This is a genomic window from Streptomyces sp. NPDC043176 (assembly GCF_056436715.1).
Genome location: NZ_JBWKCA010000003.1, coordinates 392826 through 448879, shown reverse-complemented (window position 1 = coordinate 448879; position 56054 = coordinate 392826). Strand labels below are relative to the sequence as shown.

Sequence of the window (56054 nt, the reverse complement as noted above, 5' to 3'; positions counted from 1 at the left end):
GGCCCGCCGGGTCGGATGCCCGTCCCGATCCCGCTGACCTGATCCTGTTGATCTTTGGCCGCGGGCCTGTTTCGGGGGGTGGCGGGCGGCCCGGACGATGGGGCTGTCGTCAGTCGTTCGAGAGCGCCTCGGAGTATCCGGGGCAGGGGAGGGGGAGCCATGGCCCTGGAGATGCGAGACCGCTGTGAGCGGTGCGAGACGGCGGTGCTGACCGCGGACGGACCCGCGCGGATCTGTTCGTACGAGTGCAGCTTCTGCGTGCCGTGCACCGAGGAGATGGACGGGGTCTGTCCCAACTGCGGGGGAGAGCTGGTGGCGCGGCCGACGCGGCGGGCCGCGGGGTAGCCGGAGCGTCGCCCCAGGCGGGGCCGCGTGCGCCCGCGCCCGCCGCGCCCCCGTGCGGGCCTGCGCCCGCCGCGCCGTGTAGGCCTTCGCCCCCGCCCCGTGTGGGCAATCGTCCCGCTGGGCGGGACGGGTGGGCACACGGGACGGCGCCCCTTGGCGGCGCCTCCGCCCCTTGTGCCCTGGCCCGCACCCACAGTCCGGTGCGCACCGGGTGCGGGTTCGGGCCCGGAAGCCTGGGCCCGGCAAAGGGCGCCGTCCGTTGTGCCCACCCGTTCCGCCCCAGCGGAACGATTGCCCACAACGGGGTGGGTGGGGCCCGCCCCCGGCGGAACGATGGCCCACAACGCGCGGGGCGCGGGGGATGGGCACCGCCCAGCGAAACGAGGGCCTGCCACGGGGTGGGCGCGGGGGTGGGCACCGCACGGGCGGAACGAGGGCCCGCAAGAAAGTGGGCGCCGCCCGGCGAGGCGATGGGCCACGACGCGCAGGGTGAGGGCGCAGCCCGGAGGTGTCTTCGGGGGTGGAGGCTCGGGGGGGCGGGGGCGCGAGGGGGCGGGGGCGCGAGGGGGAGGAAGTAAAGCAAGCGTGCTTGATTGTTTCTTGGGGGGCTGCCATGCTCCTGGCGAAGGCCCGTGACCGCCCGTCCCCGAGGGGAGCGCACCGTGTCCGACTCCGTCGTCGTGCTCGACGACCTGCGTGCCGAGAGTGAAGAACTCGACGGGTTGGTCGGGGGGTTGAGGGAGGAGCAGTGGGCGGCGGCGACGCCCGCGCGGGGCTGGACGATCGCCCATCAGATCGCGCACCTGGCGTGGACGGACCGGGCGGCCCTGCTCGCGGCCACCGACGCGAAGGCGTTCGCCGGCGAGGCCGAGAAGGCGATGGCGGCGCCCGAGAGGTTCGTGGACGAGGGGGCGGAGGAGGGGGCGAAGCTGCCGCCCGCCGAGTTGCTGGCCCGTTGGCGTGAGGGGCGGGAGTCGCTGCGGCGGGCGTTGCGGGCGGTGGAGCCCGGGGCGCGGTTTCCCTGGTACGGGCCGCCGATGAGCGCGCCGGCGATGGCCACCGCGCGGTTGATGGAGACGTGGGCGCACGGACAGGACGTCGCTGACGCGCTGGGGGTCGTGAGGACGCCGACGGCGCGGCTTCGGCATGTGGCCTGGATCGGGGTGAGGGCGCGCGACTACGCCTATCTGGTGCGGGGCGTCCCGGCGCCGGCCGAGGCGTTCCGGGTGGAACTGGTGGGGCCGGACGGGGAGTCGTGGGCGTACGGGCCCGAGGGGGCGGAGCAGCGGGTGACCGGATCGGCTGTCGAGTTCTGTCTGCTCGTCACCCAGCGCGTCCACCGGGCCGACACGGCTCTGGTGGCGGTGGGGGAGGACGCCGAGCGGTGGCTGGGGATCGCGCAGGCGTTCGCGGGCCCGGCGGGTGGCGGCCGTGCGCCTCGGGGGGCGTAGTGGTGCTGCGTATCGGCAACGCGTCCGGGTTCTACGGCGACCGGTTCGACGCGGTGCGGGAGATGCTGACCGGGGGTGAACTGGACGTCCTGACCGGTGACTATCTCGCCGAGCTGACGATGCTCATCCTGGGCAGGGACCAGCTGAGGGACCCGTCGGCCGGGTATGCGAGGACGTTCCTCCGGCAGATGGAGGAGGGGCTCGGGCTGGCCCATGACCGGGGGGTCAGGATCGTCGCCAACGCCGGAGGCCTGAATCCGGCGGGGCTCGCGGACGCGTTGCGCGCGCTCGCGGGGAAGCTCGGTCTGCCGGTCCGTGTCGCCCATGTCGAGGGGGACCGGCTGCCGGCGGCGGACGGGCTGCTGACGTCGAACGCCTACCTGGGCGGGGCGGGGATCGCCGCCTGCCTGGCGGCCGGCGCCGATGTCGTCGTCACCGGGCGGGTCACGGACGCGGCGCTCGTCACCGGGCCCGCGCAGTGGCGGTTCGGGTGGGGGCCGGAGGAGTACGACAAGCTGGCGGGGGCGGTGGTCGCCGGGCACGTCCTGGAGTGCGGTACGCAGGCCACCGGCGGGAACTACGCGTTCTTCGCCGAGCACGACCCGGCGGTCTTCCGCCGTCCCGGCTTCCCGCTCGCCGAGCTGTACGCCGACGGCACGTCCGTCATCACCAAGCATCCCGGCACCGGCGGCCTCGTCGACGTCGGCACGGTCACGGCACAGCTCCTGTACGAGACCGGCGGCGCCCGGTACGCCGGGCCCGACGTGACCGCCCGGCTCGACACCGTACGGCTCACCCAGGAGGGTCCCGACCGGGTGCGGATCGACGGGGTGCGGGGGGAGGCGCCGCCGCCGACGCTCAAGGCGGGCCGCAGCAGGCTGGGCGGCTTCCGCAACGAGGTCGTGTTCGTCCTCACCGGGCTCGACGTCGACGCCAAGGCGCGGCTCGTGCGGGACCAGGTCGAGGACGCGCTGACGGCGGGCCGGCCGGCGGAGGTCCGCTGGGAGCTGGCCCGTACCGACCGGGCCGACGCCGACACCGAGGAGACGGCGAGCGCGCTGCTGCGGCTTGTCGTCCGCGACCCCGCCCCGGAGCCCGTCGGGCGTGCGGTGACCGGTGCCGCGATCGAGCTGGCCCTCGCGAGCTATCCCGGCTTCCACGTCACCGCCCCGCCCGGAAAGGGCGCCCCCTACGGCGTCTTCGAGGCCGTGTACGTGCCGGCCGCCGAGGTCCCGCACACGGCGGTCCTCCCCGACGGGACCCGCCGGGAGATCCCCGCGCCGGGGCGGTTCCTCGACCTGGCGCCCGTACCCGGTCCGGAGCTTCCGCCGCCGCACCCGGCGGGGCCCACCCGGCGAGTGCCCCTCGGGCGGATCGCCGGGGCCCGCAGCGGCGACAAGGGCGGCGACGCCAATGTCGGCGTGTGGGTCCGCACGGACGAGGAGTGGCGCTGGCTCGCGCACACCCTGACCGTGGCGAAGTTCCGTGAACTCCTGCCGGAGGCAGAGGGGTCGGACGTCGTCCGGCACGTGCTGCCGAACCTGCGGGCGGTCAATTTCACCGTCGCCGGGATCCTCGGCGAGGGCGTCGCCTCCCAGGCGCGCTTCGACCCCCAGGCCAAGGCCCTCGGCGAGTGGCTCCGCTCCCGCCTGCTCGACGTCCCGACCGCACTGCTGCCGGAGGAACTCCGATGACCGTCCTCGCCTCCGCCCTCGACACCGGCGGGCCCGACTACGCGGCCGCGCGTGCCGCGATGCTGGACAAGCTGGCCGCGCTCGACGCGGAGCACGCCAAGGCCCTCGCGGGCGGCGGCGAGAAGTACACGGAGCGGCACCGCAAGCGCGGCAAGATGCTCGCGCGGGAGCGGATCGAGCTCCTCGTCGACCCCGATTCGCCGTTCCTCGAACTGTCGCCGCTGGCGGCGTGGGGCAGCGACTACACGGTGGGCGCGTCGCTGATCACCGGCATCGGGGTCGTCGAGGGCGTCGAGTGCCTGATCACGGCGAACGACCCGACCGTGCGGGGCGGCGCCTCCAACCCGTGGACGCTGAAGAAGGCACTGCGGGCGAACGAGATCGCGTACGCCAACAGGCTGCCGGTCGTCTCGCTCGTCGAGTCCGGCGGTGCCGATCTGCCCTCGCAGAAGGAGATCTTCATCCCGGGCGGGGCGCTGTTCCGCGATCTGACGCGGCTCTCCGCCGCCGGCATCCCGACCGTCGCGGTCGTCTTCGGCAACTCGACGGCCGGGGGCGCGTACGTGCCCGGCATGTCGGACCACGCCGTGATGATCAAGGAGCGGTCGAAGGTGTTCCTCGGCGGGCCGCCGCTGGTGAAGATGGCGACGGGGGAGGAGAGCGACGACGAGTCGCTGGGCGGCGCGGGGATGCACGCACGGACGTCCGGCCTCGCCGACCACTACGCCGTCGACGAGGCCGACGCGATCCGGCAGGCCCGCCGGATCGTCGCGCGCCTCAACCACCGCAAGCACCACGCGGATCCGGCCCCGGCGGAGCCGCCGAAGTACGACGAGGAGGAGCTCCTCGGCATCGTCCCCGGGGACCTCAAGACGCCGTTCGACCCGCGTGAGGTGATCGCCCGGATCGTCGACGGCTCGGACTTCGACGAGTTCAAGCCGCTGTACGGGCCTTCGCTCACCACGGGGTGGGCGCGGCTGCACGGCTATCCGGTGGGCGTGATCGCCAACGCGCAGGGCGTGCTGTTCAGCGCCGAGTCGCAGAAGGCGGCCCAGTTCGTCCAGCTCGCCAACCAGCGGGACATCCCGCTGGTGTTCCTCCACAACACGACCGGCTACATGGTCGGCAGGGAGTACGAGCAGGGCGGCATCATCAAGCACGGCGCGATGATGATCAACGCGGTGTCGAACTCCGGGGTCCCGCACCTCTCGGTCCTGATGGGCGCGTCCTACGGCGCCGGCCACTACGGCATGTGCGGCCGGGCGTACGACCCGCGTTTCCTGTTCGCGTGGCCGAGTGCGAAGTCGGCCGTCATGGGCCCGCAGCAGCTCGCCGGCGTGCTGTCGATCGTGGCGCGGGCGTCCGCCGCCGCGAAGGGGCAGCCGTACGACGACGAGGCGGACGCCGGGCTGCGCGCCCTGGTCGAGGCGCAGATCGAGTCGGAGTCGCTGCCGATGTTCCTGTCGGGCCGGCTCTACGACGACGGGGTCATCGACCCCCGCGACACCCGCACGGTCCTCGGGCTGTGCCTCTCCGCGATCCACACGGCACCGGTCGAGGGCGCGCGCGGCGGCTTCGGCGTCTTCCGAATGTGAGGCCCACCTTGATCACCTCCCTCCTCGTGCGAGGCACACCTTGATCACCTCCCTTCTTGTCGCGAACCGGGGCGAGATCGCCTGCCGCGTCTTCCGCACCTGCCGTGAGCTGGGCATCTCCACCGTGGCCGTGTACTCCGACGCGGATGCCGACGCCCTGCACGTCCGGGCGGCCGACACGGCGGTACGGCTGCCGGGGGCCGCGCCGTCGGAGACGTACCTGCGGGGCGACCTCGTCGTGCGGGCGGCGCTCGCGGCGGGCGCGGACGCCGTCCACCCGGGCTACGGCTTCCTCTCCGAGAACGCCGACTTCGCGCGGGCCGTCACGGACGCGGGCCTCCTCTGGATCGGGCCGCCGCCGGCGGCGATCGAGGCGATGGCGTCGAAGACCAGGGCGAAGGAACTCCTCGGGATCGCGCCCCTCGCGGACGTCACCGAGGCCGACCTGCCCGTCCTGGTGAAGGCGGCGGCGGGCGGCGGCGGCCGGGGCATGCGGGTCGTACGGGAACTCGCGGCGCTGCCCGGCGAGTTGAAAGCCGCGTCCGCCGAGGCCGCGAGCGCCTTCGGGGACGGCGAGGTCTTCGTCGAGCCGTACGTCGAGAACGGCCGCCACGTCGAGGTGCAGCTCCTCTGCGACACCCACGGCACCGCCTGGGCGCTCGGCACCCGCGACTGCTCGCTCCAGCGCCGCCACCAGAAGGTCGTCGAGGAGGCCCCGGCGCCCGGCCTGCCCGCGGCCCTGGAGGCCTCGCTCCTGGACACGGCCGTGCGCGCGGCGAAGGCCGTCGGCTACGTCGGGGCCGGCACGGTCGAGTTCCTCGTCGCCGACGGCCGCGCCCACTTCCTGGAGATGAACACCCGGCTCCAGGTCGAGCACCCCGTCACGGAGGAGGTGTACGGCGTCGACCTCGTCGCCCTCCAACTGGCGGTCGCCGAGGGCCGGGCCCTGCCGCCCGAGCCCCCGGCGCCCCGGGGGCACGCCATCGAGGCCCGGCTCTACGCCGAGGACCCGGCGCGGGAGTGGGCACCGCAGACCGGTGTCCTGCACCGCTTCGACGTGCCGGGGGAGGGCCGCGTCCGGGTCGACACCGGGTACGCCTCCGGGGACGCCGTCGGCGTCCACTACGACCCGATGCTCGCCAAGGTGATCGTCCACGCCCCCACCCGCGCCGAGGCCGCCCGCAAGCTCGCCCACACCCTGGAGCGGACCCGCGTCCACGGGCCCGTCACCAACCGGGGCCTGCTCGTCGCCTCGCTCCGCCACCCCGAGTACACCTCCCCGGAGGCCCTCGACACCGGCTTCTACGAGCGCAACCTGCCCGCCCTGACCGCCGCCCCGGAGGGCGAGCCGTACGCGGCCGTCGCCGCCGCCCTCGCCGGAGCGGCCGCCGGCCGGGGCCGGTTCGGCGGCGGCTGGCGCAACCTCCGCTCCCAGGACGAGACCCGGACGTACGGCGACCACAAGGTCCGCTACCGGCCGACGAGGGACGGCGGGTACGAGGTCACGGCCCCCGAGGGGGTACGGGTCGTGTCGGCGGCCCCCGACCGCGTACGGCTCGAGGTGCACGGAGTCGTCAGGGACTTCACGGTCGACCGGTACGGCGACGGCACCGTCCACTCCGGCCCCCACCGCCTCACCCCCCGGCCCCGCTTCACCGACGCCGGCGAGCAGACCGCCCCCGGCTCCCTGCTCGCCCCGATGCCCGGCACCGTCGTCCGGGTCGCCGACGGCCTCGCCGTCGGCGACCGGGTGACCGCCGGACAGCCCCTGCTCTGGCTGGAGGCCATGAAGATGGAGCACCGCGTCTCCGCCCCCGCCTCCGGCACGCTCACCGCGCTCCACGCCGTCCCCGGCCGCCAGGTCGAGTTCGGCGCCCTGCTCGCCGTCGTACAGACCGAAGCAACGGAGGAAGACCCCGTATGAGCACCGACATCGAGCCGCAGGAACACACCGAGCTCCGCGCCGCCGTCGCCGCCCTCGGCCGCCGCCACGGCCCCGGCTTCGACCGGGCCGCCCTGTGGGCGGAGGCCGGGAAGCTCGGCTACCTCGGCGTGAACCTTCCCGAGGAGTACGGCGGCGGGGGCGGCGGCATCGCCGAACTGTCCCTCGTCCTGGAGGAGGCCGGCGCCGCCGGGGCCCCGCTCCTCATGATGGTCGTGTCGCCCGCGATCTGCGGCACGGTGATCGCCCGCTTCGGCACCGAGGAGCAGAAGCGGGCCTGGCTCCCCGGGCTCGCCGACGGCTCGAAGACCATGGCGTTCGGCATCACCGAGCCCGACGCGGGCTCCAACTCGCACCGCATCACCACCACCGCCACCCGCACCGAGGACGGCTGGGTCCTGAACGGGCGCAAGGTCTTCGTCTCCGGCGTCGACATCGCCGACGCCACCCTCATCGTCGGCCGCGCCTCCGACGCCCGCACGGGCAACCTCAAGCCCTGCCTCTTCATCGTCCCGCGCGACGCCCCCGGCTTCGGCCGCCGCCACATCGAGATGGAACTGGCCGCCGACGAGAAGCAGTTCGAGCTCACCATCGACGACGTGCACCTTCCGGCGGACGCGCTCGTCGGCGACGAGGACGCGGGCCTCCTCCAGCTCTTCGCGGGCCTCAACCCCGAACGGATCATGACCGCCGCCTTCGCGATCGGCATGGGCCGCCACGCCCTGGAGCGGGCGGTGGCCTACGCCAAGGAGCGCCAGGTCTGGAAGGCGCCCATCGGCTCCCACCAGGCCATCGCCCACCCCCTCGCCCAGGCCCACATCGAGCTCGAACTCGCCCGCCTGATGATGCAGAAGGCGGCCAAGCTGTACGACGCGGGCGACGACGCCGGCGCGGGCGAGGCCGCCAACATGGCGAAGTACGCCGCCGCCGAGGCCTGCGTGAAGGCCGTCGACACGGCCGTCCACACCCTCGGCGGCAACGGCCTCACCCGCGAGTTCGGCCTCGCCCGCCTGGTCACCGCCGCCCGCGTGGCCCGCATCGCCCCGGTCAGCCGCGAGATGATCCTCAACTACGTCTCCCACCAGACCCTGGGGCTGCCCAAGTCGTACTGAGACGAGGCGTCGGCCGTCGCCCTCGTCCGTGCCCGTGGGGCACCAGCCGTCGCCGTCCTTCAGGCCGTCGACCTCGGAGATCCAGCGGAGGACCTCCGCCCCGAAGCCGACCCGGCCGACGCCGTGGTGGGCGACGAGGTGGCGGAGGGCCGGGCTCTCGTCCGTAGGCCATGCGTGCAGGCCAGGGGGTGCCCGGACGGATCGCGACCGGCCTCCTCCGTCCCAACTCGGCCAATCCCGCCTCCGGTTGTGAAGGCGGTGTATACGATCCCCTCGTTTCGCTCACATCCGAGCGTCATGAGCCAGGGAGACGCGCGTGTACCAGCAGCCCAGTCCGTACCAGCCGCCCGTGCCGTGGGCCCCGCCGCGCCGCTGGTGGCAGCATCCCGCCCTGGTCGTCACGCTGTTGGTGCTCTTCCCGCCGGGCGGCATAGCCCTGGCCTGGCTGAGCCGCTGGAGCAGCCGGGCCAAGATCGTGGCCACGGTCCTGTCGGCGTTGTGGTTCGTCATCGCGCTCGCCGTCGACGACCCGCAGCAGAACGGCACGGGCGACCCGAAGCCCGCCACGACGGCCACGGCCCCCGCCACGCCGACGCCCACCGAACCGAGCCCCACGCCCACCACGCCCGAACCGAGCCCGACCGGCGCGTCGCCCACCCCGGAGCCGACGACCCAGGCGCCGACCACCGAGGCCCCCGAGCCGACGACCCAGGCCCCGACCACCCGGGTTCCGGAGCCGACGCGGACCACGCCGAGGCCCGTGAAGCCCAAGCCGGTCCAGACGACCCAGCCGCCGGAGACCGCCGAGCCCGAGCCGGAGGTGTACTACGAGAACTGCTCCGCCGTCCGGGCCGCGGGCGCGGACCCCATCCACGTCGGGGAGCCCGGCTACGGCAGGCACCTCGACCGCGACGGCGACGGGGTCGGCTGCGAGCGCTGAACCGCCGCCCCGCCGGCCACCGCACGGCAAACCATGCAGGCATGCTTGATTGTTTTATGGAGGGCTGACAGGGTCTCCCCAAGTCCCGCGCACAGCAGCGATCCTGGCGTCCACCTCTCACCTCTCCAGGGGGCCAACGCATGGTGTTCCACAGCGACTACGAGGCCGTTCCCACCCTCTCCCTGCCCATCCACGACGCCGTACTCGGCCGCGCCGCCGAGTACGGCGACACCCCGGCGCTCGTCGACGGGACGGGAGAGCTCTCGCTCACCTACGGGCAGGTCGACGGGTTCCACCGCCGGGTCGCCGCCGGGCTCGCGGAGGCCGGAGTCCGCAAGGGCGACGTGCTCGCCCTGCACAGCCCCAACACCGTGCTGTTCCCTATCGCCTTCTACGCCGCCACCCGCGCGGGAGCCGCCGTCACCACCGTCCACCCGCTCGCCACGCCCGAGGAGTTCGCCAAGCAGCTCAGGGACTCCTCGGCACGCTGGATCGTGACCGTGTCCCCGCTGCTCGCCGCCGCCCGCGCCGCCGCCGACCTCGCGGGCGGGATCGAGGAGATACTCGTCTGCGACAGGGCACCGGTGGAGGAGGGCGTCCGCTCGCTCCAGGACTTCCTGGGAAGCACCGGCCCGGTCCCCGACATCGCCGTCGACCCCGACGAGGACGTCGCCGCCCTCCCGTACTCCTCCGGCACCACCGGCGTCCCCAAGGGCGTGATGCTCACGCACACGTCGATCGCCACCAACCTGGCGCAACTGGAGCCGTTCGTCCCGATGGGCCCGGGCGACCGGATCCTGGCCGTCCTGCCCTTCTTCCACATCTACGGCCTCACGGCCCTCATGAACGCCCCGCTGCGGCAGGGCGCCACCGTCGTCGTGCTGCCCCGCTTCGAACTCGACACGTTCCTCGGCGCCATCCAGAAGCACCGCATCAACGGCCTGTACGTGGCGCCGCCGATCGTCCTCGCCCTCGCCAAGCACCCGGCCGTCGCCGACTACGACCTGTCGTCCCTCCGGTACATCGTCAGCGCCGCCGCCCCGCTCGACGCGACCCTCGCCGAGGCCTGCTCCGCCCGCCTCGGGCTCCCGCCCGTCCGGCAGGCGTACGGCATGACCGAGCTGTCCCCCGGCACCCACGTCGTACCGCTCGACGCCGAGAACCCCCCGCCCGGCACCGTCGGACGCCTGCTGCCCTCCACCGAGATGCGGATCCTGTCCCTCGACGACCCCGCGAAGGACGCGGCACCCGGCGAGGAAGGCGAGGTCGCCATCCGGGGACCCCAGGTCATGAAGGGCTACCTGGGCCGGCCCGACGCCACCGCCGCCATGATCGACACCGACGGCTGGGTGCACACCGGCGACATCGGCCGCGTCGACGAGGACGGCTGGCTGTACGTCGTCGACCGGGTGAAGGAACTCATCAAGTACAAGGGCTTCCAGGTCGCCCCCGCCGAACTCGAAGCCCTCCTCCTCACCCACGACGGCATCGCCGACGCCGCCGTCATCGGCGTCACCGACGCCGACGGCACCGAGATCCCCAAGGCCTTCGTCGTACGCCAGCCCACCGCCGCCGCGCTCACCGCCGAGGAGGTCCTCGCGCACGTCGCCGCGCGCGTCTCCCCGTACAAGAAGGTGCGCGCCGTGGAGTTCATCGACACCGTTCCCCGGGCAGCGTCCGGGAAGATCCTCCGCCGAGAGTTGAGGGACCGCGCATGACCCTGGTGACCACCACAGAGGAACGAGGCATCACCACCCTCGCCCTGAACTCCCCCGAGACCCGCAACGCGCTCTCCGCCCCGCTCGTCACCGAGCTCGCCGACGCGCTCACCGCCTGCGGCAAGGACCCCGCCGTCCGCGCCGTCGTCCTCACCCACACCGGCACCACCTTCAGCGCGGGCGCCGACCTGAAGGCCCCGCCGAGCCCGTACGCCTTCGTCGACCTGCTCCGGCAGGTCGTCGAGCTGCCCAAACCCGTCGTCGCCCACGTCACCGCCGGCAGCCACACCCGCGCCGGCGGCCTCGGACTCCTCGGCGCCGCCGACATCGTCCTCGCCGGCGCGGGGGCCGACTTCGCCCTCACGGAGGTCCGCATCGGGGTCGCGCCCGCCGTCATCTCCCTCACCCTCCTGCCCCGCCTCGAACCCCGCGCCGCCGCCCGCCACTACCTCACCGGCGAACGCTTCGGCGTCCCCGAGGCCATCGCCATGGGTCTGGTCACCGCCCCCGACGACCAGCTCGGCACCGTCCTCGACGCCCTCCGCGCCGGCTCCCCACAGGGCCTGCGGGAGGCGAAACGACTGGTCACCGCTAGAGTCCTGGAGACCTTCGAACGCGACGCGGAGGACCTGGTACAGAGGTCGGCCACGCTCTTCGCCTCCGCCGAGGCACGCGAAGGGATGACGGCCTTCCTCGAACGACGGGACCCCGCATGGCGGCTGTGACCGCACCCAAGCCCGACCGCAACCCCAAGCAGGACAGGAGCCGCGCCACCCGGCAGCGGCTCCTGGAAGCGGCCGTGGCCTGTCTGGCCGAGCGCGGCTGGGCGGGCTCGACGGTCGCCGTCGTCGCGGAACGCGCCGGCGTCTCCCGCGGCGCCGCCCAGCACCACTTCCCCACCCGCGAGGACCTGTTCACGGCCGCCGTCGAGTACGTCGCCGAGGAACGGTCCCACGCGCTGCGCGCCCTGCCGTCCCGCGACCGCAAGGAGGCCGTCGCCGCCCTCGTCGACCTCTACACCGGCCCCCTCTTCCGGGCCGCGCTCCACCTCTGGGTCGCCGCCTCCGACGAGGAACAGCTCCGCGACCGCGTCACCGAACTGGAAGCCCGCGTCGGCCGCGAGTCCCACCGCATCGCGGTCGAGGTCCTCGGCGCCGACGAGTCCCGCCCCGGCGTCCGCGAGACCGTCCAGGGCCTCCTCGACATGGCCCGCGGCCTCGGCCTCGCCACCCTCCTCACCGACGACCGCGCCCGCCGGGAAAGAGTCGTCTCCCAGTGGGCGCGGCTGGTGGAAGAGGCGCTGACCTGACCTGACCGCGTGCCGCCGCCGGCCGGACCCGTCAGACGCCCGGGATCGCGCGGGCCCGGAAGGCGTTGCGGACCGCGTCCGCCGCCGCCGTGCCGTACATCTTCTGCGCGGTCGCGACCGTGGTGAGCGCCGCGTCCTGGAAGCTGGTGTCGGCGGCGAAGCCGAACTGGGCGTTCACGATGATCCGGTCGGCCGTACGGGCGCCGAGCTTGCCCCGGATGTCGAAGAGGGCCCGCGACCAGATCTCGCCGTCGGCGTGGACCTCGCCCTCCAGGTCCGCGTACGTCTTCGCGGAGTCGATGCGGCGCAGGCAGTGCGGGGCCGCGCTGTAACCGGTCGCGTCCCAGTCGGCCACACAGGCCTGGTCGGCCTTCATCGGCCAGCCGTACTTCGCGACCGCGTTCGTGCCGACGGCCACGGCCAGGTAGTCGCCGAAGGCCTCGCCGATCGCGCCGGCCTGCGGGGAGGTGCCGAAGCCGGGGACCTGCGCGTGGTGCACGGCGTGACCGTACTCGTGGACGATCACCTCGGCGTCCTCGGCGTCGTCCACCCCGCCCTTGCCGAAGCGGATCTCGGCCTTCTTGTCGGTGAAGAAGGAGTTGTCGGCACCCCACTGGTTGAGCCGGACCGGCTGGACGCGGTCGTTCGCCCCGCGCAGCTCGGTGCCGAAACCGAGGCCCTGGAGGTACTCCTGCGCCTCGTTGACCCAGAAGTACGCCATGACCTGCTCGAACTCGTCGTCCGAGCGGTCGTACGACGTGGCCTCGGCGGCCTTCGCCGGGTTGCCGGTCTCCGAGCGGACCGCCGCCCACTTGCCCGACAGGGCGCCGCTCGCGTCCAGGTTGCGCAGCGCGACGGTCGCGTACGCGGAGGCCGGGACGTCGCCCACCGCGTCCTTGTGGTCGGCGAGGGACTGGTCGCCCGAGGACTGGACCGGGTTCACCATGAAGACACGGGCCTGCGGCGCGGACGCGGCGGACGCCCCCGCGGAGGGGAGCAGCGCCGCAGTGGCCGTGGCGACGGTGACGGCTGCCGCGGCGGCCAGGCCACGAGAGGTGCGGCGGGTCATGGACATCCTCCTGCGATGGGATGCTGCGACGGAAAGCTTGGCGTGCACTCGACACGCGGTGGCGGCGATCTTCGCGTACGCCCACCGTTTTGAACAGCCCCCCGGAGCCACGCCCCGCACGTGAGCCGGGCCACAGTCCTTCCCGCCCGTCCGCAGTACCCTGGTCGCATGCCTACGCTCGTACGCCGCCGTCACGTGGACTTCGTCCGCGTCACGAGCATGAGCTGTCGCCGCTCCGCCTGACCTTCCCGGGTACCACTCCACACCCCGGCGGGTCCCTCGTCGCACCCCCAAGCCGACCGGCACCCGTGGCCCCCGCACCACCCCTCGCGGCCGCCCGGGCACCCGTAACCCCGCGGACGCACCCATGACGAACAGCTCGTACCCCTCCCAGCTCCCCATCGTCGACCTCTCGGCCGCCGACCGGAACCCCCAGGCCCGCAGGCTCCTCCACGCCCAGCTGCACTCGGCCGCCCACGACGTGGGCTTCTTCCAGCTCATCGGGCACGGCATCACCGAAGCCGAGACGCGGGCGCTCACCTCCGCCATGCGCGCCTTCTTCGCCCTGCCCGAGGCCGACCGCCTCGCCCTCGACAACATCAACTCGCCGCACTTCCGCGGCTACACCCGCATCGGCGACGAACGCACCGGCGGCGCCCGCGACTGGCGCGACCAGCTCGACATCGGCGCCGAGCGCCCCGCGCACGCCCCCGCCCCCTGGGAAGCCCCCTACTGGTGGCTCGAAGGCCCCAACCAGTGGCCCGCCGCCCTCCCCGAACTGCGCACCGCCGCCCTGCACTGGATCGACCGCCTCAGCGGCGTCGCCGAGCGCCTCCTCCACGAACTGCTCGCCTCCATCGGCGCGCCCGCGGACTTCTACGACGACATCTTCGGCCCGCGCGCCCACCCGCACCTCAAGCTGGTGCGCTACCCCGGCAGCAGCGGCGAGGGCGACGACCAGGGCGTCGGCGCCCACAAGGACTACGGCTTCCTCACCCTGCTGCTCCAGGACCAGGTCGGCGGCCTCCAGGTCCAGCGCGAGGACGGGAACTTCCACGACGTGCCGCCGCTGCCCGGCGCCTTCGTCGTCAACCTCGGCGAACTCCTCGAAGTGGCGACGAACGGCTACCTGATCGCCACCAACCACCGGGTCGTCTCCCCGCCCGGGGCGACGGAACGCTACTCCGTCCCGTTCTTCTACAACCCGCGGCTCGACGCCCGCATCGCCCCCCTGGCCTTCCCCCACGCGGACCGCGCCCCGGGCGTCACCGTCGACCCGGCGAACCCGCTGTTCGCCGAGTACGGCCGCAACGAGCTGAAGGGCAAGCTCCGCGCCCACCCGTCGGTGGCCGCCCGCCACCACGCGGAGCTCCTGCTGCACCCGGAGGGTCAGCCGGTGATGTCGGCGTAACCCTCGATGTCGCGCGGGTCCCTCTTGCCGGGACCCGTGTAGCGGGCCGACGGACGCACCAGACGGCCGGTGCGCTTCTGCTCCAGGATGTGCGCCGACCAGCCGGCCGTACGGGCACAGCTGAACATCGACGTGAACATGTGCGCCGGGACCTCCGCGAAGTCCAGGACGATCGCCGCCCAGAACTCCACGTTCGTCGCCAGGATCCGGTCCGGACGCCGGTCGTGCAGCTCGTCCAGGGCGGCCTTCTCCAGCGCGGCGGCCACCTCGTAGCGCGGCGCGTCCAGCTCCTTGGCCGTACGGCGCAGCACGCGCGCGCGGGGGTCCTCGGCGCGGTACACGCGGTGGCCGAAGCCCATCAGGCGCTCGCCCTTGTCCAGCGCCTGCTTCACGTACGCCGTCGCGTCGCCCGTCCGCTCGATCTCCTCGATCATGCCGAGGACACGGGAGGGCGCGCCGCCGTGCAGGGGGCCCGACATGGCGCCCACGGCGCCGGAGAGCGCCGCGGCCACGTCGGCGCCGGTGGAGGCGATGACCCGCGCGGTGAACGTGGACGCGTTCATGCCGTGCTCGGCGGCCGACGTCCAGTACGCGTCGACGGCCTTGACGTGCTTCGGGTCCGGCTCGCCGCGCCAGCGGATCATGAACCGCTCGACGACCGACTGCGCTTTGTCGATCTCGTTCTGCGGCACCATCGGCTGGCCCTGGCCGCGCGCGGACTGGGCGACGTACGACAGCGCCATCACGGCCGCGCGGGCGAGGTCGTCGCGGGCCTGCTCGGCGGAGATGTCGAGGAGCGGCTTGAGGCCCCACACGGGCGCCAGCATCGCCAGCGCGGACTGCACGTCGACCCGGATGTCACCGGAGTGCACCGGGATCGGGAACGGCTCGGCGGCCGGCAGGCCCGGATTGAACGCGCCGTCGACGAGCAGGCCCCAGACGTTGCCGAACGAGACGTGACCGACGAGGTCCTCGATGTCGACACCTCGGTAGCGAAGGGCGCCGCCCTCCTTGTCGGGTTCGGCGATCTCCGTCTCGAACGCGACGACTCCCTCGAGCCCGGGTACGAAGTCGGACATCAGGCGGCTCCTCTATCGATGATCGATCAACCATGTTGGTCGATGGGGGGAATCAACAGTCATCCAGCGGAAGAGTCTGTACGGTTCCGATGATGCGGGGAAGCGTGACATCCGGCACACTGCGCCGATCCGGCGAGTGAGGATTAGGGCCACGTGGTGCCGGGCAGACTCGGCCGCTGCGGCAGGATGACCCTGTGACCGACGCCCTGGACCCCGCCGACATGCGCGAGCAGTACCGCACCACGGAGCTCCTCGCGGCCGACCTCGCACCCGAGCCGGTCGAGCAGTTCACCCGCTGGTTCAAGGAGACCGCCGCCACTCCGGCGATCCACGAGCCGAACGCGATGATCGTCTCCACCGCCACCCCCGACGGCCGCCCGTCCTCCCGGACGGTCCTCCTCAAGCACTACGACGAGGCCGGTTTCGTCTTCTTCACCAACTACCGCTCCCGCAAGGGCCGGGAACTGGAGGCCAACCCCCACGCCTCCCTGCTCTTCCCCTGGCACCCGCTCGCCCGCCAGGTCATCGTCACCGGCCGCGCCGTCCACACCGGCCGCGACGAGACGGTCGCCTACTTCCGCACCCGCCCCCACGGCTCCCAGCTCGGCGCCTGGGCCAGCCCCCAGTCCACCGTCATCCCCTCCCGCGCCGACCTCCTCGCCCGCTACGACGAACTCGCCGCCCGCTACCCCGACCCCGAGCAGGTCCCCGTTCCCCCCACCTGGGGCGGCATCCGCGTCATCCCCGACACCGTCGAATTCTGGCAAGGCCACGAAAACCGCCTCCACGACCGCCTCCGCTACCGCCGCGACGGCGACACCTGGCACGTGGAACGCCTGGCCCCCTGACGCCGCCTCCCGGCTCCGGAAACGCAGACGACCCGTGAGTCTTGGCACCGTCCGCCTAGGTTCGGACGGAGCCTGCCGGCCGGACTGCCGGCGACTCACGGGTCGGGTGACTGCGTTGGTGTTCGGCAGAGGGCCTGCCGAGGTGCACAGAGTGCGACTGGCAGGCCTTAGCCCGCAGTCACCTCACGAGTCCGAAAAGAAATCATGTTTTCGGATCACCTCCTTTCGCGTGTACCTCCACCCTAGGAAGCGCCCCCGTGTGCCTCAACCCATTTATTCAAATCGCGGAACGGGGGTGTGCTCTGTGTCACGTTCCAGTTGAATGGCCGGAGTAGGGGGGAGTGCCGGATGAGTGCGTTCACGGGGTCCGCGAGTGAGACCGCTTCTGTGCCGGGGGCGGGGGGAGACCTGCTGGCAGCGCTGCTGGACGGGATGGACGCGGCGTTGTGCGCGTTCGACGCCGAGGGGACGGTGACGCACTGGAACCGGGAGGCGGAACGGATCCTGGGGTGGTCGGCCGGGGAGGCGGTCGGGCGGCGGGGGTTCGGGGGGTGGGCGGCGCGGAGCGCGGACGCCGAGGAGACCCTGGGCCGGCTGATGGGGGCGATGAGGGGGACGGGCCGGCAGGTCCACGAGTTCGTGCTGCTGCGGAAGGACGGCGGGCGGGTGCTCGTGCGGAGCCAGGCGGCCGGGGTGCGGGGCGCGGACGGGGCGCCGGTGGGGGTGTACTGCGCGTTCAGCGAGGTCCACGTACAGCTGGATCTGGAGCGGTCGGTCGCGCTGAGCGAGGCGCTGTTCGACGACGCCACGTGGGGGGTCGTGCTCGTGGACGCCGACCTGCGCCCCGCGATGATCAACGCCCACGCCGCCCGCGCGCTGGGCACGGGGCGCACGGCCCTGCTCGGGCGACCGCTCGGCGACGTCGTCGTGCACGGCGCGGAGGAGCTGGAGGCGGCCTTCCAGCACGTGCTGGCCGAGGGGACGCCGTCCGCGCCGGCCGAGGTGTGGGTGACGCTCCGGACGGCCTCGGGGGAGCAGCGCCGGTGCTGGCGCAGCGGTTTCCTGCTGCTGGCGTCGCCGATGGCGGAGGAGCCGGTGCCGCTGGGTGTGGCGTGGCTGTTCCAGGACGTGACGGAGGAGCGGCTCGCGGCGCGCGAGGCGGACCGGATGCGGTTCCGGTGGAGCCAGCTGCACCGGGCGGGCGCGGCGGCCTCGGAGTGCGAGGACCCGGACGAGGCGGCGACGGTCCTGCTCGACTTCGCGCTGGCCGGTTTCGCGGACCACGCCCTCGTCGACCGGGTGGCCGGCGAGCGGCGCCTGACGCGGGCCCTCGCCACCCCCGCCGGCGCGCCCGGCCCGTCGTCCCCCGTCGTCGGCGGCGGCATCCCCCTGCGGTACGGGCCGAGGCATCCGGCGCTCCAGGCCTGGGACCGGCTGGGCTCGGTGCGGGCGACCGCGGGCCGTACCGCCGAGGTGTGGGCGGAGGCCCACCAGTGGCCGGGGGACGCGGCGCACGCCCTGTGCGTGGTGCTGCGCTCGCGCGGCCGCACGGTGGGCGTGCTGACCTTCCTGCGGGCCGCCTGCCGTGCGCCCTTCGAGCGGGAGGACGTGGTGTTCGGGGAGACGGTGGCGGCCCGGGTGGCCGCGCTCCTGGACCTCGGCGGCAAGGACTGCTGAGGGCGGGGGCCGGGGGTCCGGGCTGACGGCCGTGGGCTCCCCGTACACCCACTTTTTTGTGGGTACTTGTACGGTCCCGGCGCCCGGGAGAACCTGGTGGTGGCCCGGACGGGAGGGAGCGGCAGGGCCTCAGGAAGCGGCGGCCGCTTCCGTGAGCCGGTCCAGCCGGCGATGGCCCCAGTCGGACAACGGGCCGAGCAGTTCCGACAGTTCGCGTCCGTGCTCCGTCAGCGAGTAGACGGTCTTCGGCGGCAGCACGTCGTGCACCTCGCGGTGCACCAGGCCGTCCGCCTCCATCTCCCGCAGCGCCTGCGTCAGCACCTTCTCGCTGATCTCGGGGAGCCTGCGGCGCAGTTCACCGGGCCGCAGCGGCCCGGACTCCAGCAGCCACAGCAGCGACGTCTTCCACTTGCCGTCGATGACGGCGATCGCGGCCGTCACGCCGCAGACGTTCGTGTCCTGGGCCCGGAGGCGTGTCATGCGCGTCCCTCTCGTTCGTCGGTCACCTGCATCCCATCCTTGTGCAAGGGAGTTCCTCCATGTCTTCTTCCGCGTCCTCGTCCTCGTCCTCGTCCTCGTCCTCCTCTTCCTCTTCCTCGTCCTCCTCCGTGTCCTCGTCCGTGTCGTCCTCCGGTTCTCCGCTCTCCGTCACGGTCCTCGGTCTCGGTCCGATGGGCCGGGCGCTCGCCGGCGCCTTCCTGGACGCCGGGGTGCGCACCACCGTGTGGAACCGGACCCCGGGCCGGGAGGGCGACCTGGCCGAGCGGGGCGCGGTCCTGGCCGCGAGCGCCGAGGAGGCGGTCGGCGCGAGCACGCTGACCGTGATCTGCCTCGTCAACTACGACGCCACGGACTCCGTGCTGCGGCAGCCCGCCGTCACGGACGCGCTGAAGGGGCGGACCCTGGTGAACCTGAGCGCCGACGTCCCGGAGCGCGCCCGTGACACGGGCGGCTGGGCCGCCGAGCACGGCATCGGCTATCTGGACGGCGCGATCATGACGCCGACGCCGAGCATCGGGACGCCGGCCGGGGTGTTCCTGTACAGCGGGCCCGAGTCGCTGTACGCCGAGCAGCGGCCGGTGCTCGACGCCCTGGGCGGCGCCCACACCCACCTCGGCGAGGACATCGGCCGGGCGGCGGCGTACGACGTGGCGCTCCTCGACATCTTCTGGACGTCGATGACGGGGTACGTGCACGCCCTGGCCCTGGCCCGCGCGGAGGGCATTCCGGCGCGCGAGCTGGCGCCCTTCGCCGCCGGCATCGGCGCGATCCTCCCGCCGCTCTTCGAGGAGTGGGCGGACGACGTCGACGGCGGTTCCTACTCGGGCGAGGGCAACCCCCTCACCTCGGCCGTCTCCACCATGTCCCACGTCGTCCACGCCGCCGAGGCCCACGGCATCGACGCGACCGTCATGCGCGCCGCGGAGGCCCTCGCCGTCCGTGCCGTCGACCGCGGCCACGGCGCCGACGGCTTCACCCGCGTGACCCAGGTCCTGGGCGGCCGGTGACGGGAGGGGGCGGTGGCCCCCGTCCGTTCTAGTGGCGGAAGAAGATCCGGTCGCCGTACTCGTTCATCACGCGGCCGTTCCACTCGTGGCCGCCGTCGACGTTGCCGGAGCGCAGCAGGGGCGGTTCGATGCCGCGGCGGACGAGGTCCTCGGCGGCGGCGGCCATGGTGGCCTGCATGAGGGCGCTGGTGACGACGGTGGAGGCGGGGGCGAAGGGGGCCTCGATGCCCTCGTGGGTGAGTTCGGCGTCGCCGACGGCGATCCTGGAGTCCAGGACGATGTCGCAGTGGTCCTTGAGGTACGTGCCCGAGACGTGCCGGGACTTCGTCTCGGTCGCGTACGCCACCGAGGTGACGCCGATGACGGTGAGGCCGAGGGCGCGGGCGTTCATGGCCATCTCGACGGGCAGGGCGTTGCGCCCGGAGAGGGAGATGATGATCAGGACGTCGCCGGCCTTGGCGGGGGAGGAGTCGAGGACGGCGCCGGCGAGGCCGTCGACCCGCTCCAGGGCCGAGCCGAGGGTGGCGGGCATGACGTCGACGCCGACGACGCCGGGGACGGCGAGCAGGTTCATCAGGGCGAGGCCGCCGGCGCGGTAGACGACGTCCTGGGCGGCGAGGGAGGAGTGGCCCGCGCCGAAGGCGAAGAGGCGGTTGCCGTTCTCGACGGCTTCGGCGATCGCGGCCCCGGCGGCGGCGATCTCGGCGGCGTCCTCGTCGCGGACCTGCTGGAGCAGGCCGATCGCGGCGTCGAAGAACTGTCCGGCCAGCTTGCTCTCGCCCATGGCGGCGGCTCCTTCTCGTCGTGGTCGCGGATCACGGTGCGGTCTGGACCATTGCTCTGTCAATACCGCCTCACCCGGGTGAGGCCCGGTTGTCGGCCCGATGCGTCAGAATTGGTGGAGGGCCAGCGCACGACTCATCGAGGGGCACGTATGTCCGGACTGATCGACACAACGGAGATGTATCTCCGCACCATCCTCGAGCTCGAGGAGGAAGGTGTGGTCCCGATGCGTGCCCGGATCGCAGAGCGGCTCGACCAGAGCGGCCCCACCGTGAGCCAGACGGTGGCGCGGATGGAGCGCGACGGCCTGGTGGCCGTGGCGAGTGATCGCCATCTGGAGCTCACCGACGAGGGCCGCCGCCTCGCCACCCGCGTCATGCGCAAGCACCGGCTCGCCGAGTGTCTGCTGGTCGACGTGATCGGCCTGGAGTGGGAGCAGGTGCACGCGGAGGCCTGCCGCTGGGAGCACGTGATGAGCGAGGCCGTGGAGCGGAGGGTCCTCGAACTGCTGCGTCACCCGACGGAGTCGCCGTACGGGAACCCGATCCCGGGCCTCGAGGAGCTGGGCGAGAAGGCGGAGGCGGAGGCGTTCCTCGACGACTCGATGGTCTCCCTGGCCGACCTGGACGCGAGCGGCGGCAAGACGGTCATCGTGCGCCGGATCGGCGAGCCGATCCAGACGGACGCCCAGTTGATGTACACCCTGCGCAGGGCGGGCGTGCAGCCCGGTTCCGTGGTCTCGGTGACGGAGTCGCCCGGCGGTGTCCTCGTCGGCAGCAGCGGCGAGGCCGCCGAGCTGGACGCGGAGGTCGCGGCGCACGTCTTCGTCGCGAAGCGCTGACGGCTTCTTCCTGTACGTGACCGAGGGGCGCCCGGCCAGGCCGGGCGCCCCTCGGTCGTTTCCGCCGTTCGCCGGCCGGTCGTCGTCAGATGTACGGGGCGAGCACGCCCCACAGTCCCAGGGCGAGGATCGCGAGCGAGAGGGACGCGTAGAAGAGGTGCTTCACGACGGTGGTGTAGAGCGGCTCCACGGCGACGCTGGTCGAGGGCGCCTCCGGGTCGTAGACGATGTGGATCTCCTGGGTGGAGCGGCCCGATCCGTAGCCGGTGGTGTGCTCGTTGCCACTGGTGTCGGTGTACGTGTAGTAGCTCGCCCGCTTGCCGTTCGGGTAGTAGTACCGGGCGGCGGCGACGGTGATGCCGCGGCGGCGGAGGGTCACCCGGGTGTCGACGCTGGCGTACGTGCCGATGCAGGCCATGGCGCCCAGGAGCGCGCCCGGCGCCGCGAAGAAGGCGACGAAGCCCATCTCGGAGCCGTGGGTGGAGCCGGTCCACCACACGTAGCCGCCGAAGGCCGCGAGGACGGCCAGTACGCCGACCCACACCTGCCACGTCTTGATCACGAGCCCCCCGTCCTCGGTGGTGACGAGGGCGCTTCCGGCGGGGTCCCGCTGGGTGGGCAGGGCGGCGGTGAGGGCGGCGTGGAAGGCGGCGGCGGAGTACGCGTTGCCGCCGGTGAGCCGGCGGGTGGCGCCGTCGGTCAGGACGATCGTCAGGGCCGTGTCGCCGTCCGGACGGACCTCCTGGACGGCGGTCAGGGGGATGTGGGTGATCTGCCGGCCCGCCGTCGTGGTGAGGCGGTCGGGCCGGAGGACCGTGTACTGGTCCCCCTTGCCGAGGATCTGTGGACTGAGCATGCCTCGATTGAGCCATGAAGGAGAGGGGCGGTTGTAGGGGGCGCCGATCACGAACTCGCATCGGCCCGGGGTGGTCTGACGGAGCGACGGATCCGGCGGGTCCTCGTCGCGCGCCCCGATTTACGCCGGAATGCTCACGCCCGCGCCCTCGTCGTGCCACGCTGGTACGAGCCGGCGTGGAGGGGGTGGAGCCATGAGGGACTGCGGACGACAGAAGGCCCCGGCGCCCTTGGGCGCCGGGGCCTGTCCTCCCCTGTGCTGACCTGGAGCCCCGAGCTCTCAAGGTCAATCCCCTCGGACCGTCTTCCCCGAGCGGTCCGCCTCCCGTTCAAGATCTCCCCTCGGCGACGGGAGTCAATCCTTGAGTCCTGTCACTCGAACGAGGGGTGTTGGGTGGCAAGAGCGCATTTTCGAATGCGAGTTCGATAGTCTGACGGGGTTCGACGCAAAGAGGGGGTGCCAGGGACATGGCGCGACGACTCGACGTCACCGGGGCCGACGGCGTACGGCTGGCGGCCTGGGACTTCACCGACGGGGCCGCCCGACGGACCGGCCCCGGAGTCTTACTCCTCCACGGCCTGATGGGACACGCCGCCCACTGGGCCCCCGCCGTCGCGCGACTCACCGGCCGCACCCGCACGGTCGCCCTCGACCAGCGCGGCCACGGCCACAGCGAGCGGCCCCCCGGCGGCGTCTTCACCCGCGAGGCGTACGTCGCCGACGCGGCCGCCGTCATCGAGCAGCTCGGCCTCGGCCCCGCCACCCTCATCGGCCACTCCATGGGCGCCCTCACCGCCTGGCAGCTCGCCGCCGAACGCCCCGACCTCGTCCGCGCCCTCGTCATCTGCGACATGCGCGCCTCCGCGCTCGGCGCGGCCTCCCAGCGCGAATGGCAGGACTGGTTCCGCCGCTGGCCCACCCCCTTCCCCACGCTCGACGCGGCCCGCCGCTGGTTCGGCCACGACGACCCCTGGGTCGAGCGCCCCAACCCCGCCCGCGGCGCCTTCTTCGCCGAGGTGATGGCCCAACACCCCGACGGCTGGCGCCCCGTCTTCGACCCCGCGCACATGCTCACCTCCCGCGAGACCTGGGTCCACGACGCCCACTGGGACTCCCTCGCCGAAGTCCGCTGCCCCACGCTCGTCGTCCGCGGACTCGACGGCGAGCTCGGCCGCGCCGAGGCGCAGGAGATGGTGCGGGTCCTTCCCCACGGGTCGTACGCCGAGATTCCCGACGCCGGTCACCTCCTCCACTACTCCCACCCCCACGACTTCCACCGCGCCCTCCATCCCTTCCTCACCGGCACCCTCACCCCCTGACCACCCCACCCCTCACGGCCCGCCGCCCCGCGTCGCGGCCCTCGCTCCCCCGGGTCCGGCACCCGACCCGGGCTGCGCCCCGCCCCCTCGTCGTGGGCACGCGTCCCGCCGGGGCGGTGCCCACCCCCGGCGCCCACCACGTTGTGGGCAATCGTTCCGCTGGGGCGGAACGGGTGGGCACAACGGACGGCGCCCCTCGCCGGGCCCAGGCTTCCGCGCCCGGACCCGCACCCTTTGCTCGGCGCACCACCGGTGCGGGTCCAGGCCCAGGGGGCGAAGGCCCCCGCCCGAGGTGGGGGCCTTCACCGTTCCGCCCGGAACCGCCTTCGTTCCCAACGGTGTTGAGGGCGGCCGGCGCGCCCCGCGGTAAGGTCCCGCCATGTCCTCATCAGCGAAGACCGACCGGCTCTCCTCCCGCCCTCCCGTCACCGCGGACGACCTCGCCGTCTCCTTGCGGCTCGCGGTGGAGGTCCTGCGCGGGGCGCCGGCGGACGCTTGGGAGGGGAAGGCGGGGTCGCTGGAGTGGGACTGCTGGGAGACCGTCGAGCACCTGAGCGACGACCTGTTCGCGTACGCGGTGCAGCTCGGTCCGACGTCGCCCCCGCTGGAGGGGGACGTGCCGTTCGTGTGGGAGAGCAGGCGGCCGGGCGGGCCGGCGAACGCGATCCACGCGGACCGCGAGGCGGGCCCGTCCGGTCTCCTGCAGGTCCTGGAGGCGAGCGGCGCGCTGCTGGTCGCCATGGTGCGGACGGCGTCGCCGGAAACGCGGGCGTACCACGGGTTCGGGGTGTCGGACCCGGAGGGCTTCGCCGCGATGGGGATCGTGGAGACCGTGGTGCACACGTACGACCTGGCGCAGGGGCTGGGGCTCGTGTGGAGTCCGCCGGCCGATGTCTGCGCCCGGGTGCTGGCCCGCCTGTTCCCGGACGCGCCGGCGTCCACGGACCCCTGGCGCACGCTGCTGTGGGCGACGGGGCGGGCGGAGCTGGAGGGGCGGCCGCGGCTGACCGGGTGGCGGTGGCACGGCACGCCGCGAGACTAGGACCTGTCCGATCACGCCGGGCCCGCGGGGCCTGGCGCGTACGGCGTTTATTGGCTTGCTGCCGCCGAACGGGGTCGGATAGGAAGCCTGCATGCTTACTGGCGGCAAGGTCGGGCTCAGGGCCCGGTTCGACGAGGACATCCCGATCCTGCGGACCGAGCTGTTCGACGACGTGATCAACTCCGCGCGTGCCGAAGGCGGTCCGTGGCGGCCGATCACGCCGGGGTCGAAGGACCCGCGGCTCGTGGTGGACGAGTCGGACCAGCGCAACGTCCCCTTCTCCATCGTGGAGCTGGAGGGCGGCACGCTGATCGGCAGCGCGAACCTGTGGGGCATCGACACCCACAACCGCGGCGCGCACATCGGCCTCGGCCTGCTGCCGGCCGCCCGCGGCAAGGGGTACGGCACCGATGTCGTGGCGGCCCTGTGCCGGTACGGCTTCGTGGTGCGCGGGCTGCACCGGCTGCAGATCGAGACGCTGTCGGACAACCACGCGATGCTGCGCGCGGCCGAGCGCAACGGCTTCACCCGCGAGGGCGTGCTGCGCTCCTCGGCGTGGGTGATGGGCGAGTTCCTGGACGAGGTGATCCTCGGACTCCTGGCCCGTGACTGGAAGCCGGCGCCGCAGCAACGCTAGGAGGGCTTGTGTGGACCTGTTCGCGTGTGCCGGGTGCGACACGGGGCTGACGGCGCCGGTGTCGAGGGTCGCGCTTCCCGTGCACACCCGTTTCGGTGGGTGGGAGGAACTCCATCCGCCGCTGATGGACCCGGGGACGTATGCCGTCGATCCCCTGCCCTCCGGACCGCCGTGGCGGCTGTGGGAGGACGTGGGAGAGGAGGAGGCCGCCCGGAGGGGGGTGTACGCGCCGGTGTACCACGTGTCGTTCGGCGCGCGGGACAGGATCGTCATCGCCCCGGGCGACTCCCGGTCGATGACCCTGATCCCGGAGAAGTGCGACGGGTACTGCCGGGGTGTGGACGGCCGGGACGGCCCCAACCTGGCGTGCGCGGGGTGCGGGCGGGCTGTGGCGACGCGCGTGGACGACTGCGGGTCGTGGCAGACGGTGTGGCTGGAGCCCGACGCCGTCGTACGCCGCCCCTCGGGACTCCCGCCGGTCCCGCCGCCTGACTGGGGCGACCTGGAGCGGGCGGAGCACCGCGTCCCGCCCTTCGAACTCGACGGGTCGTGGAGCCGCCGCTGGGAAGCGGCGCTCGGCGTCGCACTGGCCCACCTCGTGGCGGTGACCGAGGACCGCCCGGTGACCCTGCCCGACGGGCCCGTCTCCGAGCTGTTCGGCCCCGCCGTGGACCGGTGCCTCCCCGCGGGGCCCGACACCCGCTCGGTGGACCTGGCCGGCCCGGGTGTCCGTACGCCCCGGCCCCGCCCCGACGTCCTCCTCGTCCCCCGCCATCCCCTGACGGGCGAGCCCTGGCGCCCACCCGGCGACGACGGGCCCGTGGTCCCGCTGGACAGTGGCGTCTGGGCGTACCTCGTCCACCCCGGCGAGACCTCGCCCACACCCGCCACCGGAGTCCTCCCGGAAGGCGTCCTCCGTGACGACTACTCCCTCCTCCCGCACCTCTGGTACCCCCTGACCCCGAACCGCAACGCCTTCGCGTGGACCCTCGTCGGCCTCCCCGCGATCCGCGCCCCCCGCCTGCGCAGGTACCGCGAGTCGTACGGCTAGGGACATGTCACGGCACTTTTCGGACGTTTTGGCGGCTCCGGCGCCTAGGCGTCAATTCGCGACGAAGCCGGGTGAAAACTGGTCATACATGCGAGGTCTCGTGTCGGTGCGTGAACCAACTGCGTAGGTTCTGGGCTCGGTTCGGGATGTCCTGTGGCGCCCGGGCCGCACCGTTCTTCCACCGGAACCGGAGGGGAAAACGCATGGCTGACATCGACCTCGGCGTGGCGTCGGACTGGGACGAGGGTGACACCCACGGCCGCGTCAAGTTGCGGCAGAACCAGGTCTACCCGACCTCGCCGAAGAAGGACGTGCTCATCAGTTCCCCGGTGAGCATCGAGCTGTCCGTCAACACGAACCACTCCTCTTCGCAGGAGGCGGACAAGATCTACTTCACGACCCATCACGGCTCCACGAAGAAGATCATCGCGGTGCTCGACTCCGACGGCAACCTGCACATCGCCGGTCGCCTGATCACCGAGCAGAAGGACCTCGGCTACTAGGACGGCCCGAGGGGTACGGCGGCCGCGGCCGCCGTACCCCGGACGGGGCGCGAGGCCGCTTCGGGTCCGGCGGCAACGGCTCGGCGCGTGCCCACTCGGCGTCGGCCGACGACACGCGCCGAGCGGCCGTCGGACGATCCGACGGAAACGGCCTAGACGTGCAGTTCGGGCGGGAAGCCGGTCCAGCGGAGGTCGTGGGGGAGGTGGCCGGTGTCGTTGAAGAGGAGGAGGGACGGGGGGCGGCCGGGGGCGTAACGGAGGACGGTGAGGGCGGCGTTGGCGTGGTCGATGCCCATCCAGCGCCACCGCGGGGTGTCGAGCGCGGCGCGTACGAGCCAGGCGACGAGGAAGTTGTGGGTGACGACGAGCTCGTGGCGCGGGGTGTCGCCGGCGACGGGTCCGGTGAACCGCTCGACCGCCTCGGCGGCGAGTGCCGGGCCCTGCTCGCGCTCTTCGGCGGGGAAGCCGGACAGGAAGCCGAGCATGGCGTCCGCGGTCTCCGGCGGTAGTTCTTCCCGCGCGGGGAGGTAGGGAATGTAGTCGCCGGCCGGTTCGGAGCGCCGCACGGGCACGTCGTCGAGCTGCTCGCCGATCAGCCGGGCCGTCTGCTCGGCGCGGGCGAGCGGGCCGTGGTGGATGGCCGTGAGCGGCACGCCGCGGAGCCGCTCACCGAGCAGTGCGGCCTGGCGGCGGCCCGCGGCCGTCAGCTCGCTCTCGTCCGCCGAGGCTTCGCCGTGGCGGGTGAGGTAGAGGTGGCGGGCGGCTGTTCCGGCCATGGTCGGGCCCTCCGGCGGAGTCGATCCTGCAGGTTTCCGGAGAGACGCCGCCCCGGCGCGGTCCGGTTCCGGAGGGGCGGGCCTCAGTCGCGGCGCAGGATGGAGAACTTCCCGGAGTCGGGGTCGCCGACGGTGGCGTACGGCTTGGGGACCGCGGGGGTGCCGTAGACGCCGAAGCCCTCGATGTCGACGGGGCAGGTGTCGACGGAGACGTATATCTCCCCCGTGTAGGGGCCTTCGGAGGGGTCGTGGGTCCAGCGGCCGATGCCGGAGCACTCGCGGATCGAGGGCTCGCCGGGGCTGGAGAAGTCGAAGGTGTCGACGCGGGAGGCCGTGGCCTCGCCGTCGGCGGTGAGGGTGAGGGTGCCGCCCTGGCCGTCCGCGTGGGTGTCGGCGCCCTGTTCCGCGTTCAGCCGCGGGGGCTCGTGGCCGATTCCGGCGGACAGGGCGATGCCCGCGAGGGTGAAGGCGCCGACGGAGGCGAGCGTGCCGAACATCGCCACCCGCCGGAACATCGTGCGGCCCGAGAGACGAGGCCGGTCCGGGAGCAGCAGACGGCGGGCGACGAGGGCGGGGGCGGTGAGCGCGGCGGTGACCACGAGCCATCCGGCGAGGCCCGCGAAGGGGCCGGTCTCCGTGAGGATCACGCCGGCGAGGACCGGAGCGGCGGTCGCGGCGGCGGTGACCGCCGGAACCCACCACCACACCTCGCGCCCCGAGAAGCGGCGGCCGAGCCGGGCCGCCGCCGTCAGCAGCGGCGTCACCACGCTCACGGTCAGGAAGGCGCCGAGTACGTACGAGGCGGCGGCCAGGAAGGGTGCGGCGACCACCAGCAGGAACAGCGCCATCGGGTTGACCGGCGAAGGCGGGCCCTCCTGGGTCTCTCCCCGGACGTAGGCCGCGATCAGGCCCAGCACCACCTCGGTGCACAGCACCGCGACGGAGGCCGTCACGACGGCGCCGAACCGGTCGTTCGGGCGTGCCTGTGGCCGCTCCCGCACTGCATCCCGCATTTCTGAACGCATTCAAATCCCCTCCGGCCGTCATCACGCACCACCGCGGAGGGATGATCGACCCATGAGTGAGATCGTTTTGATGGCCGATCCGAGGGTCGCCGCGGTACCCGTCGTCGAGTGCGGGGAACCCCTCGTCGACGTCCGCGGCAGCGCGCTGCTGGTCGACCCGCGCAAGCAGGACCCGGAGAACGCCTTCGCCCATCTCCGGCAAGGCGTCCTCGAACGGCTGCTCAAGGCGCAGGAACTGCTCCCGGACGGCCTGCGCCTCCTCTTCGTCGAGGGCTACCGGCCGCCCTCGCTCCAGCGCGCCTACTTCGAGGAGTACGCCGACCAGCTCCGCGCCGCCCACCCCGACTGGACCCCCGAACACCTCCACGTCGCCACCAGCCGGTACGTCTCCCCGCCCGACATCGCCCCCCACAGCGCCGGCGCCGCCGTCGACCTCACCCTCGCCGACGCCGACGGCCACGAGCTGGACCTCGGCACCCGCATGAACGCCGACCCCGAGGAAAGCGGCGGCGCGTGCTACACCCACGCGCCCGGCATCCCCCCGCGGGCCCGCGCCCACCGCGAACTCCTCGGATCCGTCCTCACCGCCGTCGGGCTCGTCAACTACCCCACCGAGTGGTGGCACTGGTCCTACGGCGACCGCTACTGGGCCCTCGCCACCACCACCCCCACCGCCCCCTACGGCCCCACCCCCCTGACCGCGCCGTAGACCGCGCCGCCTGCCCGCGCCCCGCCCCGCCCGGGCACCTCCCGCCCGTTGCACCCTCGCCCCCGCGTTGTGGGCCGCCCCCACCGCCTTGCGCGGCGATCGTTCCGCCGGGGCGGCACCCATCCCTGCGCCCCCGCGTGTTGTGGCCCTCGTTCCGCCGGAACAGTGCCCACCCCCGGGCTGCGCCCTCGCCCCACGTTGTGGGCCGCGCCCCGCACGTTGTGGGCAATCGTTCCGCCGGGGCGATGCTCACCCCCGCGCCTCCGCCCACCCCGTGGTGGGCAATCGTTCCGCCGGGGCGGTGCCCACTTCCGCGCCTCCGCCCACCCCGTGGTGGGCCCTCGTCCCGCCGGGGCGGGCCCCACCCGCCCATCGCGTTGTGGGCAATCGTTCCGCTGGGGCGGAACGGGTGGGCACAACGGACGGCGCCCTTTGCCGGGCCCAGGCTTCCGGGCCTGTACCCGCACCCGGTGCGCACCGGACTGTGGGTGCGGGTCCAGGCACAGGGGCCGGAGGCGCCGCCAAGGGGCGCCGTCCCGTGTGCCCACCCGTCCCGCCCAGCGGGACGATTGCCCACACGGCAGCGGGCGAAGGCCCACACGACAGCGGGCGGCAGCCCAGGCGGGTGCGGACCCACCCCGCGGGCGCGGGCTCACACGGCAGCGGGCGAAGGCCCCCACAGCGGGGGGGCGAAGGCCCACACGGCGGCGTGCACGAGCCCACACGGCGGCGGGCGCAGGCCCACACGGCGGCGGCGCGGGCGCACAGCGCGGCGGACGCGGGCCGCACACGGTGGCGGGTGTGGCCGCACAGGAGGGCGGGCGGGGCCCACACCGTGGCGGGCGCAGGCGCACACGGCGGCGGCGCGGGCCCACAGGATGGCGGGCGCGGCCGCACACGGTGGCAGGGCGCGGCCGCACACGGTGGCGGGCTCCGCCCCAGGGGTCAGGAGGGCGTGGGCGCGGTCGTGCCGGAGGGCCGGGTGGGGAGGGGGAGGCGCCAGACCTGGTCGTCGCCGGTTTCGGCGGGCGCCGTGGGGACGTGTGCCCGCCGGAGGTGGGGCGTGAACCCGAGCCGCGTGGGTACGGCCGCACTGGGAAGGTTCGCCGCGTCGTGGACGATCTCGAGGGCGACGATCCCCGGGATCCGGAGGGCCTGTTCGACGAGGGCGCGCGCCGCGCGGGTGGCGATGCCGCGGCCGGTCGCGGCGGGGTGCAGCCAGTAGCCGATCTCCAGGGTGTCGTCCGGGGTGTTCTCGTCGTGCCGGTGGAGGCCGCAGGTACCGACGATGGCCCCGTCGAGCTCGATCGCGTAGCTGTACTCCTCGCCGCTCGACCAGAGCTTCGCCCGGCCCGCCAGGAAGGCGGTGGTCCTGGCCGAGCTGTGTTCGGAGACCCACGGCATCCAGGGCCGCAGGTGTTCCAGGGACTCCTCGACCACCCGGAAGAACTCCGGCAGGTCCGCCTCGCCCTCGAACGCCCGCAGCGTCAGCCCGCCGTCCAGCTCGATACGCACCTGAGGCACGGACTCCGCCGCGGACTCCGCCACGGACGGAGGCACGGACTCCGCCACGGACCCCGCCGTGGGCGGCGGCACGGACCGAGGCGAGGACTCCGGCACGGATCGCGCGACGGACTCCGGCACGGACCGTGGCGAGGACCGCGGCAAGGGCTGTGGCGGGAGCGGAGGCTGCGGCTGGAGCTGCGGGGTGTCCATGCCGGGAGCATCCTTCTCCCCTCGGCGCCTCGCAAGGCATTTCCGTCAGTCCGGCGCCGGTGTCGTCGCGCCGGTGTCGTTCCTGTCGTCGCCCCAAGGTCTCGATGCCGGGCGGCCGTTCGGGCGGCGCGGCAGGGGCCGGTTGTCCTGGCCGGCCGAACCTGCGACGGTTGCCGACGTGATCGCATTTTCCGAGAAACGGCGCGGGCGCGCTGCCGAACGGGGGCAGGGATGAGCGGCGGCGGGGCCTGGTGGATCCTCGTGGAGACGTCCGCCGGGGGAGATGCGCGCTGGGAGCTGGTCGATACGGTCCGGGTCGAAGGCGATCGGGACGACGCCGTCGCGCGGGCCGGTGAACGGGCCCGCAGCTGTAGCCCTTCCGGGTATCGGGCCTCTGACCCGGACGCGTTCGGTCGACGGGTCTTCAGGACGTCCGAGACGTGCTGGCTCGTGGAGGTGGGCCGCTCCACCTGGTCGGCCGACACGAAGAGCGCCCTCACGTTCCGGACCCACGTCCGCGTCTCCCTCGCGCAGCTGGAGTACGAGCACGAGACTCCCGTCGCCGAACCCCCGCCCAAGGGCAAGCTCCGGCGCGCGCTGGGCCGTGACTGAAGACAGCCGCACAGACGAGCACGAGCACGAGCACGAGGGCGAGCACGGGCACGAGGGCGAGCACGGGCACGAGGGCGAGCACGAGCACGGGCACGAGCACGAGGGCGAGCACGGGCACGGGGAACGGGGACGAGGTCGAATGACGAGGGCGAAGTCGAGGGCGAAGTCGAGGACGAAGCCGAGGGGGACGCCATGGAGTTCGACGAAGGTCTGATCCGCGCACTGCTCCAGGAGCAGCACCCGGACCTCGCGGAGCTGTCCATCCGGGAGGTGCCGGGCGGTTGGGACAACCAACTGTGGAGGGTCGGCGACGAGTTGGCCGTACGGATGCCCCGTACCGAGAGGGCGCCGGAGCTGCTGCGCAAGGAGTACCGCTGGCTGCCGGCCCTGGCGCCGCTGCTTCCGCTGCCCGCGCCCGTTCCCGTCCGCAGGGGGGAGCCGTCGGACCGTTTCCCCCGGTTCTGGACGGTGGCCCGCTGGGTCCCGGGCGCGCCGAGCGACGTCACTCCCGTGACCAGGGGCGGCCACGCGGCCGAGGCGCTGGCGGGCTTCCTGCGGGCTCTCCACCGTGCGGCGCCCGAGGACGCTCCCGTCAACCCGGATCGGGGCGGTCCGTTGGCCGCCTACGAGGGATGGTTCGAGCAGGCGTCGCCGGTTCTGGGCGCGTGCGCCGACCCGGCGGCCGTACGGCGAGTGTGGGAGGACGCCCTCGCGGCCGAGGCGTGGCAGGGGCCGCCGCTGTGGCTGCACGGGGACCTGCACCCCGCGAACGTCGTCGTCACGGACGGCACGCTCTCCGGTGTCCTCGACTTCGGCGAACTCTGCGGCGGCGACCCGGCCACGGACCTCTCCGCCGCCTGGCTCCTCCTCCCCGACGCCTCGGCCCGCCGCTTCTTCGAGGCGTACGGGCGGGCCGACGGTCCGACGGTCCGCCGCGCCCGCGGCTGGGCCCTGCTCCGCGCGGCCGGACTCATCGCCATCGGGCACGCCGGCGACGAGGGCCGGCCGGGCGGCAAACCCACCTGGGGCCCGGCGGGCAGGGCGGCACTCGCGCGCGTACTGGCGGACGCGTAGTCCGCCCGACACCCAGGAGACCGCCCCCGGGACCGGGACGGACACCGGAAGCGAGACCGAGACCGAGACCAGTACCAAGGCCAGCGCCCACGCCGACCCCGCGCCCGCGGCCACGGCTCGGTCGCATCTGCCGTGCGTCGTCCGGGGGTTCGGGGAGTCCCACAGGATGAGGGCATGCGCCGTCAACGTTCCCGTAGCACCGTCCTCGGTTCGTTCCCGTTCGTCGCCCTCGCCGTGCTCGCCGGGGGTTACGCCGTCGCCGTCGCCGACGATCCGCGCGACGGCATGCGGTACTGCCCGAGCCCGCAGGAGCCGAGGCTCCCGCCGGGTACGCCGTGCATCTCGCAGGACCCCAACCTGAAGTACCAGGAGAACCACGGCCGAGGTCACCGGCCGGCACCCCCGACGACACCTGCCTCCCGGGCCTGGGCGGCCACTGACCACCGCCGCCCGGTCGATCCGGGCCTGGGCACACACCGATGGCCCGCTCGAACGACGAGCGGGCCATCGGCGTACGGGCAGCAGTCCGCACTGGCTGTAGACCGCACAGGCAGTGGTTCGTACGGGCTGTAGTCCGCACAGGCAGTGGTTCGCACGGTCTACAGCCCGCCCTGGCTGTAGACCGTACGGGCACGGGCCGGTTGGGGATCGGTCCTAGCCCTTGCTGACCGCCGCCAGGATCTCCGGGAGGCGCTTCGCCGTGCGGGGGGCCGCCAGTTTGAGGCCCGCGAGGACGAGGAGCCAGCCGTAGAGGGCGCCGGCGGGGAGGAGGAGCCAGAGGAGGGAGTGGTGGTCGGAGACGTGGAGGTAGACGGTGGCGCCGATGAGCGGGGCGCAGAGGAGGCCGCCGGTGAGCATGCCGCCCAGGATGGACATCCAGGCCAGGGCGCCCTGGCCGGGGGCGACGTTCTTGTAGCCGCTGTCCTGGGGGATCGAGTACGGGAAGCTCGCCGAGGTGACGGCGCCGGTGCCGACCATCGCGCCGAGCAGGGCGAGCGCGAGGCCGAGGGCCTCCGGGAGCCGGGACCAGTCGCCGAGGATGCCGGCGGTGACCGCCGTGACGACGGCGGTGTACGGCAGGGTGATGGCGAGCATGGCGAGGGCACGCGCGCGGAGTTCGGCGTACGCGTCGGCGGTCGTCGAGATGGTCTGGGCGACCATCCAGAAGCCCGAGCCGTCCTGGCCGAACTGGTTGTACATGAGCATGCCGAGCATGCCGGAGGCGAAGCAGGCGAAGTAGATCGAGCCCGTCCCCTGGAAGGCGTTGAAGAGCGGGACGATCAGGCCGATGGCGAGCGAGGTGACCCAGGCCGCCTTCGTCTTCGGGTCGCGTCCGATGTAACGCAGGCTGCGGTCCATGACCGCGCCGGTGCGGCCGCCCGGCAGGAGCCGGCCGAGCCGCCCCGCGCCGTCGGACTTGTCGCGGGTGCCGGCGTCGGAGGCCGCGCCGATGGTGGAGCCGTCGGGCTCGACCATCAGCTGTACGAGGCTCCGCTGCCACCAGTACACGAGCGCGGCGAGCGCGGCCGCCGTGAGCAGCAACCGGGCGGCCGCGACGGCGTGGTCGCCGTTGCTCGCCGCGTCCACCGCGCCGATCGCGGCGGCCGGCGGCAGCCAGCCGACGACGGCCGTCGCCGGTTCGAGCGACTCCAGGCCGCCGGCCTGGCCGAGGCGCTGGGCGCCGAAGTTCACGAACTGCATGCCGACCGCGATGACCAGGCCGCTGAGCAGCGCGAGGTCCCGTCCCCTGCGGGAGGTGAGCAGCCGGACGTTCGCGGCGGCCACGGCCCGGGACAGGGCCACGCAGGTGACCGCCGAGAGCGGGACGGCGAGGACGGTGACGACGGTGCCGGCCGCTCCGTGCGCGACGGACAGGGCCGCGCCGAGGACCAGGACGAAGGTGAGGGCCGGGCCGATGCCCACGAGGGAGGCCACGAGCAGCGCCCTGACCAGCGGTCGGGGGCGCAGCGGCAGCATCACGAGCCGCGACGGGTCGAGGGTCTCGTCGCCGCTCGGGATGAACAGCGGCATCACCGTCCAGGACAGCGCGAGCACCCCGGTGACGAGGATCGCGACGGAGTCGGCGTCCGCGTTGCCCCGCATCAGGACGAAGGCCAGCACTATGCCCGCGGCGAGGACGGCACCGAAGACGATCGTGGAGATGTACGCGGCGGTCCGGCCGCCCGACTGGCGCAGCCCGTTGCGCAGCAGCGACAGCTTGAGCCGTACGAAGACCGAGGTCAGCGAGGGTACGGGAGCGGTCGAGGTGGTGACGGCGCTCATCCCTCGGACCCCTTCGCCCCGCCCAGCCAGTCCAGGGAGTCCCCGGCCGCGGCCCGGCCGTTCGCGCCGACGAGTTCGAGGAAGGCGGCCTGGAGGGAGGGGGCCGAGCCGCGCACCTCGGCCAGCGGCCCCTGGGCGCGGATGCGGCCGGCGGCCATGACGGCGACCCAGTCGCAGAGGGACTCGACGAGTTCCATGACGTGGCTGGAGAAGACGACGGTCGCGCCGGAGGAGGTGTACCGCTCCAGGACGCCGCGGATGGTCTGCGCGGAGACCGGGTCGACGCCCTCGAAGGGCTCGTCGAGGAAGAGGACCTCCGGGTTGTGGAGGAGCGCGGCGGCGAGGCCGATCTTCTTCCGCATGCCGGTCGAGTAGTCGACGACCAGCTTGTTCTGCGAGCCGGTCAGGTCGAGCACGTCGAGGAGCTGCGTGGCCCGCTTGTCGACCTCGGCGCCCGGCAGTCCCCGCAGCCGGCCGCTGTACGCGAGGAGTTCGCGGCCGGAGAGCCGCTCGAACATCCGCAGGCCCTCCGGGAGGATGCCGATGCGCGCCTTGACCTCGGCGACCGACTCCGGGTCGGCCCAGACGTCGTGCCCGGCGACCTCGATGCGGCCGTGGTCGGGCCGGAGCAGGCCGGTGATCATGGAGAGCGTGGTGGTCTTGCCCGCCCCGTTGGGCCCGACGATCCCGATGAACTTCCCCGCGGGCAGCACGAGGTCGATCCCGTTCACCGCGATCTGCTGTCCGAAACGCTTCCAGAGCCCCTCGATACGCACCGCGGGCACCGCACCGGCACCCGATGCGGTGCCCGCGGTGGCACCCGTCTTGTCGAACGCTCCGTCAAATGCCTGGTCAGGCATGGTCCGTCAACCCTTCGGTTGTCCCCGTAACACTTACGGGGAACACCCTACGGGCGACGCCGACCGGCCCCCGGGGTCACGAGGTGCGGCTCCTCGCCTCCGCCGCTTCCCGGCCACACGCGTACGCGAGGGCGCTGATCAACTCCTCCGCGTCCGGCAGCCATCGGTTCGCGGGCGTGGGGCGGCGCGCCCACTGCACCGCGCCGCAGCCGCCGATCCGGGTCGGCGGGGCCGCCACGTAGTAGCCCTCGCCGCGCGTGACGAGGTCGATGGCGGTCGGCGTCCAGCCCAGCTTGCGGACGAGGTCCGGCACCTTGGCGGCGGCGCCCGGCAGCACGAAGAAGAACATCCGGCGGTCCGGGGTGCAGGTCACGGGGCCGAGCGTCAGCTCCATGCGCTCCATGCGGGCCAGCGCGAGGAACCCGGCGGACTCGGCCACCTCGATCGCGTCGAAGGTCCGGCCGGTCGGCAGCAGGATCGACGCCTTCGGCGTCTTCGACCACATGCGCCGCGCCCCGACCCCGCTCCCGGTGGCCTGGGTCGACCAGTCGGGCTTGACGGCGTGGGCGCCGGGGACGGCGCACGCCTCCGCGCCGCAGGAGCAGCGCTCCCTGCCCTCGACGGCCTCAAGCCAGGTCCCGGGGAACACGTCCCAGTGCCGCTCTTCCGCGTACCGCACGGCGCTGTCCAGCAGCTGCTCGCCTCGCTGCTGGGGGATCTGTGCGGCTTCCGTGACTCCGATGGTCTCTTCCACGGTCAGCACAACTTCCCCCGCCACCTGGGGTTACGGGCGCGGCGGACGGGGTGTTGACGCATCGATCCTGCACGCGGGGCGCATGGGTGCACTTGCGGGGGCGCGCGGAGGGCCGGGGAGCGGGGGTGGGTACGCAGAGGTGGGGGCGCCGGCGGCGGGTGGCTTCATTCGCGCGGCCGACGTGTCCGGTTTCGCGTGTTCACATCGGCATTGACCGGATATCCACCGGGCAGTGATCACTTCTCCGGTGATCACCGCACGGCCTCAGGGGGTACTCATGGCAGCCAGACCACTCGTTCCGCGTCAGCTCAACGAACGGCTCCAGGCGCTCATTCAGGAGGCGGCCTGCTCCAACGCCGGCCTCGCCCGCAGGGTGAACATGGTCGGCGCGGAGCGCGGCCTCGACCTGCGGTACGACAAGACGTCGGTGGCGCGCTGGCTGCGCGGGCAGCAGCCGCGCGGCCGGGCCCCCGGCATCATCGCGGAGGCACTGGGCCGCAAGCTGGGGCGCACGGTCACGATCGACGAGGTCGGCATGGCCAACGGCCGCAACCTGGCCGCGGGCGTGGGCCTCCAGTTCGCGCCCACCGTGCCCGGGGCGATCGAGCAGGTCTGCGAGCTGTGGCGCAGCGACGTGGGGCGCCGGGACTTCCTGTCGGGGTCGGCGGTGGCGGCCTCCGCGCTCGTCGAGCCCAGCAGGGACTGGCTGATCACCGTCCCGGACCCGCACGTGGCCCGGCTCGCGGGGGCCCGCGTCGGGGTCGCGGACGTCGCGGCGGTGCGGGAGATGACGAGCGCGCTCGTGGACCTCGACCGCCGGTTCGGCAGCGGGCACGTGCGCCCGGTGGTGGTGCACTACCTCAACAGCGTCGTGTCGGGGATGCTGTCCGGCTCGTACCGGGAGGCGGTCGGCCGGCAGCTCTTCGCCGCGGTCGCGCGACTGACCGAGCTCGCCGGGTACATGGCGGTGGACACGGGCGAACCGGGCCTGGCCCAGCGGTACTACATCCAGGCGCTGCGCCTGGCGCAGGCGGCCGGCGACCGGGGCTACGGCGGATACGTGCTGGCCGCGTCGATGAGCCACCTCGCCGCGCAGCTCGGGAACCCGCGGGAGATCGCCCAGTTGGCGCGGGCCGCGCAGGAGGGGGCGCGCGGGAAGGTGCCGCCGCGGGCCGAGGCGATGTTCCTCGCGGCCGAGGCGCGCGGCCACGCCCTGCTCGGGGACGCCGCCGCCTTCGACGCGGCGGCGGGCCGTGCCGTACGGGCCCTGGAGCAGGCCGATCCGGAGGCGGACGACGACCCGGCGTGGATCGCCCACTTCGACCACGCCTACCTGGCGGACGAACTGGCCCACTGCCATCGGGACCTGGGGCAGGCGGACGCGGCGGCGCGGGCGGCGCGGGAGTCGATCGCCGGGCACCCGGAGACGCGGGCGCGACGGCGGGCGATCGGCCTCGCGCTCCTCGCGTCGGCGCAGGTCCAGCAGCGCGAGGTGGAGCAGGCCTGCCGCACGGGGACCCGCGCCCTCGAACTGCTCGGCACGCTGCGGTCGTCGCGCGGCGCGGAGTACCTGGAGGACCTCAGGGAGCGCCTGCAGCCGTACGCGGGGGAGGCGGCGGTACGGGAGTTCGGGGCGCGGATGGACCTCGCGGCGGCGTAGGGCCGTCCGGCCCGATCGGCACGACACCCCCGGGGCCCGTCCGGCGGTGGACGTCCGGAGCGGATGCCGTCGTGGCGTACGAAGGTTGTGTAACCGGCCTCACACGTGTGTGCGGAGGCCCGGGCGCACCCGGTAGCGTGAGCCGACGATTCCATAGGTTTATCAGTAGGAGTCCCGGTGACGCAGAACGGACAGGGTCCGGAGCCGCAGTACCCGGCGGTGCCCCCCGCGCACGACGGTGCCCGTGGGGGAGCGCAGCCGTGGGACGGCACCTGGGGTCCCGCCGGCGCCTCGCCGGGCGGGCAGCCGCTGCCGCCCGCGCAGCCGCTGCCCCCGGAGGCGGCGCCGGGCGCCGCCGACATGCAGTCGACGCAGTACCTGTCGCCGGTGCCCCCGCAGCAGGCGTCCCAGGCTCCCCGGTCCTTCCCGCAGCAGGGGCAGCCGCAGCACGGGTACGGCTACCCGCAGCCGGGCGCCCCGGCGGGCGCCGACATGCAGGCGACCCAGCACATCGCGCCGGTCCCGGGCGCGATGCCGCCGGTGCAGGCGCCGCAGCCCGGGTACGGGTACCCCCCGCCGGCCGCGGCCGGCGGGGACATGCAGGCCACGCAGTTCATCGCCCCGGTGCCGCCGCAGCAGGGCGGGGGCGCCGCGACCCAGTTCCTCGGCACGGGCCCGCTTCCGCAGCAGGGCCCGGGACAGGGCGCCGGACCCGGGCAGGGCGCCGGGGGCGCGGGCGCGTCGGACGCGACCCAGTACATCGCCCCCGTGCCGGGGCAGGTGCCCGGTGAGCGCCAGCCTCCCGCGGAGTTCGACAGCCTCTTCCGCACCGAGGCGCCGCAGGCTCCGCAGTCGCCCAGGGCCCCGCAGCCGACCCAGGGCTTCCAGCAGCCGGCCCCGCCCGCCTACCAGCAGCACCCGCAGGCTCCGCAGCAGGGCTACCAGCCGCCGCAGCCCCCGCAGCAGCAGTACGGGTACCAGGACGCCTACTACGACGACGAGCCCGAGCCGCGCCGCAAGTCGCCGGTCGCGCTGATCGCCGCCGTCGTCATCGGCTGCGCGGTCGTCGGCCTCGGCGCCGGGGCGCTGCTCAGCGGCGGGGACGAGGAGAAGGACCCCAAGGCGGGCGGCCAGAACGTCGCGGCGAGCTCCGCCGCGCCCTCCACCGGGGCGACGCCCTCGGAGAAGCCGGCCGACCCGGCGGAGGCGCAGGCGCAGGAGCTGAGCAGTCTGCTCGCGACCAGCAGCAGCAGCCGCGACACCGTGATCAGCTCGGTCGAGTCCATCAAGCAGTGCAAGAACCTCGACAAGGCGGCCACCGACCTGCGGGGCGCCGCCGAGCAGCGCCGCGGCCTGGTGACCAAGCTCCAGTCGCTGTCCGTCGACCAGCTCCCGGACAACGCGGCCCTGACGGCCGCGCTCACCAAGGCCTGGCAGGCCTCGGCGTCCGCCGACGACCACTACGCGGCCTGGGCCGACCAGATGAAGGGCAAGAAGGCCTGCAAGGGCGGCAAGGCCCGCTCGACCGACCAGCTGGTCGCGGCGAACGCGAAGAGCGGCGAGGCCACCACCGCGAAGAAGAAGGCGGCCGGGCTGTGGAACCCGACCGCCGCGAAGTACGGACTGGAGAAGCGGACCTACTCCCAGCTGTAGGGGGCAGCTGGAGGAGGCAGGGGCCCGCCAGGTGGTCAGGGGGCGCTGAGGACGGTCTCGCCGACGTCGACGAAGCCGGGCTTCTGTGCGACGAGCCGCCCCTGGCGGACCACCTGGAACGTCACCTCGTGGTTGACGATCCGGGGGAAGCCGGGGGCGCCGAGCAGGTCCTCGTACTTCCAGCGCAGGGTGGGCGTGAGGCCGCCGGTGTCGATGCGCGCGCCCCGGTCGAGGGCGTGGCTGATCTTCGCGGCCGTGATGGTGTCCTGGTCGAGGCCTTCGACGACCTCCTTGAGGACGGTGTACGCGATCCAGGTGGTCTGGACGCCGGCGTCGGCCGGGTCGACCCGGTTGTCGGCGAACGCGTGCTCCTGGATGACCTTGCGCATCGGCGCCCAGCTCTTGTCGGCCGCCTCCGGGTACCAGCCGGTGACGTACGCGCCCTCGAAGGGGCTGTGGGCGCCGCCGGTGCGGTCGATCACCGGCTGGCCGACGCTGCCGAGGACCGAGGAGATGCGGACGGAGGTCTCCTGGGCGTCCTGGCCGTCCTGGGAGCCCTTCGCGCCCTTCGCGTCCTCGCCGGCCCCGCCGGCCGGGAGGCGCCGGAAGGAGTCGAAGAAGGTCTGGGTGCGCTCGCCGAGCACGGCGGTGACGCAGCCGTCCTCGCGGCCGGCCTTGGTGCGGGCCCGGTCGGCCTGCTGGGAGTACTCGGCCGCGTCCTCCAGGGCCGGGATGTCGACGGCGCTGCGGTGACTGGCCTTGCGGAGGCCGGAGTTGAGGAGCCCGGGGAGCTTGTCCCCGGCGATGGTGTCGGGTCGGACGAGGGAGACCTTGCGGCACGACGCGGCGAGCTGCATGCCGTGCCCGGCGATGAGGGAGGCCTGCCCGCCGTTGACGGGGTACGAGAGCGGGCTGGTGAACTCGTCCTCCGAGATGCCGTAGCCGCCGATGTACGGGATGCCGGCGGCCTCCAGCGGAGCCATGAAGGCCCGGCCGTTCTGGCTGTACGAGCCGACGACGGCGACCGCGTTCTCGCGGACGGCCTGGCGGGCGCAGTCGGCGGCGCCGGCGGAGGTGTTCTGTTCGTTGCACGTGATGACGCGCAGTTCGTGGCCGTCGAGGCCGCCCTGGGAGTTGACCCACCGTGCGTAGGCCTGCGCCATGGCGGGCATTCCGGGCATGTTCGTCGCTCGGGTCTGGTCGGGAGCCCAGGTCATCACGGTGACGGGCTCCCTGGAGCCCCCCGTGGCTCCAGGGAGCACGCCGCACCCGGTGAGCAGCGACGCTCCGGTCGCCGCGGTCGTGACGTACGCGAGGAGTGAGGTCAGTCGCCTACCGGTCATGGGCATGCACATTTCCGCCCCACGGGTAACGCGGGAGTGAGCGGGGTTCAACGGTGGGTGACGTAAAGGTGAATTACGGGGGCGGAGCCCGTATGGGGAGGGGGCGACTCCGCTTATTTCGCAAGGGAACGTACGATCGAAACGTGTCCAGTCCAGTCTCCGGTTCGGTTAACTCTTCCCGTCGCGGCCGTCGCTCCTCCACCATGGGCGACATGCCGCTCAACGACATGCCCTGGTGGCGCTGGCGCATCAACGTGCGCTCGGCGCTGCACATGCTCTCCGACCCCGGGTTCCACGAGACGACCTGGCTGGCCGGCCTCGACGGGTACGGCGACGTCACCGACGCCGTCTACCGCCTGGTCGAGGACACCTGGCTCGACAACTGGTCCGCCGAGAAGTACGTCGGTGCCGTCTTCCGGGACACCGGCGAGGCCGCCCTCGTCGACGTCGCCGTCCTCCGCGTCCTGCGGATCATGCACCAGGTCGGACCCGACGCCCCCGTCTCCGCCTACCTCGAACACCCCGGCTGGCCCGAAGCCGTACGCGCCGCCCGCGAGGCACACGTACGGATGGCACAGGCCGACGGCGAAGACCCCGACGCGCCCCCGCGCAGCCTCGACGTGCTCCGCATCATGACCCGGTCCTGACCCGCCGCCGCCCGGCTCGCGGGAGGCTCGCGCACCGCCCGGGCGGCGCTCGCGAACCGTCCACGAAACGTTCCGCCAGACGGACACGGGCTCACCCGGCGCACCCGGGTGTGGCAGGCTGCCGGGATGACCGATCAGTACGTCCTCACCCTCTCGTGCCCCGACAAGCAGGGCATCGTGCACGCCGTGTCGAGCTACCTCTTCATCACCGGCTGCAACATCGAGGACAGCCAGCAGTTCGGAGACCGCGACACGGGTCTCTTCTTCATGCGGGTCCACTTCTCCGCCGAGGCGCCGGTGGACGTGGACAAACTGCGGGCGAGCTTCGCGGCGGTCGGCGACGCCTACGGGATGGACTGGCAGATCAACCGTGCCGACCAGCCCATGCGGGTCGTCCTCATGGTCTCCAAGTTCGGGCACTGCCTGAACGACCTGCTGTTCCGCTCCCGGATCGGCGCCCTGCCCGTCGAGATCGTCGCCGTCGTCTCCAACCACACCGACTTCGCCGAACTCGTCGCGTCCTACGGGCTGCCCTTCCGGCACATCCCCGTCACCAAGGACACCAAGGCCGCCGCCGAGGCCGAGCTCCTCGAACTCGTCCGCGAACAGGACGTCGAGCTCGTCGTCCTCGCCCGCTACATGCAGGTCCTCTCCGACGACCTCTGCAAGCAGCTGTCCGGCCGGATCATCAACATCCACCACTCCTTCCTCCCCAGCTTCAAGGGCGCCAAGCCGTACCACCAGGCCCACGCCCGGGGCGTCAAGCTCATCGGTGCCACCGCGCACTACGTCACCGCCGACCTCGACGAAGGCCCGATCATCGAGCAGGAGGTCGAGCGGGTCGGCCACGAGGCCACCCCCGACCAGCTGGTCGCCATCGGCCGCGATGTGGAGTGCCAGGCCCTTGCCCGTGCCGTCAAATGGCACGCCGAGCGCCGCATCCTCCCCAACGGCCGCCGCACCGTCGTCTTCACCTGACCCCCTGCGGGCCCTGCCCCGGCGGAACGAGGGCCCATAACGCGCGGGCCGCGGGCCGCGAGGTGGGGGTCAGAGGCGGCTGAGGGAGGCGGCGGCGGAGAGGACGTCGCGGATGGCCTCGCGGTCGCCGTCCTGACCGGCCGCGGCTTCCTCCGGGGAGATGTGGCCGGCGACGAGTTGACAGAATTCGACGCCGTCCATGGCGACCTGGGCGACGGACTGCTCGGGGGTGCCGACCGCGGCGGGGGAGTCGAGGGGGATGTACCAGTGGCCCCCGCCCGCGCCCTCGACCTCGAGGTGGAGGGAGCGTCCGGGCGTCCCCGCGGCGACGAGGTGGCGGGCGGGTGAGGCGAGGCCGGTGCGACGGCGGGCGGCGAGGGCCGCGGGGAGCAGGCGGGCCGCGAGGTCGATCATGCCGTGGAGGTGGGCGCCGCTGGGCGGGGCGTACGGGTAGGCGACCGCGTTGGCGATGTCGTCGGCGTGGACCCAGCACTCGAAGGCCCGCTCGAGGAGCGAGTCGCGGAGCGGCAGGGCGAAGTCCTTGTAGGTGACGGTGAGGTCGGCGACACCGCGCCCGGCGAAGGAGACGGTGCGGATCAGGGTGTGGCTCTGTTCCCGCCACGGGTCGCGCAGGGCCCGGTTGGGCGGCCGGTCGAGCCCCGCCCAGAACGCCTCGGTCCGTTCGGCCGGCGACAGCTCGGGCACGCCGGTGCCGAGCGGGTCCGTCAGGCCCAGCGCGGCCGACACCAGGCCGTCGACCGCCAGGAGGTGGCCGATGACGCCGGCGACGGTGGCCTTGCGGCGGACGACGCGGTCCTCCTCGTACCACTTGAGCCGTACCGGCGCGTGCCACTCGGATTCGCCGATGTCGCGCAGGAGCGCGTCGAGCCGGGCGGTCTCGGCGTCGTACGGGGTGACCCACTCCGGGACGGGGATGCGGGCGGGGCGGCGGCCCAGGCAGTTCTCCAGGACCCGGGAGCGGAGCAGCGGGTCGAGGTCGAGGTCTCGGTCCTCGTGCAGCAGCGCGACGGCGTCGCGCAGCCGGAGGGCCTCGTCGGCGCAGGGCGCGCAGGCGGTGAGGTGGTCCTCGACGGCCTTCGTCTCCCCGCTGGAGCACGCCGAGAGCGCCCACGCCCCGAGCAGGGACTTGAGGACGCCGTGGGTGAGTACGGGCACCTCGGCTTCGGCGTCGGTTGCGTGTCCGGAGTGGCCGGTCTCGGTCCCCGGCGCCGCCTCCAGGTCCGCGTGGTCGTCGGCGGCCTGGCGCGGGCCCGGTATCCAGGGTGTGCGGGCGAGGTCGTCGGGGTCGCCGTGGGGTGCGCTCACAGGGCGGGTCCGTAGCCGGGCGGCGACGAGCCGCCGAGGGGGCGGGTGTTGGCGGTGGAGAGGAGCTGGAGGCCGAGGCGCAGGCGGCGGCGGGCCTCGTCGTCGGTGACGCCGAGGTCGGCGGCGGTCTGGCGGTAGTCGCGCCGCTGGAAGTAGGCGAGTTCGAGGGCGGCCCGCAGCGGGGCGGGCATGGAGGTGACGATGTAGTCGGCGCGGGCGGCGACGGAGGCGCGGCGCACCTTCTGTTCCAGTTCCTCGGCGGAGCCCAGGCCGGTCTCCGCGTACGCCGTCGCCTCGGCCTGCCGGAGCCGGTGGACGGCCTGCCGCTGGGTCAGCCGGGCGACCCAGGAGCGCATGTTGCCCTGCTTGGGGTCGTAGGCGTCGGGGTTCTCCCAGATGTAGCCGAAGACCTCGCGGGTGACCTGGTCGGCGGCCGCGTCGTCGTCGAGGACGCGGTGGGCGAGGCTGTGCACCAGGGCGGCGAACCGGTCGTAGAGCTCGCCGAGGGCGGCGGCCTCGCCGCGCGCGAGCCGCTGCTGCATCTTGCGGTCCCAGCGCGGTGGTGTGTCCATCGCCATCCGACCCTCCGCCCCTCCCGCTTCCCGGTTCCGCCCTTTCCCTTCCCAACGTAGTGCGCCGCACCGACGGCGTACGCCTGTTTGCCGCAAGTGCGCCCTTGACGCGGGTGTGGATGGTAAGGAACGCGTCATCCCCGGCGCGACGGGTTTCGGCCCTGGCCGACGGGGCAGGCGGCGTGCGTGACAGCGATCGAGGTCGACGAGGACGAGTACGGCTCCTGGACGGTCCTGCGGGTGCGGGGAGAACTGGACCTGGTCACCTCCCCCCGGATACGCCGCAGCGTCCACGACGCCGTCGCGGGCGGCCGGCACGACCTGGTGGTCGATCTGTCGGGCGTGCGGTTCTGCGACTCCAGCGGCGTCGGCGTCCTGATCGCCGCCCGCCGCCTCCTCCGCTCCTGCGGCGGCCGCCTGCGCCTGATCCTTCCCGGCGAGGCCACCGGAGCCCTGGGGGCCACCGGAAGCGCCGGGACCGCCGGGACCGTCCCGAACCCCCGGAGCGCCGGGACCTTCCCGAACCCCCGGACCGCCGCGAGCGCCGGGGAGGCGGGCGGTCTCGTGGGCGATCACGTCGAGCGGGTGTTGTCCGCGCTCGGCGTCCGGCGCCTCTTCGAGGTGTACGAGGACGTGCCGGGGGCGCTCACCGGCCCGCCGGCCCGAACAGTTCCCTGAGCCGGTACTTGAGCACCTTCCGCAGGGTCTCGTTGCGGGGAAGCGCGTCCATCAGTTCCAGCTGCTCGGGCAGCTTGTGGACGGAGAGGCCCGCCTCCCGCAGGAAGGCCGTGACGGCGGGCAGGGTCAGCGGGGCGGCGCCCGGGGGCTGTTCGACGACGGCGCAGACGCGTTCGCCGCGCTCGGCGTCGGGGAGGCCGATGACGGCCGCGTCGCCGACGTCCGGGTGGCGGTGGAGGAGGTCCTCGATCTCCTTGGCCGATATGTTCTCTCCCTTCCGGATGATGATGTCCTTGATGCGGCCGGTGAGGACGAGGTGGCCGGTCGGGGTCAGGTGCCCGACGTCCCCGGTGAGCAGGAATCCGTCCTCGTCGAAGGCGGCGGCCGTCTGGGCCGGGTCCAGGTAGCCCTGGCAGACGGCCTCGCCCCGGAGGCGGACCTCCCCGCCGTCGGTGATGCGGATCTCCATGCCGGCCGGCGGCCGGCCCTCGGTCGTGGCGAGGTTCTCGACGGTGTCGTCGGGCGCGCCCATGGTGATCATGGGGACCTCGGTCATGCCGTACCCGTGGGTGAGCTGGCAGCCCAGTTCGCCGCGCACGGCGTGGTAGATCTCCGGCGGTTTGGGCGCGCCGCCGCCCGCGAGGAGCCGCAGGGTGGGGATGACGGGCTTGTCGGGCTGCTTGCGCTGTTCGGCGAGGAACATCGAGTAGAAGGCGGTGGAGCCGCCGGCCATGGTCACGCCGTGCCGGTTGTACTCGTCCAGGGCGTCGGGCAGCGCGAACTGTTCGAACATCACGGCGGGGAACCCGTACAGGAGGAGCATCACCGTGTAGTCGGGCCCGCCGATGTGCGCGTACGGGAAGGCCATGGAGCCGACGTCCTCGGCGGTCGGCTCCAGCGCGTGCGCGAGGCAGGAGCCGCCGGCGAGGAGCGAGCGGTCGGTGTGCAGCACGCCCTTGGGGTCGGAGGTGGTGCCGGAGGTCCAGTAGATCCAGCGGACGTCGGTGCCGGAGGCGGGCGGCGGGGGCAGGACGGCGGGGTCGCCGTCGGGCAGGTCCTCGTAGGCCTCGAAGACGCCGTGCGCGCCGAGCCGCCGTGCCATCTCCGTGTGGTCGAATCCGCGCCAGACGCCGGGGACGGCGAAGTGCTCGGCCCGTGACCGGCGCAGTGCGAAGCCGACCTCCCTGTCCCGGTGGAACGGGATCACCGGTGTCTGTACGGCTCCGATGCGGGCGAGCGCGAAGGTGAGCACCGCCGTCTCGATGCGGGTGGGCAGCTGCCAGGCGACGACCGTCCCGGCGCGCACGCCGTTGCCGTACAGCCCGGCGGCGCACCGCTCGGCCCGGTCCCGCAGGCCGCCGAAGGTGAGCACGCGGTCGCCCTGGAGCAGGACGGGCCGGTCGGGAGTGAGCTCGGCCCGGCGTTCGACGAGCTCCCAGAGCGTGCGGGACTCGCCCAGGGCGTGTGCGGTCTCGTTCATCCCGTACTCCTCATGGCTGACGTTCCGTCAGATGGTGCGGTGAGCGTAGAGGCCCGGCGCTTGTCGGTCCAGGGGTGCGGGGCTAGCCTGATCCCGTCAGATCTGACGGGTCATCAGAAACGGACCGGGAGCGGTCCGCCCAATCCGGGAGAGGCTCCATGACGGAACTGCCCCGCATCATCAGCGTCGACGACCACGTGATCGAGCCGGCCCACCTCTTCGAGACCTGGCTCCCGAAGAAGTACCGCGACCGGGGCCCCCGGCCCCTCACCGCCGGCATCGGCGAGCTCGCCTACGTCGCCGGCAAGTACCAGATCACGATGGACCCCGAAGGCCCGCCCACCGACTGGTGGATCTACGAGGACCTCAAGTTCCCGTACAAGCGCAACATCGCCGCCGTCGGCTTCGACCGCGACGACATGACCCTGGAGGGCATCACCAGGGAGGAGATGCGACGCGGCTGCTGGGACCCGGCCGCCCGCCTCGCGGACATGGACCTCAACCACGTCGAGGCCTCCCTCTGCTTCCCCACCTTCCCCCGCTTCTGCGGCCAGACCTTCGCCGAGGCGCACGACAAGGAGGTCGCCCTCGCCTGCGTCCGCGCCTACAACGACTGGATGGTCGAGGAGTGGTGCGGGGACAGCGGCGGCCGGCTCATCCCGCTCTGCATCATCCCCCTCTGGGACATCGACCTCGCCGTGGCCGAGATCCGGCGCAACGCCGCCCGGGGCGTCAGGGCCGTCACCTTCTCCGAGATCCCCACCCACCTCGGACTCCCCTCCATCCACTCCGGTTACTGGGACCCCTTCTTCGCCGTCTGCCAGGAGACCGGCACGGTGGTCAACATGCACATCGGCTCCAGCAGTCAGATGCCCGCCGCGTCCCCCGACGCCCCGCCCGCCGTCCAGGCCTCCCTCAGCTTCAACAACGCCATGGCCTCGATGATGGACTTCCTCTTCAGCGGCGTCCTCGTGAAGTTCCCCCGGCTCAAGCTCGCCTACAGCGAGGGCCAGATGGGCTGGATCCCGTACGCCCTCGAACGCGCCGACGACGTCTGGGAGGAGCACCGCGCCTGGGGCGGCGTCCGCGACCTGATCCCCGAGCCGCCGTCCACGTACTACTACCGGCAGATCTTCTGCTGCTTCTTCCGCGACAAGCACGGCATCGCCTCGCTGGACGTCGTCGGCCGGGACAACGCCACCTTCGAGACCGACTACCCGCACGTCGACTCGACCTTCCCGCACACCAAGGAGGTCGCCCTCGACCACGTCCAGGGCCTCGACGACGAGACGGTCTACAAGCTCATGCGAGGCAACGCCATCCGCATGCTCGGCCTCGACCTCGACCGGGGCCCCGTCTGATGGACCTCACCTGCACCGACGAGGAGGAGGAGTTCCGCGCCCGGCTGCGGGAGTGGCTCACCGCCACCCTGCCCGCGCTCCCGCCGAGACCCGACCCGCTCGACTGGCCGGCCCGGCGCGCGTACGACTGCGGATGGCAGCGCCGGCTGCACGACGCCGGATACGCCGACGTCCACTGGGACGCCTCCCCCACGCAGCGGCTCATCTTCCTGGAGGAGACCGAACTCGCCGGCGCGCCCTACGTCGGCGCCAACTTCGTCGGCCTCCTCCACGCCGGACCCACCATCGCCGCCGAGGGCGACGCCGGGCAGCGCGAACGCTGGCTGCCGCCGATCCTGCGCGGCGACCACGTCTGGTGCCAGGGCTTCAGCGAACCCGACGCCGGCTCCGACCTCGCCTCCCTGCGCACCCGGGCCGTCCGCGACGGCGACGAGTACGTCGTCACCGGCCAGAAGATCTGGACCTCCCACGCCGAGGTCGCCGACTGGTGCGAACTCCTCGTCCGCACGGACCCCGACGCGCCCTCGAAGCACCGGGGCATCAGCTGGCTCGCCATGCCGATGGACGCGCCGGGCGTCACCGTACGGCCGCTGCGCACCCTGGCGGGCTCCACCGAGTTCGCCGAGGTCTTCCTCGACGAGGTCCGGATACCCGTCGAGAACCGGGTGGGGGACGAGAACGACGGCTGGCGCGTCACCATGGTCACCCTCTCCTTCGAACGCGGCACCGCCTTCGTCGGCGAGGTCGTCGCCTGCCGCCGCCTCCTCGGCGAACTCGCCCGCACGGCCCGGAAGAACGGCACCTGGGACGACGCCGTCCTCCGCCGGCGGCTCGGCAGGCTGGCCGCCGAGTTCCGGGCACTCTGGCGGCTCACCCAGGCCAACGTCAGCGAGGCCCAGGCGACCGGCGGCGTCCCCGGCGCCGGCGGCTCCGTCTTCAAGCTCCACTACTCGCACGCCCGCCAGGAGCTGTACGAGGCCGCCGCCACCGTCCTCGGCCCCGACGCGCTCGACCTCGACCGCGCCTGGACCCTCGACCGGCTGTCGTCCCTCTCGTACACGATCGCCGCCGGCACCTCGCAGATCCAGCGCAACATCGTCGCCGAGCGCATCCTCGGCCTGCCGAAGGGCCGGTGACCCCCGCCATGGACTTCCGACTCACCGAGGACCAGCGGGATCTGCGGCGGGGCGTACGCGAACTGCTGGCGCGCCGCTTCGGCCGGGAGGCGCTGCGGGGGGCCGTCGACGCGGCCGCTCTGGATCGCGGCCTGTGGCGGGAGCTCGGCGCCGCCGGGTTCTTCTCGCTGCGGCTGCCGGAGGACGAGGGCGGAGTGGGACTCGGGCTTCCCGAGGCGGTGCTCGTCTTCGAGGAGGCGGGCAGGGTGCTGCTGCCGGGGCCGCTGGTCGCCACGCACGTCGCGGCGGGGGTCGTGCCGGGGGCGGCGGAGGGAGCCGTCGTGGTGACCTCCGCGTCGGAGGGACTGGTTCCCTGGCTGGCCGAGGCGGACGTGGTGCTGGGGGACGTGTCGGGCGCCGTGGCCGTGCGCTCGGTGGATCCGCTGACGCCCCTGCACCGGGTGGCCGGCCACCCGGGCGCCGGCGCGACGGACGGGGTCCTCCTGCTCGCCGCCGAGCAGGTGGGGAGCGCGGCGGCCACGACCGACACCGCGGTGGCGTACGCGCGGGGGAGGGAGCAGTTCGGGCAGGTGATCGGGGGGTTCCAGGCGGTGAAGCACCTGTGTGCCGGGATGCTCGTGCGGACCGAGCTGGCCAGGGCGGCGGTGTGGGCCGCCGCGGTGACCGGGGACGCGGTCGAGATCGCGGGGGCGAAGCTGCTGGCCGACGAGGCGGCGGTGGCGAACGCGCGGGACTGTCTGCAGGTGTACGGCGGGATGGGGTTCACCTGGGAGGCGGACGTGCATCTGCACCTGAAGAGGGCGTGGGTGCGGGCGCGGCTCGGGATGACCGGGGCACGGGCGGAGGAGGTGGTGGCGGCGAACCTGTAGCACCGCGCGTCCGACCGGTGACGGAACGTCGATATCGGGTTGTGTCCTTCGGAGGGGCCGTCACGGCCCGGAGTCGGCCTCCGGCTCCGGTACTCTCCGTGGGATGCGAGTGCGCGTTGGCCCGGATCGTCCCGGTGTCGCCCCTGGGGTGGCCCCGTGTCCGGGAATGCCCGCCGCTCGCGCCCGGCGTTCGACTACCCGCAGCGTGCGTCGCACAGTATGGACCATGCGTACTCCTTCGCGCTGGAATATGCCCGAAGCGCTTGTTGCGGTGACTGTACGTCAACCATGCTGTCCCACAAGGGAATCACGTTCCGTAAAGGTGTGTCCGCCGGTTCGGATGGTGTGAGCGGTGCAGGTGCTTCAGGTGCAGTTGGAGGTCGGGCCGGACCCGGCGGAGGTCGGGCGGGCCCGGAGGTGGGCGCGGTCACGGATCGCCGGTTCGGGCATAGGCGATGACGAGCCGCTGGCCGACACGCTGGTGCTGATCATCTCCGAGCTGGTGACCAACGCCGTGGTGCACACGGGGTGTCCCGCCGTGCTGCGGATGCTGTTCGCGGCCGGGGGTGGGGTGCGGGTCGAGGTGGCCGACACGAGCGACCGTCCGCCGCAACCCCGGCACGCGCACGGCGACGACACCAACGGGCGCGGCCTGGAACTGGTGGACGGCCTGGCCGACCGGTGGGGCTGGCAGCCGGAAGGCGCCGGCAAGAGCATCTGGTGCGAAGTGGACCGGGTGTCGGTGACCCCCTCGCACGGGCCGGGCGTGGTGTCGCCCGGCCGGGTGCACTGTTGACGATTCGTGGCGTTTTGCCCACTCTGGTGTGAGCGATTCGTGGCGAGGGGAGCCGAGGGCCGTGTGCCCTCGGCGTGTGCGGGTCGCGGCCGGGTGGCGGCCGCCGTGCCGTGCTCGGGGCGCGCGCGAGCGCGCCGCCGCCCGCGAACCGGCAGGAGGGTTGAACGCCCACCGCCCGTGTGCCGACAGGGGTCTTGAGTGTCCACCGCCCGTGTATCGACAGGGGCCTTGGGTGCCCACCGCTCGTGTGCCGAGCACGGGTGTTGGACGTCGGTCGCCCGTGTGCCGGCACGGCGCTTGAGTGTCCGCCGACCGTGAGCGGTCGGGTTGACGGCCTCAGAGGATGGCGACCGGGGCCACCGGTGTGCCCGTGCCGCCGACGAACGGTTCCGGCATGGCGGAGAGCAGGAAGGCGTAGCGGCTTTCTTGTGCACAGGCTGTGGACAGGGATTCGAGGTTCCAGTTCTGCCCCTGGAGCATGCCCATCTCGACCAGGTCGAGGGCGTGCACGGGCAGCCACAGGTCGTCGATCTCCGGCGGGAAGATCTCGAAGGTGAGCGTGTCGTTGGCGACGGCCGCGACGTCCCGGGCGTGGAACCACTCCGGCGTACGGATCGAGAGTCCCGGTGACGGGAAGGCGTACCCGTGCTTGTCCCCGGCCAGGTACACCTGCATCTGGCCGGTCCGTACGAGCACGATGTCACCGGCCCGGACCGTGACGCCGCCGAACTCCGCCGCCTCGTCGAGGTCCTCCGGGGTGACGGCGTGGTCGCCGGGCAGCCGGTCGAGTCCCTTCGCGGCGGCCACGTCCAGGAGGACCCCGCGGCTCACGAGGTGCCGGGCGGTGTGGATGCCGCTGAACTCGGAACGGCCGTGCGGGGTGACGGTGGCGGCGGGGCGGCCGTTGTAAATGCGGCCGGAGTGCGAGGCGTGGGTCAGGGCGTCCCAGTGGGTGCCGGCCTGGAGGCCCAGGGTCACGGCGTCGTCGCTGGTGGCGACCGTGCCGGGGCCGAAGAGCTCCTGGTTGACCTGGACCATGACGTGCAGCGGGTTCACCCGGCCGGGGATCATCCCGGTCTGCACCCCGTCCTGCTTCAGGTCGACGGCGAGGGGCACGCGGTGGCCGGTGCGGACGGTGGCGACGGCCTCGCGCACGACCTCGTCGGTGACGAGGTTGAGGGTGCCGATCTCGTCGTCCCGGCCCCAACGGCCCCAGTTGTTGACGCGCTTGGCGATCTCGTGAAAAGCGGCGGGGAGAGACATCGGGGCCTCCGGGGTCTTGTTTTCCGGTATCTGACGGACCGTAGAATCCTGACGACGAACGAATCTAACGGACCGTCAGAAAATGCGGGAAGGGGCCGGGCGTGGGGAACTTCTTGGCTGGCAAGGTCGTCGCCGTGACGGGCGCGGGGCGGGGCATCGGCCGCGCCGTGGCCCTCGCGTGCGCGGCGGAGGGCGCGAAGGTCGTCGTCAACGACTACGGGGTGTCGATCGAGGGCGGCGAGCCGACCTCCGAGGTCGCCCTCGCCGTCGTGAAGGAGATCGAGGCGGCGGGCGGCTCGGCCGTCGCCGTCGCCGACGACATCTCCACGATGGCGGGCGGGCAGCGGATCGTGGACGTCGCCCTCGCCGAGTACGGGCGCGTCGACGGGGTCGTCTGCGTCGCCGGCATCCTCCGCGAGCGGATGCTCTTCAACATGTCCGAGGAGGAGTGGGACCCCGTCGTCGCCACCCATCTGAAGGGCACGTTCACGGTCTTCCGGGCCGCGTCGGCCGTCATGCGCAAGCAGGGGACGGGCACGCTGGTCGGGTTCACCAGCGGCAACCACCAGGGTTCGGTGGCGCAGGCCAACTACTCGGCGGCCAAGGGCGGGATCATCTCCCTGGTCCGCTCGGCGGCGCTCGGCCTCCACAAGTACGGCGTCACCGCGAACGCGGTCGCGCCCGTCGCCCGTACCCGCATGTCCGCCAACGTGCCGATGGAGCTGAAGGAGATCGGCGAGCCCGAGGACGTGGCCGCGCTCGTCGTCTACCTCCTCTCCGAGCGGGCCCGCGCCGAGAAGATCACCGGCCAGGTCTACACGATCGCCGGCCCCAAGATCGCCGTCTGGGCCCAGCCGCGCGAACTCCGCGCCGGATACGCCGACGGCGCCTGGACCCCCGAACGGATCGCCGACTTCCTCCCCGGGACCGTCGGCACCGACCCCATGCCCATGCTCGCCCGCCTGGAGGAGATGGCCCGTGCCGCGGCGGCGGGCGACCGCCCCAACGCCACGAAGGAGACCGGGTCATGAGAGGTGTCGTCTTCGACGGGAAGTCCGTCCAGGTCGTCGACGACCTGGAGGTGCGGGATCCCGGAGCCGGGGAGGTGCTCGTCGGGATCGCCGCCGCCGGGCTCTGCCACAGCGACCTGTCCGTGGTCGACGGGACCATTCCCTTCCCGCCTCCCGTGGTGCTCGGGCACGAGGGCGCCGGCGTCGTCCTGGAGGTCGGGGCCGGAGTGACCCACGTCGTACCGGGGGATCACGTGGCCCTGTCGACGCTGGCGAACTGCGGCGCGTGCGCCGACTGCGACCGGGGACGGCCGACGATGTGCCGGAAGGCGATCGGGATGCCGGGGCAGCCGTTCTCGCGCGGCGGGCAGCCGCTCTACCAGTTCGCGTCGAACTCGTCGTTCGCCGAGCGGACCGTCGTCAAGGCCGTCCAGGCCGTGAAGATACCCAAGGACATCCCCCTCGCCTCCGCCGCCCTGATGGGCTGCGGCGTCCTCACCGGCGTCGGCGCGGTGCTCAACCGCGCGAAGGTCGGCCGGGGCGAGACGGTCGTCGTCATCGGCACCGGCGGGATCGGGCTCAACGTCATCCAGGGCGCCCGGATCGCCGGCGCGCTCACGATCGTGGCCGTCGACACCAACCCCGACAAGGAGTCCGTGGCCCGCCGGTTCGGCGCCACCCACTTCCTCGCCTCCGCGGACGGCGTCCGCGAGGTGCTGCCCACCGGCGCCGACCACGTCTTCGAGTGCGTCGGCCACACCGGCCTCGTCCGCACCGCCGTCGACCTCCTCGACCGCCACGGCCAGGCGATCCTCCTCGGCATGACCGCGCCCAAGGCCGAGGCGACGTTCCTGCCCGCCGCCATGTTCCTCGACAAGTCCATCCTGGGCTGCCGCTACGGCTCCTCCCGCCCCCAGAAGGACATCGCGCTGTACGCGGAGCTCTACCGGTCCGGGAGCCTCCTCCTCGACGAACTCGTCACCGCCCTCTACCCCGTGGAGGACTTCGCGCGGGCCGTGGAGGACGCGGAACAGGGCAAGGTGGCCCGGGGAGTGCTCACTTTCTGAGCCGGACGGAGGGTGCGGGGGCCGGGGCCTCGTCCTCGATCAGCCAGGGCGGGGTCCCGTTGCTGCGGGCCCACGCCCAGCACTCCCCCGCCCACGGCGTCAGCATGCCGGTGACGCCGAGCGCGAGCGCCGTCCCGCCGGCCCGGAAGCCGAAGAGGAACGGCAACAGCGCGACGGCCCCGAGGCCGAAGGCGACGAGCGAGGGGAGATGGACGCGCCGCTGGTAGCGGCGTGCGCCGTCCACGGTCTCCGGTCCCATGTACATGCCGATGGTCATGAACACCCCGCCGAAGCCGTTGAGCGCCCAGATCCACACGTAGCCGAAGGCCGAACCCACGTCGAACCCGATCGACGCGTCCGTGCGGACACCGAGGTCGGGCCGGTCCGCGCGAAGGCCAGTCGCTCCTTCGCGCCGGGCTCCGGCTTTCCGATGGTCTCCACCCCGCCGAGGGCGACCTCCCGGGGGCCGGCGGTGAACGGCACCGCGAAGACGATCGTGGACCGGTAGACGGTCACCTCGTCGACGCTTGTCCGCGTGTCGGCGGGGGTGCCGACCACCCGCACCACCGTGGCCTCGCGCAGGCCGCCGCCCGCCTGCTCCAGGGCCCGCTCCCACTCGGCCGTCGCCCGGTCGGGAAGCAGGCACTGGGTCATCCCCGCCGTCCCGAGCAAGGCCGTGCACCACGCCGGCGACAGGGGCAGCAGATACGAGGTCCGCCCGGCCTTCGGCCTCGGACCGCCCACGTACGGGCGGGCCTTGTGGGGGGCCACCACCCACAGGCCCGCGGAGGCGACCGCCCCCGCGAGCAGTCCGAGCTCGATCCACCGGGGCCGGTCGGGGCCCGGGTCGCGGAGCAGCAGCGTCAGGCCCAGCGCCCAGCCGTAAGGACAGGCCGAGCCAACCCGTCAGCCGGGTCCAGCCGGGTCCAGCCGGATCTGGCCGGTCTTCCGCTTCTGCGCCGCTGTTCCATGTGCTTGTCCCCCCCCGGGTGCGATGAGAGGGGGCAGCATAGGGGGGCGGGCCCGCCGAATTCCCCTGGGGGACAGGACCGTCGCCGGGTTACGGTCACGGCCATGTCCTACCGCGAGCTCGCCACCCGCCCCGTCCTCGCCTGGTCGGCGGTCACGGTCACCAGCCGGCTGCCCATCGCCATGGCGCCGCTCGCGGTCGTGTTCCTGGTGCGGGAGCGGCCCGGCGGCTACTCGCTGGGGGCGGTGCTCGCGGCGGTGTACGTGCTCGGGGAGATCGTCGGCGCGCCCGTCCTCGGGATGCGGATGAACGCCGAACGGGCCAGGCCGCAGCTGGCCGCCGGACTCGCCGTCGGCGCCGCCGGGTTCGCCGGACTCGGGCTGGTGCCGGGCGCCCATCCGGTGGTGCTCGGCGCCCTCGCGCTGCTCGCCGGCGTCGGACCCGCCGCCGTGCCCGGCGGGCTGCGGGCGCTGCTCACGAGTCTCGTACCGGAGCGGGCCGTCACGCAGGCGATGAGCATGGAGACGGTGCTGACCTTCGCCATCTGGGCGGCCGCGCCCGCGTTGGCGACCGGGCTCGCGCTCGGCGTCGACCCGGCCGTGCCGCTGCTCCTCATGGGGGCGCTGCTGACCGTGTCGGTGGCGGGGCTGCGGATGCTGCCGGCCGGATGGGCGGCCGAGCCGCAGGAGGAGGGCACGTCGATGCG

53 protein-coding genes (1 of these 53 only partly in view) are annotated in these 56054 nt (G+C 73.3%); 35 read left to right on the top strand and 18 right to left on the bottom strand.

What is annotated here, in order from left to right; translation table 11 throughout:
* Positions 1–159: 159 nt before the first annotated feature.
* The 10 genes from AC067A_RS07090 (at position 160) to AC067A_RS07045 (ending at position 12106) form a co-directional block, all read left to right on the top strand.
* Positions 160–345, top strand: coding sequence for a DUF1272 domain-containing protein (locus AC067A_RS07090; protein ID WP_478615598.1), 186 nt, complete (start codon positions 160–162; stop codon positions 343–345).
* Positions 346–1007: 662 nt separating this feature from the next.
* A complete protein-coding gene (locus AC067A_RS07085) occupies positions 1008–1796 on the top strand; it encodes a TIGR03084 family metal-binding protein (protein WP_478615596.1) in 789 nt (262 codons plus the stop codon).
* The gene (locus tag AC067A_RS07080; protein ID WP_478615593.1) at positions 1796–3490 is read left to right on the top strand and encodes an acyclic terpene utilization AtuA family protein; all 1695 of its coding nucleotides are present in this window, start codon (positions 1796–1798) and stop codon (positions 3488–3490) included. Before AC067A_RS07085 ends, AC067A_RS07080 begins: the two co-directional genes overlap by 1 nt.
* Positions 3487–5085, top strand: a complete 1599-nt coding sequence (locus AC067A_RS07075; protein ID WP_478615591.1) for an acyl-CoA carboxylase subunit beta — start codon at positions 3487–3489, stop codon at positions 5083–5085. The genes AC067A_RS07080 and AC067A_RS07075 overlap by 4 nt, the downstream gene beginning before the upstream one ends.
* Positions 5086–5125: 40 nt before the next feature.
* Entirely contained in the window at positions 5126–7009 is a 1884-nt protein-coding gene (locus AC067A_RS07070; protein ID WP_478615589.1) for an acetyl/propionyl/methylcrotonyl-CoA carboxylase subunit alpha, read from the top strand.
* On the top strand, positions 7006–8139 hold the full coding sequence (locus AC067A_RS07065) for an acyl-CoA dehydrogenase family protein (protein WP_478615586.1): 1134 nt from the start codon (positions 7006–7008) through the stop codon (positions 8137–8139). The genes AC067A_RS07070 and AC067A_RS07065 overlap by 4 nt, the downstream gene beginning before the upstream one ends.
* A gap of 316 nt (positions 8140–8455) precedes the next feature.
* Positions 8456–9079 (top strand): excalibur calcium-binding domain-containing protein, encoded by a 624-nt coding sequence (locus tag AC067A_RS07060; RefSeq protein WP_478615584.1) that lies wholly within the window; start codon positions 8456–8458, stop codon positions 9077–9079.
* A gap of 140 nt (positions 9080–9219) precedes the next feature.
* Complete coding sequence (locus AC067A_RS07055; protein ID WP_478615582.1) at positions 9220–10797, top strand: 4-coumarate--CoA ligase family protein; 1578 nt, start codon at positions 9220–9222, stop codon at positions 10795–10797.
* A complete protein-coding gene (locus tag AC067A_RS07050; RefSeq protein WP_478615580.1) occupies positions 10794–11522 on the top strand; it encodes an enoyl-CoA hydratase family protein in 729 nt (242 codons plus the stop codon). The genes AC067A_RS07055 and AC067A_RS07050 overlap by 4 nt, the downstream gene beginning before the upstream one ends.
* A complete protein-coding gene (locus AC067A_RS07045; protein ID WP_478615578.1) occupies positions 11510–12106 on the top strand; it encodes a TetR/AcrR family transcriptional regulator in 597 nt (198 codons plus the stop codon). The genes AC067A_RS07050 and AC067A_RS07045 overlap by 13 nt, the downstream gene beginning before the upstream one ends.
* A gap of 31 nt (positions 12107–12137) precedes the next feature.
* Here the strand turns inward: AC067A_RS07045 and AC067A_RS07040 are convergent, their stop codons facing one another.
* Positions 12138–13175, bottom strand: a complete 1038-nt coding sequence (locus AC067A_RS07040; protein WP_478615575.1) for a M4 family metallopeptidase — start codon at positions 13173–13175, stop codon at positions 12138–12140.
* Between the two features lie 367 nt (positions 13176–13542).
* On the opposite strand from AC067A_RS07040, the gene AC067A_RS07035 reads away from it, so the two are divergent.
* Positions 13543–14586 carry an isopenicillin N synthase family dioxygenase gene (locus AC067A_RS07035; protein WP_478615572.1) on the top strand — a complete coding sequence of 348 codons (1044 nt, stop codon included), beginning with the start codon at positions 13543–13545 and terminating at the stop codon, positions 14584–14586.
* Here AC067A_RS07035 and AC067A_RS07030 read toward each other — a convergent pair.
* Positions 14565–15665, bottom strand: a complete 1101-nt coding sequence (locus AC067A_RS07030) for a citrate synthase 2 (protein ID WP_478615569.1) — start codon at positions 15663–15665, stop codon at positions 14565–14567. The genes AC067A_RS07035 and AC067A_RS07030 overlap by 22 nt on opposite strands.
* Before the next feature lie 221 nt (positions 15666–15886).
* Between AC067A_RS07030 and pdxH the strand changes: the two genes are divergently transcribed.
* Together pdxH and AC067A_RS07020 are read left to right on the top strand one after the other, a co-directional pair.
* Positions 15887–16513: a pyridoxamine 5'-phosphate oxidase gene (gene pdxH, locus AC067A_RS07025; RefSeq protein ID WP_478615657.1), complete on the top strand. Its 627-nt coding sequence runs from the start codon at positions 15887–15889 to the stop codon at positions 16511–16513.
* Between the two features lie 348 nt (positions 16514–16861).
* Positions 16862–18190, top strand: coding sequence for a PAS domain-containing protein (locus AC067A_RS07020; protein WP_478615567.1), 1329 nt, complete (start codon positions 16862–16864; stop codon positions 18188–18190).
* A 129-nt stretch (positions 18191–18319) separates the two neighbouring features.
* On the opposite strand, the gene AC067A_RS07015 is transcribed toward AC067A_RS07020, so the two are convergent.
* Together AC067A_RS07015 and AC067A_RS07010 are read right to left on the bottom strand one after the other, a co-directional pair.
* On the bottom strand, positions 18320–18670 hold the full coding sequence (locus AC067A_RS07015; protein ID WP_478615564.1) for a winged helix-turn-helix transcriptional regulator: 351 nt from the start codon (positions 18668–18670) through the stop codon (positions 18320–18322).
* 22 nt (positions 18671–18692) lie between these two features.
* A complete protein-coding gene (locus AC067A_RS07010; protein ID WP_478615561.1) occupies positions 18693–18842 on the bottom strand; it encodes a hypothetical protein in 150 nt (49 codons plus the stop codon).
* Between the two features lie 19 nt (positions 18843–18861).
* Between AC067A_RS07010 and AC067A_RS07005 the strand changes: the two genes are divergently transcribed.
* Positions 18862–19698, top strand: a complete 837-nt coding sequence (locus tag AC067A_RS07005) for an NAD(P)-dependent oxidoreductase (RefSeq protein ID WP_478615559.1) — start codon at positions 18862–18864, stop codon at positions 19696–19698.
* A gap of 28 nt (positions 19699–19726) precedes the next feature.
* Here the strand turns inward: AC067A_RS07005 and AC067A_RS07000 are convergent, their stop codons facing one another.
* The gene (locus AC067A_RS07000; protein WP_478615557.1) at positions 19727–20482 is read right to left on the bottom strand and encodes an SIS domain-containing protein; all 756 of its coding nucleotides are present in this window, start codon (positions 20480–20482) and stop codon (positions 19727–19729) included.
* A gap of 150 nt (positions 20483–20632) precedes the next feature.
* Here AC067A_RS07000 and AC067A_RS06995 point away from each other — a divergent pair, with 150 nt between their 5' ends.
* Positions 20633–21322 (top strand): iron-dependent transcriptional repressor DtxR, encoded by a 690-nt coding sequence (locus tag AC067A_RS06995; RefSeq protein WP_017239389.1) that lies wholly within the window; start codon positions 20633–20635, stop codon positions 21320–21322.
* Positions 21323–21407: 85 nt separating this feature from the next.
* Here AC067A_RS06995 and AC067A_RS06990 read toward each other — a convergent pair whose 3' ends face one another.
* The gene (locus tag AC067A_RS06990; RefSeq protein WP_478615555.1) at positions 21408–22178 is read right to left on the bottom strand and encodes a hypothetical protein; all 771 of its coding nucleotides are present in this window, start codon (positions 22176–22178) and stop codon (positions 21408–21410) included.
* A gap of 467 nt (positions 22179–22645) precedes the next feature.
* On the opposite strand from AC067A_RS06990, the gene AC067A_RS06985 reads away from it, so the two are divergent.
* The 5 genes from AC067A_RS06985 to AC067A_RS06965 all read left to right on the top strand — a co-directional run bounded on the left by AC067A_RS06985 (position 22646) and on the right by AC067A_RS06965 (position 26730).
* On the top strand, positions 22646–23497 hold the full coding sequence (locus tag AC067A_RS06985) for an alpha/beta fold hydrolase (RefSeq protein WP_478615552.1): 852 nt from the start codon (positions 22646–22648) through the stop codon (positions 23495–23497).
* A gap of 379 nt (positions 23498–23876) precedes the next feature.
* Positions 23877–24539: a maleylpyruvate isomerase mycothiol-dependent enzyme family protein gene (locus AC067A_RS06980; protein ID WP_478615550.1), complete on the top strand. Its 663-nt coding sequence runs from the start codon at positions 23877–23879 to the stop codon at positions 24537–24539.
* Positions 24540–24630: 91 nt separating this feature from the next.
* On the top strand, positions 24631–25176 hold the full coding sequence (locus AC067A_RS06975) for a GNAT family N-acetyltransferase (RefSeq protein ID WP_478615547.1): 546 nt from the start codon (positions 24631–24633) through the stop codon (positions 25174–25176).
* Positions 25177–25186: 10 nt separating this feature from the next.
* Complete coding sequence (locus tag AC067A_RS06970; protein WP_478615545.1) at positions 25187–26227, top strand: hypothetical protein; 1041 nt, start codon at positions 25187–25189, stop codon at positions 26225–26227.
* A gap of 203 nt (positions 26228–26430) precedes the next feature.
* A complete protein-coding gene (locus AC067A_RS06965) occupies positions 26431–26730 on the top strand; it encodes a DUF6342 family protein (RefSeq protein WP_327162597.1) in 300 nt (99 codons plus the stop codon).
* 152 nt (positions 26731–26882) lie between these two features.
* Here the strand turns inward: AC067A_RS06965 and AC067A_RS06960 are convergent, their stop codons facing one another.
* Both AC067A_RS06960 and AC067A_RS06955 read right to left on the bottom strand, forming a co-directional pair.
* Entirely contained in the window at positions 26883–27506 is a 624-nt protein-coding gene (locus AC067A_RS06960; protein ID WP_478615540.1) for a histidine phosphatase family protein, read from the bottom strand.
* 83 nt (positions 27507–27589) lie between these two features.
* Complete coding sequence (locus tag AC067A_RS06955) at positions 27590–28519, bottom strand: hypothetical protein (RefSeq protein WP_478615537.1); 930 nt, start codon at positions 28517–28519, stop codon at positions 27590–27592.
* A 64-nt stretch (positions 28520–28583) separates the two neighbouring features.
* Between AC067A_RS06955 and AC067A_RS06950 the strand changes: the two genes are divergently transcribed.
* On the top strand, positions 28584–29240 hold the full coding sequence (locus tag AC067A_RS06950) for a M15 family metallopeptidase (protein WP_478615534.1): 657 nt from the start codon (positions 28584–28586) through the stop codon (positions 29238–29240).
* Positions 29241–30185: 945 nt separating this feature from the next.
* Here AC067A_RS06950 and AC067A_RS06945 read toward each other — a convergent pair.
* Positions 30186–30764 (bottom strand): GNAT family N-acetyltransferase, encoded by a 579-nt coding sequence (locus tag AC067A_RS06945; protein ID WP_478615531.1) that lies wholly within the window; start codon positions 30762–30764, stop codon positions 30186–30188.
* A gap of 648 nt (positions 30765–31412) precedes the next feature.
* Here AC067A_RS06945 and AC067A_RS06940 point away from each other — a divergent pair.
* Together AC067A_RS06940 and AC067A_RS06935 are read left to right on the top strand one after the other, a co-directional pair.
* Positions 31413–31568 (top strand): hypothetical protein, encoded by a 156-nt coding sequence (locus AC067A_RS06940; protein ID WP_478615528.1) that lies wholly within the window; start codon positions 31413–31415, stop codon positions 31566–31568.
* A gap of 192 nt (positions 31569–31760) precedes the next feature.
* Positions 31761–32642 carry an aminoglycoside phosphotransferase family protein gene (locus AC067A_RS06935; protein WP_478615525.1) on the top strand — a complete coding sequence of 294 codons (882 nt, stop codon included), beginning with the start codon at positions 31761–31763 and terminating at the stop codon, positions 32640–32642.
* 654 nt (positions 32643–33296) lie between these two features.
* Here AC067A_RS06935 and AC067A_RS06930 read toward each other — a convergent pair.
* The 3 genes from AC067A_RS06930 to AC067A_RS06920 all read right to left on the bottom strand — a co-directional run bounded on the left by AC067A_RS06930 (position 33297) and on the right by AC067A_RS06920 (position 36548).
* Positions 33297–34925: a transporter gene (locus AC067A_RS06930; RefSeq protein ID WP_478615522.1), complete on the bottom strand. Its 1629-nt coding sequence runs from the start codon at positions 34923–34925 to the stop codon at positions 33297–33299.
* Positions 34922–35785 (bottom strand): ABC transporter ATP-binding protein, encoded by an 864-nt coding sequence (locus tag AC067A_RS06925; RefSeq protein ID WP_478615519.1) that lies wholly within the window; start codon positions 35783–35785, stop codon positions 34922–34924. The genes AC067A_RS06930 and AC067A_RS06925 overlap by 4 nt, the downstream gene beginning before the upstream one ends.
* Before the next feature lie 76 nt (positions 35786–35861).
* Positions 35862–36548 carry a bifunctional DNA primase/polymerase gene (locus tag AC067A_RS06920; protein WP_033211431.1) on the bottom strand — a complete coding sequence of 229 codons (687 nt, stop codon included), beginning with the start codon at positions 36546–36548 and terminating at the stop codon, positions 35862–35864.
* A gap of 268 nt (positions 36549–36816) precedes the next feature.
* On the opposite strand from AC067A_RS06920, the gene AC067A_RS06915 reads away from it, so the two are divergent.
* Both AC067A_RS06915 and AC067A_RS06910 read left to right on the top strand, forming a co-directional pair.
* Entirely contained in the window at positions 36817–38199 is a 1383-nt protein-coding gene (locus AC067A_RS06915) for a transcriptional regulator (protein ID WP_478615515.1), read from the top strand.
* Between the two features lie 177 nt (positions 38200–38376).
* A complete protein-coding gene (locus AC067A_RS06910; protein WP_478615513.1) occupies positions 38377–39852 on the top strand; it encodes a hypothetical protein in 1476 nt (491 codons plus the stop codon).
* A gap of 35 nt (positions 39853–39887) precedes the next feature.
* On the opposite strand, the gene AC067A_RS06905 is transcribed toward AC067A_RS06910, so the two are convergent.
* Positions 39888–41195, bottom strand: a complete 1308-nt coding sequence (locus AC067A_RS06905) for an ABC transporter substrate-binding protein (RefSeq protein WP_478615511.1) — start codon at positions 41193–41195, stop codon at positions 39888–39890.
* 203 nt (positions 41196–41398) lie between these two features.
* Here AC067A_RS06905 and AC067A_RS06900 point away from each other — a divergent pair, with 203 nt between their 5' ends.
* Together AC067A_RS06900 and purU are read left to right on the top strand one after the other, a co-directional pair.
* A complete protein-coding gene (locus AC067A_RS06900) occupies positions 41399–41842 on the top strand; it encodes an SCO4402 family protein (RefSeq protein WP_478615655.1) in 444 nt (147 codons plus the stop codon).
* A gap of 126 nt (positions 41843–41968) precedes the next feature.
* On the top strand, positions 41969–42820 hold the full coding sequence (gene purU / locus AC067A_RS06895) for a formyltetrahydrofolate deformylase (RefSeq protein ID WP_478615508.1): 852 nt from the start codon (positions 41969–41971) through the stop codon (positions 42818–42820).
* 69 nt (positions 42821–42889) lie between these two features.
* Here purU and AC067A_RS06890 read toward each other — a convergent pair whose 3' ends face one another.
* On the bottom strand, positions 42890–44146 hold the full coding sequence (locus tag AC067A_RS06890; RefSeq protein WP_478615506.1) for a maleylpyruvate isomerase N-terminal domain-containing protein: 1257 nt from the start codon (positions 44144–44146) through the stop codon (positions 42890–42892).
* The gene (locus AC067A_RS06885; RefSeq protein ID WP_017239409.1) at positions 44143–44724 is read right to left on the bottom strand and encodes a sigma-70 family RNA polymerase sigma factor; all 582 of its coding nucleotides are present in this window, start codon (positions 44722–44724) and stop codon (positions 44143–44145) included. Before AC067A_RS06885 ends, AC067A_RS06890 begins: the two co-directional genes overlap by 4 nt.
* A gap of 180 nt (positions 44725–44904) precedes the next feature.
* On the opposite strand from AC067A_RS06885, the gene AC067A_RS06880 reads away from it, so the two are divergent.
* A complete protein-coding gene (locus tag AC067A_RS06880) occupies positions 44905–45396 on the top strand; it encodes an STAS domain-containing protein (protein WP_478615502.1) in 492 nt (163 codons plus the stop codon).
* Here the strand turns inward: AC067A_RS06880 and AC067A_RS06875 are convergent.
* Positions 45365–46876 (bottom strand): class I adenylate-forming enzyme family protein, encoded by a 1512-nt coding sequence (locus AC067A_RS06875; RefSeq protein WP_478615500.1) that lies wholly within the window; start codon positions 46874–46876, stop codon positions 45365–45367. The genes AC067A_RS06880 and AC067A_RS06875 overlap by 32 nt on opposite strands.
* A 158-nt stretch (positions 46877–47034) precedes the next feature.
* Here AC067A_RS06875 and AC067A_RS06870 point away from each other — a divergent pair, with 158 nt between their 5' ends.
* The 4 genes from AC067A_RS06870 (at position 47035) to AC067A_RS06855 (ending at position 51038) form a co-directional block, all read left to right on the top strand.
* Complete coding sequence (locus AC067A_RS06870) at positions 47035–48237, top strand: amidohydrolase family protein (protein ID WP_478615498.1); 1203 nt, start codon at positions 47035–47037, stop codon at positions 48235–48237.
* Positions 48237–49373, top strand: coding sequence for an acyl-CoA dehydrogenase family protein (locus AC067A_RS06865; protein WP_478615496.1), 1137 nt, complete (start codon positions 48237–48239; stop codon positions 49371–49373). Before AC067A_RS06870 ends, AC067A_RS06865 begins: the two co-directional genes overlap by 1 nt.
* An 8-nt stretch (positions 49374–49381) precedes the next feature.
* Positions 49382–50242: an acyl-CoA dehydrogenase family protein gene (locus tag AC067A_RS06860; protein ID WP_478615493.1), complete on the top strand. Its 861-nt coding sequence runs from the start codon at positions 49382–49384 to the stop codon at positions 50240–50242.
* A gap of 352 nt (positions 50243–50594) precedes the next feature.
* Positions 50595–51038, top strand: a complete 444-nt coding sequence (locus AC067A_RS06855; RefSeq protein ID WP_478615490.1) for an ATP-binding protein — start codon at positions 50595–50597, stop codon at positions 51036–51038.
* Positions 51039–51374: 336 nt separating this feature from the next.
* Here the strand turns inward: AC067A_RS06855 and AC067A_RS06850 are convergent, their stop codons facing one another.
* The gene (locus AC067A_RS06850) at positions 51375–52301 is read right to left on the bottom strand and encodes a cyclase family protein (RefSeq protein ID WP_478615488.1); all 927 of its coding nucleotides are present in this window, start codon (positions 52299–52301) and stop codon (positions 51375–51377) included.
* Between the two features lie 101 nt (positions 52302–52402).
* Here AC067A_RS06850 and AC067A_RS06845 point away from each other — a divergent pair, with 101 nt between their 5' ends.
* Both AC067A_RS06845 and AC067A_RS06840 read left to right on the top strand, forming a co-directional pair.
* Positions 52403–53332: an SDR family NAD(P)-dependent oxidoreductase gene (locus AC067A_RS06845; protein ID WP_478615485.1), complete on the top strand. Its 930-nt coding sequence runs from the start codon at positions 52403–52405 to the stop codon at positions 53330–53332.
* Positions 53329–54378, top strand: a complete 1050-nt coding sequence (locus AC067A_RS06840) for a Zn-dependent alcohol dehydrogenase (RefSeq protein WP_478615483.1) — start codon at positions 53329–53331, stop codon at positions 54376–54378. Before AC067A_RS06845 ends, AC067A_RS06840 begins: the two co-directional genes overlap by 4 nt.
* Here AC067A_RS06840 and AC067A_RS06835 read toward each other — a convergent pair.
* Positions 54368–54715, bottom strand: a complete 348-nt coding sequence (locus tag AC067A_RS06835; protein WP_478615481.1) for a hypothetical protein — start codon at positions 54713–54715, stop codon at positions 54368–54370. The two genes, AC067A_RS06840 and AC067A_RS06835, sit on opposite strands and share 11 nt — an antisense overlap.
* Before the next feature lie 737 nt (positions 54716–55452).
* On the opposite strand from AC067A_RS06835, the gene AC067A_RS06830 reads away from it, so the two are divergent.
* Positions 55453–56054: the beginning of an MFS transporter gene (locus AC067A_RS06830; protein WP_478615478.1), read on the top strand. It continues 619 nt past the right edge of the window; 602 of the gene's 1221 nt are visible here — the first part of the coding sequence; it begins with the start codon at positions 55453–55455; its stop codon lies beyond the right edge, outside the window.

Bases quoted from the DNA above. Each gene is read 5' to 3' on its own strand.
- AC067A_RS07090 (WP_478615598.1), top strand. From the start codon at position 160: ATGGCCCTGGAGATGCGAGACCGCTGTGAGCGGTGCGAGACGGCGGTG.
- AC067A_RS07075 (WP_478615591.1), top strand. From the start codon at position 3,487: ATGACCGTCCTCGCCTCCGCCCTCGACACCGGCGGGCCCGACTACGCG.
- AC067A_RS07065 (WP_478615586.1), top strand. From the start codon at position 7,006: ATGAGCACCGACATCGAGCCGCAGGAACACACCGAGCTCCGCGCCGCC.
- AC067A_RS07055 (WP_478615582.1), top strand. From the start codon at position 9,220: ATGGTGTTCCACAGCGACTACGAGGCCGTTCCCACCCTCTCCCTGCCC.
- AC067A_RS07050 (WP_478615580.1), top strand. From the start codon at position 10,794: ATGACCCTGGTGACCACCACAGAGGAACGAGGCATCACCACCCTCGCC.
- AC067A_RS07045 (WP_478615578.1), top strand. From the start codon at position 11,510: ATGGCGGCTGTGACCGCACCCAAGCCCGACCGCAACCCCAAGCAGGAC.
- AC067A_RS07040 (WP_478615575.1), bottom strand. From the start codon at position 13,175: ATGACCCGCCGCACCTCTCGTGGCCTGGCCGCCGCGGCAGCCGTCACC.
- AC067A_RS07035 (WP_478615572.1), top strand. From the start codon at position 13,543: ATGACGAACAGCTCGTACCCCTCCCAGCTCCCCATCGTCGACCTCTCG.
- AC067A_RS07030 (WP_478615569.1), bottom strand. From the start codon at position 15,665: ATGTCCGACTTCGTACCCGGGCTCGAGGGAGTCGTCGCGTTCGAGACG.
- pdxH (WP_478615657.1), top strand. From the start codon at position 15,887: ATGCGCGAGCAGTACCGCACCACGGAGCTCCTCGCGGCCGACCTCGCA.
- AC067A_RS07020 (WP_478615567.1), top strand. From the start codon at position 16,862: ATGAGTGCGTTCACGGGGTCCGCGAGTGAGACCGCTTCTGTGCCGGGG.
- AC067A_RS07015 (WP_478615564.1), bottom strand. From the start codon at position 18,670: ATGACACGCCTCCGGGCCCAGGACACGAACGTCTGCGGCGTGACGGCC.
- AC067A_RS07005 (WP_478615559.1), top strand. From the start codon at position 18,862: ATGGGCCGGGCGCTCGCCGGCGCCTTCCTGGACGCCGGGGTGCGCACC.
- AC067A_RS07000 (WP_478615557.1), bottom strand. From the start codon at position 20,482: ATGGGCGAGAGCAAGCTGGCCGGACAGTTCTTCGACGCCGCGATCGGC.
- AC067A_RS06995 (WP_017239389.1), top strand. From the start codon at position 20,633: ATGTCCGGACTGATCGACACAACGGAGATGTATCTCCGCACCATCCTC.
- AC067A_RS06990 (WP_478615555.1), bottom strand. From the start codon at position 22,178: ATGCTCAGTCCACAGATCCTCGGCAAGGGGGACCAGTACACGGTCCTC.
- AC067A_RS06985 (WP_478615552.1), top strand. From the start codon at position 22,646: ATGGCGCGACGACTCGACGTCACCGGGGCCGACGGCGTACGGCTGGCG.
- AC067A_RS06980 (WP_478615550.1), top strand. From the start codon at position 23,877: ATGTCCTCATCAGCGAAGACCGACCGGCTCTCCTCCCGCCCTCCCGTC.
- AC067A_RS06975 (WP_478615547.1), top strand. From the start codon at position 24,631: ATGCTTACTGGCGGCAAGGTCGGGCTCAGGGCCCGGTTCGACGAGGAC.
- AC067A_RS06965 (WP_327162597.1), top strand. From the start codon at position 26,431: ATGGCTGACATCGACCTCGGCGTGGCGTCGGACTGGGACGAGGGTGAC.
- AC067A_RS06960 (WP_478615540.1), bottom strand. From the start codon at position 27,506: ATGGCCGGAACAGCCGCCCGCCACCTCTACCTCACCCGCCACGGCGAA.
- AC067A_RS06955 (WP_478615537.1), bottom strand. From the start codon at position 28,519: ATGCGGGATGCAGTGCGGGAGCGGCCACAGGCACGCCCGAACGACCGG.
- AC067A_RS06950 (WP_478615534.1), top strand. From the start codon at position 28,584: ATGAGTGAGATCGTTTTGATGGCCGATCCGAGGGTCGCCGCGGTACCC.
- AC067A_RS06935 (WP_478615525.1), top strand. From the start codon at position 31,761: ATGGAGTTCGACGAAGGTCTGATCCGCGCACTGCTCCAGGAGCAGCAC.
- AC067A_RS06930 (WP_478615522.1), bottom strand. From the start codon at position 34,925: ATGAGCGCCGTCACCACCTCGACCGCTCCCGTACCCTCGCTGACCTCG.
- AC067A_RS06925 (WP_478615519.1), bottom strand. From the start codon at position 35,785: ATGCCTGACCAGGCATTTGACGGAGCGTTCGACAAGACGGGTGCCACC.
- AC067A_RS06915 (WP_478615515.1), top strand. From the start codon at position 36,817: ATGGCAGCCAGACCACTCGTTCCGCGTCAGCTCAACGAACGGCTCCAG.
- AC067A_RS06905 (WP_478615511.1), bottom strand. From the start codon at position 41,195: ATGACCGGTAGGCGACTGACCTCACTCCTCGCGTACGTCACGACCGCG.
- AC067A_RS06900 (WP_478615655.1), top strand. From the start codon at position 41,399: ATGGGCGACATGCCGCTCAACGACATGCCCTGGTGGCGCTGGCGCATC.
- purU (WP_478615508.1), top strand. From the start codon at position 41,969: ATGACCGATCAGTACGTCCTCACCCTCTCGTGCCCCGACAAGCAGGGC.
- AC067A_RS06885 (WP_017239409.1), bottom strand. From the start codon at position 44,724: ATGGCGATGGACACACCACCGCGCTGGGACCGCAAGATGCAGCAGCGG.
- AC067A_RS06875 (WP_478615500.1), bottom strand. From the start codon at position 46,876: ATGAACGAGACCGCACACGCCCTGGGCGAGTCCCGCACGCTCTGGGAG.
- AC067A_RS06870 (WP_478615498.1), top strand. From the start codon at position 47,035: ATGACGGAACTGCCCCGCATCATCAGCGTCGACGACCACGTGATCGAG.
- AC067A_RS06865 (WP_478615496.1), top strand. From the start codon at position 48,237: ATGGACCTCACCTGCACCGACGAGGAGGAGGAGTTCCGCGCCCGGCTG.
- AC067A_RS06860 (WP_478615493.1), top strand. From the start codon at position 49,382: ATGGACTTCCGACTCACCGAGGACCAGCGGGATCTGCGGCGGGGCGTA.
- AC067A_RS06850 (WP_478615488.1), bottom strand. From the start codon at position 52,301: ATGTCTCTCCCCGCCGCTTTTCACGAGATCGCCAAGCGCGTCAACAAC.
- AC067A_RS06840 (WP_478615483.1), top strand. From the start codon at position 53,329: ATGAGAGGTGTCGTCTTCGACGGGAAGTCCGTCCAGGTCGTCGACGAC.